Annotated in this window: 54 protein-coding genes and 1 pseudogene (1 of these 55 running past the window's edge); 43 read left to right on the forward strand and 12 right to left on the reverse strand. The window is 54.8% G+C overall.

Annotated elements, in window-relative coordinates:
- The first annotated feature begins 47 nt into the window (after positions 1-47).
- The 6 genes from C7433_RS20365 to C7433_RS20390 all read left to right on the forward strand — a co-directional run bounded on the left by C7433_RS20365 (position 48) and on the right by C7433_RS20390 (position 4141).
- Positions 48-995 (forward strand): hypothetical protein, encoded by a 948-nt coding sequence (locus tag C7433_RS20365; protein ID WP_110268788.1) that lies wholly within the window; start codon positions 48-50, stop codon positions 993-995.
- Between the two features lie 89 nt (positions 996-1084).
- Complete coding sequence (locus tag C7433_RS20370; RefSeq protein WP_033776915.1) at positions 1085-1234, forward strand: hypothetical protein; 150 nt, start codon at positions 1085-1087, stop codon at positions 1232-1234.
- A complete protein-coding gene (locus C7433_RS23965; protein WP_227008756.1) occupies positions 1231-1797 on the forward strand; it encodes a hypothetical protein in 567 nt (188 codons plus the stop codon). Before C7433_RS20370 ends, C7433_RS23965 begins: the two co-directional genes overlap by 4 nt.
- A 56-nt stretch (positions 1798-1853) precedes the next feature.
- Positions 1854-2177, forward strand: a complete 324-nt coding sequence (locus C7433_RS20380; RefSeq protein WP_110268789.1) for a hypothetical protein — start codon at positions 1854-1856, stop codon at positions 2175-2177.
- Positions 2178-2888: 711 nt separating this feature from the next.
- Complete coding sequence (locus C7433_RS20385) at positions 2889-3242, forward strand: hypothetical protein (protein WP_199227873.1); 354 nt, start codon at positions 2889-2891, stop codon at positions 3240-3242.
- A 77-nt stretch (positions 3243-3319) separates the two neighbouring features.
- Positions 3320-4141, forward strand: coding sequence for a DUF932 domain-containing protein (locus C7433_RS20390; protein WP_110268790.1), 822 nt, complete (start codon positions 3320-3322; stop codon positions 4139-4141).
- A 27-nt stretch (positions 4142-4168) separates the two neighbouring features.
- Here the strand turns inward: C7433_RS20390 and C7433_RS20395 are convergent, their stop codons facing one another.
- A complete protein-coding gene (locus C7433_RS20395) occupies positions 4169-4705 on the reverse strand; it encodes a lytic transglycosylase domain-containing protein (RefSeq protein WP_110268791.1) in 537 nt (178 codons plus the stop codon).
- Positions 4706-5473: 768 nt separating this feature from the next.
- On the opposite strand from C7433_RS20395, the gene C7433_RS20400 reads away from it, so the two are divergent.
- On the forward strand, positions 5474-5866 hold the full coding sequence (locus C7433_RS20400; protein WP_110268792.1) for a relaxosome protein TraM: 393 nt from the start codon (positions 5474-5476) through the stop codon (positions 5864-5866).
- A gap of 24 nt (positions 5867-5890) precedes the next feature.
- Here the strand turns inward: C7433_RS20400 and C7433_RS20405 are convergent, their stop codons facing one another.
- The 4 genes from C7433_RS20405 to C7433_RS20420 all read right to left on the reverse strand — a co-directional run bounded on the left by C7433_RS20405 (position 5891) and on the right by C7433_RS20420 (position 9106).
- A complete protein-coding gene (locus C7433_RS20405; RefSeq protein WP_233255805.1) occupies positions 5891-7153 on the reverse strand; it encodes a HAMP domain-containing sensor histidine kinase in 1263 nt (420 codons plus the stop codon).
- A complete protein-coding gene (locus tag C7433_RS20410) occupies positions 7150-7605 on the reverse strand; it encodes a molybdopterin-dependent oxidoreductase (RefSeq protein ID WP_110268793.1) in 456 nt (151 codons plus the stop codon). Before C7433_RS20410 ends, C7433_RS20405 begins: the two co-directional genes overlap by 4 nt.
- Entirely contained in the window at positions 7595-8059 is a 465-nt protein-coding gene (locus C7433_RS20415) for a GNAT family N-acetyltransferase (protein ID WP_110268794.1), read from the reverse strand. The genes C7433_RS20410 and C7433_RS20415 overlap by 11 nt, the downstream gene beginning before the upstream one ends.
- Before the next feature lie 270 nt (positions 8060-8329).
- Positions 8330-9106 (reverse strand): response regulator, encoded by a 777-nt coding sequence (locus tag C7433_RS20420; protein ID WP_110268795.1) that lies wholly within the window; start codon positions 9104-9106, stop codon positions 8330-8332.
- Between the two features lie 668 nt (positions 9107-9774).
- On the opposite strand from C7433_RS20420, the gene C7433_RS20425 reads away from it, so the two are divergent.
- The 33 genes from C7433_RS20425 to C7433_RS20590 all read left to right on the forward strand — a co-directional run bounded on the left by C7433_RS20425 (position 9775) and on the right by C7433_RS20590 (position 43546).
- Complete coding sequence (locus C7433_RS20425) at positions 9775-10203, forward strand: type IV conjugative transfer system pilin TraA (protein WP_110268796.1); 429 nt, start codon at positions 9775-9777, stop codon at positions 10201-10203.
- A gap of 3 nt (positions 10204-10206) precedes the next feature.
- Entirely contained in the window at positions 10207-10512 is a 306-nt protein-coding gene (gene traL / locus C7433_RS20430; protein ID WP_110268797.1) for a type IV conjugative transfer system protein TraL, read from the forward strand.
- Between the two features lie 50 nt (positions 10513-10562).
- Positions 10563-11222 (forward strand): TraE/TraK family type IV conjugative transfer system protein, encoded by a 660-nt coding sequence (locus C7433_RS20435; protein ID WP_110268798.1) that lies wholly within the window; start codon positions 10563-10565, stop codon positions 11220-11222.
- Positions 11219-11950, forward strand: a complete 732-nt coding sequence (gene traK, locus C7433_RS20440) for an F-type conjugal transfer protein TraK (RefSeq protein ID WP_110268799.1) — start codon at positions 11219-11221, stop codon at positions 11948-11950. Before C7433_RS20435 ends, traK begins: the two co-directional genes overlap by 4 nt.
- A complete protein-coding gene (traB, locus tag C7433_RS20445) occupies positions 11947-13335 on the forward strand; it encodes an F-type conjugal transfer pilus assembly protein TraB (RefSeq protein WP_110268800.1) in 1389 nt (462 codons plus the stop codon). Before traK ends, traB begins: the two co-directional genes overlap by 4 nt.
- 13 nt (positions 13336-13348) lie before the next feature.
- Complete coding sequence (gene rfaH, locus C7433_RS20450) at positions 13349-13879, forward strand: transcription/translation regulatory transformer protein RfaH (protein WP_110268801.1); 531 nt, start codon at positions 13349-13351, stop codon at positions 13877-13879.
- Positions 13876-14283: a hypothetical protein gene (locus C7433_RS20455; RefSeq protein WP_110268802.1), complete on the forward strand. Its 408-nt coding sequence runs from the start codon at positions 13876-13878 to the stop codon at positions 14281-14283. The genes rfaH and C7433_RS20455 overlap by 4 nt, the downstream gene beginning before the upstream one ends.
- Before the next feature lie 72 nt (positions 14284-14355).
- Complete coding sequence (locus C7433_RS23970; RefSeq protein ID WP_233255806.1) at positions 14356-14607, forward strand: hypothetical protein; 252 nt, start codon at positions 14356-14358, stop codon at positions 14605-14607.
- 385 nt (positions 14608-14992) lie between these two features.
- A complete protein-coding gene (traV, locus tag C7433_RS20465) occupies positions 14993-15532 on the forward strand; it encodes a type IV conjugative transfer system lipoprotein TraV (RefSeq protein WP_110268803.1) in 540 nt (179 codons plus the stop codon).
- A gap of 294 nt (positions 15533-15826) precedes the next feature.
- Positions 15827-18499, forward strand: a complete 2673-nt coding sequence (gene traC, locus C7433_RS20475; protein ID WP_110268805.1) for a type IV secretion system protein TraC — start codon at positions 15827-15829, stop codon at positions 18497-18499.
- Positions 18492-18941, forward strand: coding sequence for a type-F conjugative transfer system protein TrbI (trbI, locus tag C7433_RS20480; protein ID WP_110268806.1), 450 nt, complete (start codon positions 18492-18494; stop codon positions 18939-18941). The genes traC and trbI overlap by 8 nt, the downstream gene beginning before the upstream one ends.
- On the forward strand, positions 18938-19555 hold the full coding sequence (traW, locus tag C7433_RS20485; RefSeq protein WP_110268807.1) for a type-F conjugative transfer system protein TraW: 618 nt from the start codon (positions 18938-18940) through the stop codon (positions 19553-19555). Before trbI ends, traW begins: the two co-directional genes overlap by 4 nt.
- A complete protein-coding gene (locus C7433_RS20490; protein WP_110268808.1) occupies positions 19552-19815 on the forward strand; it encodes a hypothetical protein in 264 nt (87 codons plus the stop codon). Before traW ends, C7433_RS20490 begins: the two co-directional genes overlap by 4 nt.
- A 55-nt stretch (positions 19816-19870) precedes the next feature.
- Positions 19871-20599 carry a hypothetical protein gene (locus C7433_RS20495; RefSeq protein WP_110268809.1) on the forward strand — a complete coding sequence of 243 codons (729 nt, stop codon included), beginning with the start codon at positions 19871-19873 and terminating at the stop codon, positions 20597-20599.
- A gap of 59 nt (positions 20600-20658) precedes the next feature.
- Complete coding sequence (locus C7433_RS20500; protein WP_019104688.1) at positions 20659-20910, forward strand: hypothetical protein; 252 nt, start codon at positions 20659-20661, stop codon at positions 20908-20910.
- Between the two features lie 307 nt (positions 20911-21217).
- Positions 21218-21559: a hypothetical protein gene (locus C7433_RS20505; RefSeq protein WP_088900843.1), complete on the forward strand. Its 342-nt coding sequence runs from the start codon at positions 21218-21220 to the stop codon at positions 21557-21559.
- Positions 21556-22548 (forward strand): conjugal transfer pilus assembly protein TraU, encoded by a 993-nt coding sequence (gene traU, locus C7433_RS20510; RefSeq protein ID WP_110268810.1) that lies wholly within the window; start codon positions 21556-21558, stop codon positions 22546-22548. The genes C7433_RS20505 and traU overlap by 4 nt, the downstream gene beginning before the upstream one ends.
- Before the next feature lie 57 nt (positions 22549-22605).
- Positions 22606-23226: a type-F conjugative transfer system pilin assembly protein TrbC gene (gene trbC, locus C7433_RS20515; RefSeq protein ID WP_110268811.1), complete on the forward strand. Its 621-nt coding sequence runs from the start codon at positions 22606-22608 to the stop codon at positions 23224-23226.
- The gene (traN, locus tag C7433_RS20520) at positions 23223-25088 is read left to right on the forward strand and encodes a type-F conjugative transfer system mating-pair stabilization protein TraN (protein ID WP_110268812.1); all 1866 of its coding nucleotides are present in this window, start codon (positions 23223-23225) and stop codon (positions 25086-25088) included. Before trbC ends, traN begins: the two co-directional genes overlap by 4 nt.
- Positions 25085-25879: a type-F conjugative transfer system pilin assembly protein TraF gene (gene traF, locus C7433_RS20525; RefSeq protein WP_110268813.1), complete on the forward strand. Its 795-nt coding sequence runs from the start codon at positions 25085-25087 to the stop codon at positions 25877-25879. Before traN ends, traF begins: the two co-directional genes overlap by 4 nt.
- Positions 25880-25888: 9 nt before the next feature.
- Entirely contained in the window at positions 25889-26332 is a 444-nt protein-coding gene (locus tag C7433_RS20530; RefSeq protein WP_110268814.1) for a hypothetical protein, read from the forward strand.
- On the forward strand, positions 26329-26532 hold the full coding sequence (locus C7433_RS20535; protein ID WP_233255807.1) for a hypothetical protein: 204 nt from the start codon (positions 26329-26331) through the stop codon (positions 26530-26532). Before C7433_RS20530 ends, C7433_RS20535 begins: the two co-directional genes overlap by 4 nt.
- The gene (trbB, locus tag C7433_RS20540; protein WP_110268816.1) at positions 26522-27148 is read left to right on the forward strand and encodes an F-type conjugal transfer protein TrbB; all 627 of its coding nucleotides are present in this window, start codon (positions 26522-26524) and stop codon (positions 27146-27148) included. Before C7433_RS20535 ends, trbB begins: the two co-directional genes overlap by 11 nt.
- Before the next feature lie 17 nt (positions 27149-27165).
- A complete protein-coding gene (locus C7433_RS20545; RefSeq protein ID WP_110268817.1) occupies positions 27166-27447 on the forward strand; it encodes a hypothetical protein in 282 nt (93 codons plus the stop codon).
- 105 nt (positions 27448-27552) lie between these two features.
- Positions 27553-28926, forward strand: coding sequence for a conjugal transfer pilus assembly protein TraH (traH, locus tag C7433_RS20550; protein WP_110268837.1), 1374 nt, complete (start codon positions 27553-27555; stop codon positions 28924-28926).
- On the forward strand, positions 28919-31819 hold the full coding sequence (gene traG / locus C7433_RS20555; RefSeq protein ID WP_110268818.1) for a conjugal transfer mating-pair stabilization protein TraG: 2901 nt from the start codon (positions 28919-28921) through the stop codon (positions 31817-31819). The genes traH and traG overlap by 8 nt, the downstream gene beginning before the upstream one ends.
- Before the next feature lie 26 nt (positions 31820-31845).
- Positions 31846-32415: a hypothetical protein gene (locus C7433_RS20560; protein ID WP_110268819.1), complete on the forward strand. Its 570-nt coding sequence runs from the start codon at positions 31846-31848 to the stop codon at positions 32413-32415.
- Between the two features lie 118 nt (positions 32416-32533).
- Positions 32534-33268: a complement resistance protein TraT gene (gene traT, locus C7433_RS20565; protein WP_110268820.1), complete on the forward strand. Its 735-nt coding sequence runs from the start codon at positions 32534-32536 to the stop codon at positions 33266-33268.
- 201 nt (positions 33269-33469) lie between these two features.
- Positions 33470-33808 carry a hypothetical protein gene (locus tag C7433_RS20570; protein ID WP_110268821.1) on the forward strand — a complete coding sequence of 113 codons (339 nt, stop codon included), beginning with the start codon at positions 33470-33472 and terminating at the stop codon, positions 33806-33808.
- A gap of 119 nt (positions 33809-33927) precedes the next feature.
- Complete coding sequence (gene traD, locus C7433_RS20575) at positions 33928-36444, forward strand: type IV conjugative transfer system coupling protein TraD (RefSeq protein WP_110268822.1); 2517 nt, start codon at positions 33928-33930, stop codon at positions 36442-36444.
- Positions 36441-42215, forward strand: coding sequence for a MobF family relaxase (mobF, locus tag C7433_RS20580; protein WP_110268823.1), 5775 nt, complete (start codon positions 36441-36443; stop codon positions 42213-42215). The genes traD and mobF overlap by 4 nt, the downstream gene beginning before the upstream one ends.
- A 109-nt stretch (positions 42216-42324) precedes the next feature.
- A complete protein-coding gene (locus C7433_RS20585) occupies positions 42325-43188 on the forward strand; it encodes a DsbA family protein (protein ID WP_110268824.1) in 864 nt (287 codons plus the stop codon).
- A 148-nt stretch (positions 43189-43336) separates the two neighbouring features.
- A complete protein-coding gene (locus C7433_RS20590) occupies positions 43337-43546 on the forward strand; it encodes a hypothetical protein (RefSeq protein WP_110268825.1) in 210 nt (69 codons plus the stop codon).
- A 706-nt stretch (positions 43547-44252) separates the two neighbouring features.
- Here the strand turns inward: C7433_RS20590 and C7433_RS20595 are convergent.
- The gene (locus C7433_RS20595) at positions 44253-44915 is read right to left on the reverse strand and encodes a hypothetical protein (RefSeq protein ID WP_233255808.1); all 663 of its coding nucleotides are present in this window, start codon (positions 44913-44915) and stop codon (positions 44253-44255) included.
- A 1476-nt stretch (positions 44916-46391) separates the two neighbouring features.
- On the opposite strand from C7433_RS20595, the gene repA reads away from it, so the two are divergent.
- Positions 46392-47411 (forward strand): plasmid replication initiator RepA, encoded by a 1020-nt coding sequence (repA, locus tag C7433_RS20610; RefSeq protein WP_019106777.1) that lies wholly within the window; start codon positions 46392-46394, stop codon positions 47409-47411.
- A gap of 1629 nt (positions 47412-49040) precedes the next feature.
- Here repA and C7433_RS20625 read toward each other — a convergent pair.
- The 3 genes and pseudogenes from C7433_RS20625 to C7433_RS20645 all read right to left on the reverse strand — a co-directional run bounded on the left by C7433_RS20625 (position 49041) and on the right by C7433_RS20645 (position 53648).
- Positions 49041-50978 carry a methyl-accepting chemotaxis protein gene (locus tag C7433_RS20625; RefSeq protein WP_014606782.1) on the reverse strand — a complete coding sequence of 646 codons (1938 nt, stop codon included), beginning with the start codon at positions 50976-50978 and terminating at the stop codon, positions 49041-49043.
- A 505-nt stretch (positions 50979-51483) separates the two neighbouring features.
- Positions 51484-51882 (reverse strand): annotated as a pseudogene (locus C7433_RS23780) (transposase); the annotation flags it as partial.
- A 203-nt stretch (positions 51883-52085) separates the two neighbouring features.
- Complete coding sequence (locus tag C7433_RS20645; RefSeq protein WP_019105487.1) at positions 52086-53648, reverse strand: DUF4041 domain-containing protein; 1563 nt, start codon at positions 53646-53648, stop codon at positions 52086-52088.
- Positions 53649-54096: 448 nt separating this feature from the next.
- On the opposite strand from C7433_RS20645, the gene C7433_RS20650 reads away from it, so the two are divergent.
- Positions 54097-54660, forward strand: coding sequence for a YbhB/YbcL family Raf kinase inhibitor-like protein (locus C7433_RS20650; protein ID WP_019105488.1), 564 nt, complete (start codon positions 54097-54099; stop codon positions 54658-54660).
- Between the two features lie 13 nt (positions 54661-54673).
- Here the strand turns inward: C7433_RS20650 and C7433_RS20655 are convergent, their stop codons facing one another.
- The 3 genes from C7433_RS20655 to C7433_RS20665 all read right to left on the reverse strand — a co-directional run bounded on the left by C7433_RS20655 (position 54674) and on the right by C7433_RS20665 (position 57422).
- Positions 54674-55501: a helix-turn-helix transcriptional regulator gene (locus tag C7433_RS20655; protein WP_110268827.1), complete on the reverse strand. Its 828-nt coding sequence runs from the start codon at positions 55499-55501 to the stop codon at positions 54674-54676.
- 60 nt (positions 55502-55561) lie between these two features.
- Positions 55562-56401 (reverse strand): fumarylacetoacetate hydrolase family protein, encoded by an 840-nt coding sequence (locus C7433_RS20660; protein ID WP_019105490.1) that lies wholly within the window; start codon positions 56399-56401, stop codon positions 55562-55564.
- Between the two features lie 91 nt (positions 56402-56492).
- Positions 56493-57422, reverse strand: coding sequence for an L-dopachrome tautomerase-related protein (locus C7433_RS20665; RefSeq protein WP_110268828.1), 930 nt, complete (start codon positions 57420-57422; stop codon positions 56493-56495).
- Positions 57423-57526: 104 nt separating this feature from the next.
- On the opposite strand from C7433_RS20665, the gene C7433_RS20670 reads away from it, so the two are divergent.
- On the forward strand, positions 57527-57671 hold the 5' end (the start) of the coding sequence (locus C7433_RS20670; protein ID WP_019105491.1) for a GntR family transcriptional regulator. The gene runs 548 nt beyond the window's last position; only the first 145 of its 693 coding nucleotides appear in the window; its start codon is at positions 57527-57529; its stop codon lies off the right edge, out of view.

Below are 57671 nucleotides of genomic sequence, written 5' to 3' on the forward strand. Positions count from 1 at the left end.
GAACTCACCGAAACATGGATAACAGCAACCGACAGAGGAGAACCAGCATGAACACACACAACGTCAAGACCGCCGCTTCTGAATCTACCGAAACATGGGTGAAACAAAAATTCGACGTGCTTCTGCTCCTGCGTGCAGACCGTCTGCTCACCCTGGCGCAACTGGAAGGCAATCTGATGATGTACCGCGCCCTGGCCGCGCTGGATGCGTTCGGTCCGGATCACCTTGATGACCTGTTATCTGATGTCCGGTACGCGGCAGAACGCATCACGACGATGCTTGATGAAGGCGATATCGCCACCCCGGTTGCGTACGAGCTGGCAACGTCCGTCCTCTCGCTGATCTTTGAAACTGTGCCACCACAAGAGTGGGACGGGATGGACGTGCCTGACCTGCCCGATCTGTCGTGGCTTCAGGAAAATGCCCCGCTCCAGCGTGAGGCGCTGCGTCAGTCGTTTATCGAGGCGGCGCGCCCGTTTGGCCTTACCGTCAGCGGTCGCATGGAGCTTCCTGACGACGATTTCTATCCCGGCACGTACTGGTGTGACGCGGAAGTCTCCCTGGGCTGTGCGGACTCTCTCCCGGAGGCGATGGAGCTGCTGGTAAAGGCAGACCTGAGCGGGGACTGGAAGCTGGATGAACAGGGTGGGTACGATTTTGAACCGCACATCGCCACCATTACTGATATTGCACGCCGCGTGGTGCTGTGCGGCAATGCCCGCACGCTGGAGTGGGCCGTGCCGGAAACCGATCCGGCTGCGTTCGAACGTATTGCGGCACAGAAACAGGCGCTGCGTGAGCAGGCCGCTTACGAGGCCAGCTGGGACAACCATGCGACGGCCCGCCAGCTACGTCAGGAGGCCGACATGCTGGATGTGAGCAGCGTTCATGCCGTCTGGCAGAACCATCCGCACGTGGCGGAAGCGCTGCGGGAATATCAGCATCCGTCCACGCGTCTGGACGAAACCGAAATCATGGAGGGCATGGAGTTTTAGGCGCAAAAAAAGCAGGGTTGCCCCTGCTTTCTTCACGGCGGGTAGCTGTAACTACCCGCCACATCAAAATCCCACTCGGAGCAACGAATATGAATTTTGACCCGCAAATCGTCGCACAGGCGGCGCTGTTTGTAAACGCACTGCGCAGCGGCCAGCAGGCACACGTACCGGCAATGCCGTTCAGGCTGTGGCCCGTTTTTATCGGCTGCGTCAGGCTGATGATGAGGGCCAGCGCATGAGCCAGAAAAATCAGGCAGTAAATGCCGAACTCATGCGCGTCACCGAGGACGACATTGCGCGCGCGCTGGGCCAGTACTGCGTCATCACCCTGGACAACGGTGACGAAGCGTTTTACATCCACGGTCAGTTTATTCACAGCACGGAAGGGGCGAATGATGATCCAACCCTGAAGGAAATCGCCAGGCTGTCGGCCCGCGCGGGATGGCAGGCGCTGAACTGCATCGAACTGCCGGTGCCGGAATCCGGTGAGGTCTGCTGGTCAGACATCGTGGAGCAGCTGGCCCGCCGCACGCCTTCTGAGGAGGTGAGGGCCACGGTGACTGTAACGGGTTGCGAAACGAAGCGGGGCAGGGGGGTGCATTTCTGTGGTCATCCGTTGCTGAGTGGCCACAATGCGAATATGTGGTTTCCGGTGGCAAAGGAGGAGTCGTGGTTTGAAGCGGTTGAGCGCGTTCTGGTCATGAACGGGCTGGCCGAAAACCTTTGCAGTCTGGAGCCGCTGCGAAAAGGCAGCGATTACAACGACTGGCGTGCCATTTATAACCGCAAAGTGCGAATCTGACGGGGCAGGGCCGGTTGTTTCCGGCCCTGCTGTCACTCACTCAGGAGAAGTTCCCGATGCTGAAAAACACCCCATCCGCTCTGGTAACGCCCACTGTCGTTGCGTCTGCGGAATCACTGAAAATAGCCGACCTCGATGACCTGGCAGATTACGCGCTGCATCCGGTTCCGTGGGAAATAACCGACGTGACCTGTAGCGCTGCGGCGGCAGTCGTCACCTTCGCCCGCTGCACAGGGCTGGACAGTAAAAATGACCTGGCAGAAACGGCCATTACCGATCTGCTGGCAAATCTTATGCACCTGTGCAGCGCTAAAGATCTGCCGTTCTGCGAGCTGCTTATCCGCGCCGGTGAGCATTTCAGGGATGAAGCCGCAGGCTGATTCCGTGCCGTGCAGGGCGCAAACCCTGCAGGCCCTTCGGGCCGGGCAAAACCCGGTGCTGACGCACCGGCTCCCTCCCTCCGCGTGCTGTGACTCTGCGGGCCAGCTTCACCACCCTGATACGTAATGTGACCATTCTGGCCAGTATTTATGCCAGAACGGGTATGGCCGGTTGAGTTTATGGCCAGCTTCCTCTGCCTGACGAACCATTTTCGCCTTTTCAGAAGCCACAGCCGGGACATGGCCCCCTTCGGCTCCTGCCCTGGCGGGCAGTCGTCAGCCCTACTCCGACAGGCGGCGGAAAAGCTGCCGCCCGTCTCCGCCGAACCGCAAAGGGCCGCGTTTCGGGCCTCCCGGCTAAGGTCTGATGGCTGAGGTCAACGGCTGCAACCGGCTGTCGCCGGTGCGTTCACCGGGCGCGGCCGCGCCCTTTAAGGCCGTCACGCCGTTCCGTCGTGCCGCAGGTGTTCATGCTCATGTTATCCCGTGCGGCTGTTCTGTTCCGGTGGCGCACCGCGGAGGGCTGACAGTACCACCGTCAGCTCAGACAATCAGGGGTGAAATGCACTCAGCCAAAAACTTTACGCATACCCCCGCAAAAACTTTTTGTCTTCGCCCCTGGTTGTCCTCACTTCGCCGGCGCCACTTTGCCCTTCGCCGCGATGAACTCACCGAAACATGGTTAACAGCAACCGACAGAGGAGAACCAGCATGAACACACACAACGTCAAGACCGCCGCTACTGAATCTACCGAAACACGGGTTGACGGGACAAAAGTCAACACCGGACTGACAGCAGATCAGTTTCAGGATCTCAGCGAATTCATCATCGACAACGGCACCTTCTGCGGGCCGGGCGGGGTGACCTGGCAGGAGCTGGCGCTGTTTAAAGAAATCACCGACCCGTCAGAAGACGGTGAGCCACGCAAAATTTATGTCTGGGAGGGCTGGCCATACGCCCTTTATGAATTCGACCTGGGCTACACGGCTATCAATTACGCGCGGACCCGAAAAATGATCGCCTGGTCCCTGGAAAACGCGGGGAATAAATCAGCGCCGCGCTGAGAACGTGATACCTGATGCCGGGTTTAACCCCGGCTGTAATTCTGCAAATTATTAACTCACGCTGAGAGGTCATTATTATGGTCAGTTTTGCAAGCCGTTATGCTCAGAAAACATCTATTCGTGAAAACCGCCCGCTCACCAATGATGAGCTGATGCGCTACGTTCCGAGCGCGTTTTCCGTTGAAAAACATGAGTCGCGTTCAGACCGTTATACGTATATTCCGACGATTACCCTGCTCGACAAACTCCGCTCCGAAGGGTTCGAACCTTTCTATGCAAAACAGTCCCGTGTGCGCGACCAGAACCGCCGGGATTTTACCAAACACATGATCCGCCTGCGTCGCGGAAATAACGGCAGCGGCAAGGAGGTGCCTGAAATTGTTCTGGTAAACAGTCATGACGGTTCCAGCAGTTACAAAATGATCCCCGGTATTTTCCGCGAAGTCTGCACCAACGGGCTGGTCTGCTGGAAAACGTTCGGGGAAATCAGCGTGCCGCACAAAGGCGATATTGTCAGCCAGGTGATCGAAGGCGCGTATTCGGTTCTCGATGTGTTTGAAAAAGTCGAAAATAATATCGGCATAATGAAGGGGATCGAGCTGGATAAGGCAGAAAGGCTGCTGCTGGGCCAGCTGGCGCTGGAGTACAAATATGAAGACAAGGCACCGCCGGTGACCGCCGAAAATATTATTCACCCCCGCCGCTGGCATGACAAAGGCACCGACCTGTGGACGGCCTTTAATATCGTTCAGGAGAATCTGGTAAAAGGTGGCCTGTCGGGGCGAACTGAAAAAGGGAAGCGCACCACCACGCGCCCTGTTAACGGCATCGACGGCGACATAAAATTAAATCAGGCGCTGTGGAAGATGGCGGAGGAATTCGCGAAGCTGAAAAGCTGAAAAAAGTAAACCCCGGTTCGCCGGGGTTTACTTTTTGGCGGTGCCGGGATCATTCCGGCTCAGCGTTAATGGGGGCGATGTTTCTTGTGGCGCGCCCTTTATCATTTTTGCATAGACTTCATCCCTGGCCACCAGAACGCGGTAGATACTTTTAATTATCGCCGCGTATTCCCTGCGCTGTTTGATCAGTTTCGGGTTCGGGCCGGTGTTATACATGCCGACCGTGTCCCATGTCCTGCCATACTGCTTAAAGTTCAGCGCCTCGATCCACGCGCCGGTATAAATGCAGATGCAGGGATCGGCCAGTAATCTTTCTCGCGTAATATTAAATTTTTTTAATTTGGGAAAGTTGGCGCTGTTAATCTGCATATTACAGACGTCCGTGCTTTTATGCGCGCTCCTGTCATTAACCGCGTTATTACGCATACGTGATTCCTGAATGGAATGCGCCATGAGCAGGCGCGGATCGATTCCGAAATCATGTCCGGCTCTGGTGAAACACATATCAGGTTCAGCCTGGGCGCTGAACGCGGTAAAAAAGACGACGGCGGTTAACCACTTCATATTTAATAAGTCTCATATGCGCGCGCAGAATGCGCTGTGATTTGCCTGATAAAAAATACTCTCCCAGATCATCCCGTGCAAGATAATTCGTTACAGACGCGCACTGTGCGCTTGCGGATGGGTTTCGGAACCGGTGCGGGGTTTATTTAAATTTAAGATAAGGCGGTTATTTCACAAGCCGCTTTTACAGTTTTACTATCATCACACCCCACGCAAGATTTCATCTTGCCGTTTTGTTTTTTAAAAACATGGCGTTATGTTCTAATGTAAATGTTTTTTTGAATGTATACCGGAAAATGTGTGCTAATACACACACAAATGAGTGCCTGATGGTGTGTTATTACAGTGCTGATTGGTGTGCTTATTAAGTGCCGCTTTGTGTGTTAATAAGGCACTGTAACAGGCACTGTATTGTGTGTTAATTGTGTTTAATTTTTAAATTCAGTAGCTTATAGCTGATTTATACACATGTGGTGCCTGACTGACACACATAATAAAGGCTATATGGTGCCGGAACAACACACATAAATTTTCATAATTTTATCTATTTTCAAGTCTCTTCAGTTGGTTATATACTTAAACGATGCTCTAAAGTGCCGGATGGACACACATTCAGGAGGCCAGTAGAAATTATTACACAGTGCCGGATTGACACACGCGGAGAAACTGCAAGATAATTTTCGATGCCGCTGAATGATATCAATGCAATAAACATAAAAGAATTTTATAAATTTAATTTTACAACACAGGAAATTATACGGGTAGATTATGGCCAGAAGGAATGTTTATTTCAGAGAGAAAATTTTAAGGGAGGTCGATGAACTTGTTCAGATCGAAATCCAGAACGGTGCCACACACGGCGAAGTTAATTTTTCCTCCGAAGTGGGTAAGCTCGTTGAGATAGGGCTAAGAATAAAAAAACTTCAAAAAGATGGAGACAGGTTCGATCAGGAAGGCTTTAACCGTGAACTCATACGTAAAGTAAGTGGAAGCCGTGAAGGTATCAGCATTCTCATAGCTATGATCTCTGAAATCTACCTCCATATGCGAGGAGATAATACCGAAGACAGGATAGTAGAAATGCTGGATGAAAATCTGAAAGCTATGAACAAAGCGGAAGTTGAAGCGGAAGGACGGTATTATCTTCAGGAGGATAAATAGAGCAGGGGCCGGTTGCCCCTGGCGTTAAGTATTTATCGGAATAAAAACGGTAAAAACTGAGCCTATGCCTGGTTCTGACCTGACTTTTATTTTCCCGTTCAGCGCTTTGACGTGGTTTTTTACAATGGCAAGTCCCAGACCAATGCCCTGCCTTGTTTCTGCCTTTATACCCTGATTGAACGGACGAAACAGAAATGGGAGTTTATTGATGTCAAATCCGGAGCCATTATCACTGACCCGTATCACCAAATAACGGTGAGATCTTTTCACATAAATCCTGATGGTCCCTTGAGTAGTGTTCTTGTTGGCATTATCCAGAAAATTATGGATGATTGACGTCAATTTTCCCATATCAGAAAAAATCATGCCTTTATGGGGGTGTATTCGTGTTACCAGTCGGTTACCGTGCTGTTCATTAAATAATGAGACGGCTGCTACCATAAGTGACTTTAGTGTAAAGGATGAGTTTTTAAGAGCCGTATTTCCGATTTCAATTTTAGAATACTCCATAATTTCTCTGGTTTGATGAAAAAGTTTATTTGTATGGAATATGATTTTGCTGAGATATTTTTGCGTGTTGAATGCATCGTCACGCGGGTTAATCATGTCTGCTGACATCTGAATTTTATGGATTGAACCTGAAAATTCATGATAGATAGTTGAGATGAACATATTTTTTTTCTTTATCACTTCTTTCAGTGTAAGGACGTAGTAGCACACAAAAGCGGCGAAGAAAAAAAATAAAAACAGGACGCAGAGCGCATACAGCTCTGCTAAGCCTGTGTTGTCTGTTATGAGAAATTTCATACCATGGAAGTTATTAATCTGAATCCTGTAGATGACCTCCTGAATATCTTTCATGGTTGGCGTCATGACTTCGATTTGATGCAGTAACGCTTTCTGGCGAATTTTGCCCGGAGGCATTGATGAATAGATTTCTCCCAGTTTTTTGCTCTGCTCCTCAAGAGTTTTTACGTCTGCAGAAAAGTGTTTACTGAAATAAAATGAATTGCTGTCTCTGGATTTAAAATTGAGCACGTTTACTTTTGCATCAAATATTTCCTTCTGCAGTGGGAATGCATCAGGTTCGTCCGTTTCGTATACCGCAGTCCGCATCCTTTCAAAACTCAGAAAGAGCACCTCGCCTGTTGAGTAATTATCCAGATTCGGGTCTAGCTGGTTATATTGATGCCTGATGGCATTGAAGTGAGAAACCGTAAGATACATGCTTACTGCCATGAGTGAAGTCAGTAACAGACATATCAGAGTAAACTGTTTCCCTTTCACTGGACCGCCTTCACTTCAGAAATCATCCATACCGTTTTGGCATTGATGTCTGCTCTGGGTAGTTCCGGGTGCTCATCGCGTGGAAAGATGACTACGTAAGGCCCCATATCCGAAACAGGCAGGTTTTTTCCGTTTTTACGGTAGGCCAGTATGGCATGGTATTTCAGCAGCTCTTTCACTGGCACGGTGTAGCTGTACTCATCCAGCGCAAAAAAACGCAGTGCTTGTGCTTTAATGCCGTACTCATCAAGGAAAACCTGAAACGGAACGCCGGTGAATGTGGCCTTCGGCGTAAAGTTGGTTCCTGTGGTGATGCTGGCCACTGGCATTTTCTCAAGGTCAGCGGTCGATACAGTTTTAACAGTATTACCGTCAACCAGCTTGAAGCTGTCTGCCAGCGCCACCGGACTCAGCATTACACTCATTACCAATGCAAGGATTTTACTCGTCATCTCTTCGATTCCTTTTCATAACCAGCTGACCGAACTCATCCAGACCTTCCGGCTGCCAGCCGTTCTTTTTATAAAACTCAACAGCACGGGAATTACTGTCTGTGGTCAGTTCGATCTGTTCTGTGCCTTTATCGAAAAACCATTGTGTCACGCGTTTTATGAGTTCCGTGCCGATATGCCTGCCCTGGTATTCTGGCCTGACAAACAGGCCACCTATCAGGGCGTGGGTAATGTAATTGATCTGGTCATCACTAGGGATGTAAATGCCAAATCCGTAGCCAGCATATTCCTCTCCGACGCGGCAAATCCATCCCCCTCCCTGAGCAATATCATCCAGTGCCTGCTGGCGCTGGAGATACTGGATCTGGTGGGCGTGAACAAGATTCTCATTAACCGAAAAACGGATGTCATAGACCTCTTTAAGATGTTCGGCGCTGAGCTTAAGATATTCCATTCAGGACCTCCTTAATCACTAACTTTTTCCAGAAAAAATAAGGGATGCAGTGTTTTTTGTCAGCTATTAAATAACCTCAATATCATTGAAATTTTATAATCCTGCGGAGTGGTTAATCTGGTCCACATATCGTTACAAAGATGAGTAAATTCAGTAACCATACTTAAAGCCGATGTGTTTATGTTCTCCTGATTGTCAGACACAAGCCGAGGCTATGGCGTTACATAACGGATCAGACCATCTTCAACGCCTGAATGTTGAATCCCGTAATCAGTAAAAAAGGTGAGAAATCAGGATTGATGAAATGATTGTCACTCTTGACGGCTTTTCCAGGATTTCTACGCCCTGTTTAGCTATGATTTCACCTATTTCATTTTCATGCTGATCCAACTGGGCCGTTAAAATGATTATGGGAACAGCTGCGTTGTTAGCGCGGATAGTTTTAATGATCTCGCCTGCGTTTTCTTCGTAATCCAGAAGCCAGTCCACAATATAAGCATCATAAAAGTGCCGCTTGACGTGCTCAAGCATTTCGAGCTTATCCCTGAAGAGAGTTGCCTCGATCCCAAACCGGTTTGATACTGATTTCATCAGATCCAGGATCTCAGGGTCGTTGTCGAGAATGGCTATACGTGGAGCAGGCAGCACTTCGAGGTTTACAACTTTTTTCAACGATCTGTGTATCCGGTTAGACGTAGGATTGACTATCCAGTACTCGCCATCTTTATAAGCATAGTTCACCCCGGCCTCTACTTGCTCAGCATCTTCACTTTCGACTTCAATGTTACATCGCATATGTAAGTCATTGACGATAAAAATGCCGTTGTACTGAGGGCGTTTATTGTAGGCCTCACGGAAATATTCGTGTATTTTTCGTACTTCTTCGAACCGAATACCTCTCTTCCCATCCAGCTTCTGTTTCGCACTCTTGTACTGGATACCCAGTATCCCAGCCATAGTGGTGGCCTGCTTCCTTTTCTCAATGCCTTTTCTATCAAACAACTCCAGTACTTTCTCAAGATTTTTGTTGTTGTCTTCCACGGCCATTTCCCAGTCATTGTGTTCAGGCTGACAGTACTTTATGCCTGCACTTGAAAATTTGTCTTTATTTGGGGAAATGATACACGAATGAAGAGGTTTTGAGGATGGTGAAAGCTCTGCAACTCATTAAATTATATAGACTTTATTATGTCGTCATAAAAAGTTAACTTTAAATCCTCAAAAACAACTCAAAATGGGTCTTCACAAAATGTGCTGACTTAAAGTATAGTTTTGTAAACGCCACGCAAGGCAGCATCTACAGCCTATCGCCTAAGCTGAACGATGATGACTTGCACAAAGTTACGGATGCCACGCCAGCTTGTTCAGGCATTAAAAATAAAAAGAACCTCTAAATGAGTATCTTTTGAGTACTTTTTGGGGTGTAGTTGCAGCGCTGAGGTTTTCTTAAGTACTTACCGCCTGCAGACGAGATGCATGTTGAGTCTGAAAACTAGGAGTGACAGCGGTAACTAGCGCACTTATCGTTTTATAAAAATATTAAAGCCAACACCAGGGCTTATCGACTGAACGCCAGTTCATTTATATTTTCTACACACAGCAGGAGGTCAACCACCCGGAATCCATTTCTGGCATTACCCGTTATATATCTGAAAACCGCATATGTCATTCAGTTGCATATGTTCTTTTCGATCGTCTCATACAGGATTAAATAAATGCACGCTGATAAATTCGTTTCCGGGGAACCGGCTGACGTGGCGGTAGCATTGCCTGAACGCCCCAAAGTGCGGCCAGGTAATTTCATTCAGTACACCGCCTCTCGTCTTAAAAATCTTCGTTTCACCCATCGTAAAACCCTCAATAAACCCGACGCCGCCGCAGTGCAGAAAACGATGTTTTTTGCGCTCATGCTTGCGGTCGTCATTGTCCCGCACGTGGCCAGCGCAACCGACCTGATGGCTACGCAGACCGGGGATGCCACCGATACGTTCGGCCTGAACAGTACCGTTCTGCGCTGGATTTATATGGGCGAAATTGTGATGTCCCTCGTGGGCTTCATCAAAACCCGTAATCCGCTCATCTTCGTCGGTCTGGTCATCATGCTGGTCATTTCCCGCGCCCTCTACGGAATGATCGGGGCCTGACCGATGGACGAGCGGGAATCAGCCAGATACCGCTTCCCCGAAACCCTCAATCAGCAGAAACGCTGGCTGGGTCTTCCGCCCGAGGAAGCGTGCGTGCTGCTCACGTTCGGGTTAATCGGGTTCTTCTGTAACAACTTTGTCACCATGCTCTGCATCAGTGCCGTTTTCTGGATGGGTATCCGTCACCTCAAGAAAGGGCAGGGGTCCTGGTGGCTCCTGAATCTCCTTTACTGGTATCTGCCCACCCTGTTTTTCAGGGTGCGGTTTCTGCGTATCCCCGATTCCTGTAACCGACACTGGATGCAGTAAGTCTCATGCCGCCCTTTCGGGCGGCCTTTTCCCCGCAAGCGGGAGGAATAATGAAGCTCGAGGTTAAAGAATCACGCGACCGCCTGCTGGCCCTGCTTCTGCTCACGCTCAGCGGTCTGCTGATTGTCAGCGTTCTGGCCAACTGCATTACCGGTTCGCTGGCCTGGTACTGTTACTGGCATCAGCGGACCATAACCACGCCGATGGTCTATGACCGTCCCTTTTCATCGACCATGGACGGCGGGGATGAAAATCTGTACAGCATGCTGGCCCGTTCGCTCATCAGCCTTCGCCTGAGCGTTACCCCTGAAACCGTGGACAGACAGCATGCGCGGCTGTTGAGCTGGGTGCCGCCGGAAGAGCGTTCTGCGCTGAAGAAAGCGCTGGTCATTGAGGCGAGCTACATAAAGAAAAACGGTATCTCCAGCGTTTACAGCATTGAACATGAAGCCACCGATCCCAAAACGGGCGACATCATCGTGGGCGGCACGATACATGCCAGCACCATGAACGGCACTGTGGCGCTGAACCAGCCCGGAGCTGTCCGGACCGCCACCGCGAATGGCGTCTCCAGAACCGACCTGCCCGACGAGAAAAAAGCGTACCGCCTGCACATTCAGTACGACAACGGGCTCATCCGCCTGACGGCGTTCCCTGAAGTGGCCTGGCCTGCCATTTTCAACAACGATGATTCCGGGACAAAACCATGAAAATCTCCCTGACTGCCGCACTGGTTGCCGGTGCCTGCCTGTCGCCCTGCGCCGTCGCCGCCATCAGCGGACCTGCGGGCACGGTTTTTGATAACAATGCGCATCTGCGCTCAAAGATGAGCCTCACCAGTCCCAACAAGATCATTATCGACGGCGAGCTCATCACCGGCGTGTCGGGTCCGGACGGCGCGTTCACGCAGCAAAATACGGCTGACGGCGCGCTGCTGATTACGCCGCTCACGTCGCACGACTTCACCATCTTTCTGGAGACCGCAGACGGCATCGGCCTGTCGCTCGACGTGGTGCCGGAGAAGGGTAACGGGCGCACGCTGCTGCTCATACCGGCCCGCACCCGTCTGAAACCAAATCCGGACGCGAAGGCCTGGGAGGAAAGTCAGCCTTTTCAGAAAACCCTGGTGGCACTGGCGCGCACTGTGGTGAACGGCGGCGTACCGGACAACTACACCGAGCTTTCCGCCTCGCAGGGGCCGGACTACGCGCCGGCCGCAGGCGTGCTGCTCACGCCGGAGCGCCAGCTGGCAGGGGCGCATTTCCGCGTCATGCGATACCGCATGAAAAACACCGGCTACGTCACCCGGGCCCTGACGGAGAGGCAGTTCTGGCAGAAGGGGGTGCGCGCCGTGATGCTGTCCACCCGTACGATTTATGCGGGCGGAGAGGGCTATGTCTGGGTGATTTTTTCCACCGATGAAGGGGGTGCATCGTGAGCAACATCAACACCGTCACCCGCCGCCGTCAGTGGCTGATAGCAGGCGGAGCACTGGCCGCGATGACCGTTACCGGCGGCGGCGTCTGGTTTTACAACCAGCATCAGGCTGCGCTGAAGCACCAGGCGGCGCATAAGCCTGCCGACCTGACCGGTACGGGACTGGTCACGCCCAGCTTCACCGACGCGGTGACAAACTCCGTACTGACGCAGCAGCAGAACAAAACGGCCGGGCTTGAACAGGGGCTTAAGGATCTCAACACTAAAGTCGACGGACAGGCGGCCTCGCTTGACCGCAAGCTGGAGCAGATCACGGCGGCGCTGGACAAACTTCAGTCACAGGGCAGCCATTCTTCGACGCCGGCTGGCGCCACCGGCACGCCGTCTGGTCCCGGCTCATCGCAGAGCGGGCCGGTTCCGCTGGGACCCGCCGGACCGGCGCAGTGGCGTATCACCGATCCGGCAGGCGGTCCCGCCAGTGGTCAGGGCAGCCGTTTTTATCCCGGTCAGGCCCAGGGCACGCTGCCCGCTGCTGCCGCATCGCAGACGGGCGGGCTGATGCGGAAAACCTTCACCTACGCCTCGCTCAGCCGCAAGTGGCCGCATCTGCCCTGGATTTCGTCCGGCTCATTTTCACAGGCCGTGATGATCGAGGGGGCCGACGCCAACGCCAGCGTGACCGGCCAGCAGAACACCACGCCGGTAGTCCTCACGCTGATAGGCGATGTGTCTATGCCCAACGGCAAAACTTACAACATGGACCAGTGCCGCGTCACCGGTGAAATCTACGGGGACATCTCCAGCGAGCGCGGCGAGGTCCGCACCAAGAACATCAGCTGCAACCTGAAAAACGGGGACCACATTGATATGCCGTTTGAAGGGCACGTGGCTTATCAGGGCAAGCAGGGCATTCGCGGCAAGCCGGTGATGCGTAACGGACAAATACTGATGAACGCGGGCGGCGCAGGCTTTCTGTCAGGCCTCGGGGACGGCTTCAAGTCGGCGGCCACGCCCATGGTGGGCCTGGGCGGGGCGACCACCATCGGTGCCGGCGACATCCTGAAACAGGGCTTCGGCGGCGGTGCCAGCAAGGCGGCCGACACGCTGAGCCAGTATTACATCAAGCGCGCCGAACAGTATCACCCTGTCATTGATATCGGAGCCGGCAACGCCGTGACGGTGGTGTTTCAGCAGGGCTTTCGCCTGAAGACCATCGAGGAGCAGGAGGCTGAGAAAGACAAACAGAACACCTCACAGGTTCAGGTGCAGGAAACGGCAGCCAACACGCCTGCGGTTAACGCTAACGGCAGCCGCCCGGCGGTGCTTGACCCCAATGAAGTACTGAAGCAGGCCAGCCAGCTCCGGCTGGGTGACACCATCAACTGACAGGAACACGCCGATGAAACAGTGGTACGTACTGCAGACGCTCTTTGGTCAGGAAAAACGCGCGGAAGCGCATCTGATGAACCAGAACGTGGAGTGCTGGTTTCCCCTTTACACCGGCCGTCGGCTGGCGGACGGGAAGGTTACCTCCGTGAAGCCCACGCCGCTGTTTCCCGGCTACGGCTTTGCCTGCTTCGATCCGGAAAAAATTCACACCACGACCATCAAGGCCACGCGCGGCGTCTCGCAGATTGTGCGCTTTGGGGAGCGTCTGGCGGTCATGAGCGATGAGCAGATCACGGTGCTGAAGGCCGGTGCGGGGCAGGTGGCTCAGACCTGCGAAAAGCCGCCGGTGCACGGTGACACGCTTATTCTCGAAAGCGGCGTGTTTGAAGGGTTTGAGGCGGTATGGCATGAGCCGAAAGGCGCAAAGCGGGCCATCATGCTGATCACCCTGATGGGCAAGATTGTCGAACTGGATATGAGAAAAGTGCGCAATGAAGGCATCCGGTTCCGGTTCAAAAAAAGCGGGGAGGTAAGGGTATGAACCTCAAACCCATTGAATACGACACTAGGGAACGCCGGACAGCTCTTCTGCTTACGTTTCTTATGCTGGCGCTCAACCTCGGCACTGTTGCCATCATGCTTGAATGGGAAGTGGGGCCATCCGGGGGCATAACGTGGCAGTTCTGGCAGATACTGTTCCTGCCTGCTTCGTCCACGCTGGCCATCCAGCTGCTTTCTTTCGGCAGCAGGTTGAGTATGGTCCCTGTTTTCTCAGGATTCGTCACCTGGCTCATTATACCTGTGGGCTGGCTCGTTGAAGTTGCCCGAGCCGGTCAGCTTCAGGTGGCCAGCAAAGCATTCCTTTATACGGGACCCTGCTCAGGGGTTCTGCTTTCGTTCGTCGCTGCCGTATTTGTGCATATGTTCGAAACGAGACGCCGGTAAACGGGACGGGGCAGCAATGAAAAGATTCAGTTTCAGTATGCGTGTGCCACTGCGGGTTAAGGAGTGACAGGTATGACGACTGGTAAGGTGTTAAATAACCGATCATCGAAGATCATTGAACTCCTGCTTTCACTTCTCTTACTCGCGGGGTTTGGCGGGGTACTGGCGGTGTTCGAGCTGTATGTGTGTCCGAAGATAGTCCATTCCAGACTCGCAGATAAACAGCAACAGGTTGGCTCGCTGGCGATGGTGAAAAACAACTGCCACGGCTTCTTTAGCCATGATGACGATGTTTCTGTGCTGGTGTTGACCAGTGCGTGGTGACAGTCAGCGGTTGTGTGAACGCGAAACCCGGCACAGCGGTGATGGAGCCGAAAACCACTTTATTAACAGACGGTCGGGACATCGGTAAATACTGGTGTGTTAATGATATTTGTTATGAGCGAACAGACAAAGAAAACGACTGAGGAACCCGGCATGTTTTTCTGAGGCGCTTTTTCGTGAACGCGTCAGTGCTTCTGCCGGGCTGTGTCGTTCATCTGTCTGCGTAGCGTGTGGCCGGGTGCGGTAACGCCCCTGGCCCCCAGTCGCTGCTCAGCAGCCTCGCCCCCGGCCAGGCTGAATCCGTTTAATCCGACAGGCCATTCTCACCGCCACTTTTTACATTCATACCTTTATCCGCGGCGCTGCCGCACCAGAGGACTTCACCATGCAAAAACTCTTTGCGTGCGCACTGCTGTGCGCGGCGCTCACCGGCTGCGCCGGTATGAACACCGACTTTGACTGCAATAAAACGGCAACGGACCAGTGCCTGTCCATGAGCGAGGCAAGCCATCTGGCCGCGCAGCACAAAAGCCTTGATGACCTGAGCGGGGAAAATGCCTCCGGCCCAAAGCCTGCCGCTGAGCCGCTGACCGTACCGGTGAACGTCAAAAGCACCGACAGCCCGGACCGGGGTATCAGCGTGGCAGGTACAGCCACAGTCCCCCATACGGGCAACGGGACAACGGCAGGCCGGAGCCTGACGTCACCGCTGCCTGCCTACAGGCCTGTCAGCGCGGCCACGCCGGAGGCTGACAGTGGCCCCGGCGAAGTGGATGCACGCCGCACGCCGGATGTGACACAGCGGCTGTGGATCGCGCCCTGGGTGGATGACCAGGACAGCTTTCACCAGCCCGCCGTCGTGGAATTTGTGAAAAACCGGTCCCGCTGGGACCAGGACTACCGCGTGATCAGCGAGGGCAAGTGATGAAGCGTTCTCCTACATACATTATTTCCTGTGATCGTCTTCATACGTCCTGTACCGGACAGGGGCGGGGGCGGGTTGTCTGGCTGACCCGCCATGCGCCCGCAGGCATGGCGTCGTCGAAAGCGATGCTGCTTCAGGCAGGGCTGTATCAGGTAAATAAGCCCTGCAGTCATCTGTATGCCCCACTCTCTGAGGCTTACGAGAAGTGCCATACCAGAACGGGAAAGCGCTTCTGGCTGTACGCCGCCGTAAGAGCGCTGATGACAAAATTTCGGGTGAGGGAGGAAAGGCAGCATGGCAAATAAATGGCTCGATCAGCTCGCGGGAATTCTGGAAAGCGGCCGTCAGGTGAGCGGTGCGAAAGAGGCCTCGGCGCTGCTGCAGCAGAATTTCAGCTATCCCTCGCTCAGCAGCCTGCTGCCCTGGCGCATGTACGACGGGCAGAGCGACCTCTACATCAACGGCCGGTCTGTCGGATTTATGCTGGAGCTGTCTCCGCTCATCGGCGCAAACCAGCAGGTGGTGCAGGGCCTCGACGCGTTGCTGCGCGAAAAGCTGCCCCGTAAAACGCCCCTGACCGTGATGATGGTGGCCAGCAAGTGTGTGGGCGGGATGCTCCAGCAGGCGCTCAGTACCGACATGTGGAAGGGGCCGATGGCACCGCGGCTGAACGCCATTGCGCGGGCCTACTGGGAGCGGGCTGCGCTCAAAGGCTTCACAAACAAGCGTGATTATCCGCTTTTTCTGCGCAACTACCGCGTGTTCCTGGTCTACGCCCAGTCCGGACGGGGCGGCATCAGCGGCATGGATGAGGTGAGCCGGGTGCGCGACAGCGTGACCATGGCCCTGAAAGGAGCCTATATGGACTGCCGCCGTATCCAGCCCGGCGAGTTTCTGTCGGTAATGCGCGAGCAACTGAACTACCGCCCTGGCCAGGTAACAGCCAGCGACAGCTACTGGAACCCGGACCAGGAGCTTCACCGCCAGGCGGTGCACCCCAGCACGGAGCTTGAGGTGTATCCCGGCTACCTGCGCATGCTCACCGCGCGCCAGCCCGAAGACCGCCGCCTCGACGAGGATGACGATTCGCTGGTGTCAGCCACGCGCATCGTCAGTATGCAACTGAGCGCAGCGCCGAAACAGTTCGCGCTCTGGCAGGGTGCGGACAACCTGCAGAACATGCGCTTTCCCCAGCTGGGCATTCCCTGCCCGTTTATCCTGAGCTGGACGGTGGCGGTGGAGGACCAGATGCAGAGCCAGAATGAGGCCTTTCGCAAAGAGCAGGATCTGGCCAAAAAGGCGGCCAGCACCTATGCCCGCCTTTTCCCCGGCGTTGAGCGCTCCTATCACGAGTGGAAGGAACTCCGGCAGGGCCTCAGCACCAACGAAATTTCCATGTGTGACATCAACTTCAACCTGACGCTCTTCACGCCGGACAGCGACAAGGAACAGCAGTTCTGTGAGGTGAAGGCTACGAACGTGTTCAGCAAAAACGGTCTGCAGATTTCTGCGCCCAAGATGATGCAGTTGCGCAACTGGCTCACCACGCTGCCGTTTATGATGCAGGAGGGGCTGTGGGAGGACATGAAACGCATGGGGGCCACGCTGCGCTGCAAGACGTTCAACGCAGCCAACATGATGCCGGTGGTGGCGGAGCGGCAGATGTCAGAGAAGGGCAGCCCGCTGCCGACCTACCGCAACCAACTGGCGTTTTTTGACATGTTTGAAAAGAAAAACGGCGCGACCAACTCCAATATTGCTGTGACCGGCACTACCGGGGCAGGAAAATCCTTCTTCATTCAGGAACTGCTGCGCCAGGTACTCAACTCCGGCGGATACGGCTGGGTTATTGACATGGGGGAGAGCTACAAAAACTTCTGCCACCAGGCGGGTGGGGTGTATCTCGACGGCGCGTCACTGCGCTTTAACCCGTTTGCCAACATCACCGACATCAAAAGGATGGCCGAGCGTGTCAAAGGTCTGCTGGCCGTGCTGGCGAGTCCGGCAGGCGAGCTGGATCAGATCAGTGAGTCGGTGCTGCTCAAGGCGGTTAACGCCGCCTGGGAAGCGAAGCAGAACAAAGCCCGTATTGATGACGTAGTGAACTACATGAAGTCGGATGCGGTTCAGAAGGAGTACGGTCAGCAGCCGACCATCATGAACCGCATTCACGAGCTGGTGCTGCTGCTTGACCAGTGGTGCACGTGGGGAACGAACGGAGAATACTTCAATTCCGACAACCCGACCCTCAACAGCGAGACACGCTTTGCGGTGCTGGAGATGCTGAGCCTGGAAAGCCAGCCGCATCTGCTGTCCGCCATTTTGTACTCACTGATCCTGGCTATTCAGGACAAGATGTATCACTCGTCGCGAAAAATCAAAAAACTGGCGGTTATCGACGAGGCCTGGCGCCTGTTCAGCGGCCACAACCCCCACGCGGCGCGCTTTATCGAAACGGGATACCGCACGGTGCGCCGCCACATGGGCGCCTTCATCACCATTACGCAGGGCATCAGCGACTTCACCGGCCTGCCGGAGCAGCCAGCCCCGTCGGCTGCGGCTGCGGCCTGGACCTGCTCGGGTACCAAGGTGACGCTGCTGCAGGATAACAAGGCGCTGACGACCTACCTGAATGCCAACCCGGATCAGTTCAGCGAAATGGAAACGGAGATTATCCGGGGCTTTGAGGGCGCCGGCGATACCGGCTTCAGCTCGGTGATGATGTCAACCGGCAAGAACACCTCGTTTCACCGCGTGTTCACCGATCCGGTCACCCGGGCCATGTTCAGTTCAGAACCCAGTGAGTTCCAGTACATGGCGGATGCGCAGAAGGCAGGGGCCACCAGTGAAGAGGCGGCCTACATGCTGGCCTCTGAGCCGTTCAAATTCGGCGAGGAACTGTCAACGCTGGAGCTGTGGGCGGGGCTGAGGAAGCCGGAAAGCCAGAAGGAAAAACACTATGCATGAGGACAAACAGCCTGTGAGCGAAACATTACCGACAGCTGCGGCCCGTGAGGACTCAGGACGCCTGAAGGCTTGGATGCGGTTGTGCTGCGCAGTGTTGCTGGCGGTGGCCTGTGCCGGTATCAGCGTACTGGCCTGCCGGCTGGCGCAGCCCGATACCGTGGTGTTTGATATGCGGGGAACGGTTAACGCGTTCAAGCAGCAGTCCGCACAGATGACGCTGACGCCTGAGCGGGCCGCCTCGCTGACGACGCGCTTCAATAATGCCCTTCAAAGCAGCCTGGCAGACTGGCAGCAGGCACATAACGCGGTGGTACTGGAGAAGGGCGCAGTGGTGAGCGAAGTACAGGACATTACGCCGGTGATTCAGGCCGACATTGCCCGGCAGATGCAGGGGGCACAGCCGGCCGGAGGCACGCCGGACCTGAGTGGAGCGAAACCATGATACGACAGCTGGGTGCGCTGCTCCTGGCTCTGGTGGTGTGGCCTGCATGCGCGAAAGACCTGGGCACGGTCGGTCACCTGTTTCCGATCGCCGAACCCGACCTGCTCGACTTCATCGGGCAGCGGCTCAAAACCCTGCGTGACAGCGGGGAACTGGACCGCCTGCAGCGCGAAGCCGTGGCGCGGGTGAAGGCCCACGCGGTTCGCCCGCCGCCCGTTGCAGGACTTACGCCCGCGATCAAAGACCGGGTGTACCGCTACGACCCGACCTTTACCGTGGGCGAAACCATCCGCGACATGAGTGGCCACGTCATCGCCCGGGCCGGGGAAAAAATCAATCCGCTTGACCGCGTGCCTTACAGCGAAACGCTCTTCTTCATTGACGGCGACAGTAAGGTGCAGATGGGGTGGGTCCGGCAGCAGATAAAAGGCCGGCAGAATTTCAAGGTCATCCTGGTGAAAGGCAACATTCACGATACCAGCATTGCGCTGGATGAACCGGTCTACTTCGACCAGTACGGTACGTTAACAACAAAATTTGGCTTTGAGCACACGCCGGTGCGCATCACGCGCGACGGCCGTGCGCTCAGGGTCGAGGAGATAGCACTGAAATGAGACATGAAACGCTCCCTTTTTCAGCTGCGGTGCGCATGAACGAGCAGGACAAAGAGGAACTGCGCAGCATGACCGGCGAAAACCCCATGTATTCCGAGTCAAAAATTATCCGTGCGGCCATCCGGTTCTTTGGGGCAGTCAGCGAGGATGTCCGGCGGGACGTCATTATTGCCTCGCTGAACAGAGAGGATGTGCGGCAGGTCATGCGCCGGCACGGTATCTGTGTTCCGACAGAGATGGACAAGGCATCGCTCGAATGAGTCACAACTGTATTCATGGAGCACCAGATTTGACCTGTGAACCGGGAGGCATCAGGTGGAAAAACTACAAGTGCTGTATGTCGCGGGTGGGCTTCCCTTCACCCTGTGGGTGGCCTCAAACTTCAGAAAATTCATACGTAAGCAATCGAACAGAGCGCTGGCACTTCGCGCAGGCGGACGAAACGCACCACGGTATGCTGAAGCTGAGACAGTCATTACACCGCGGTCGTTTATAACACAGCGCGATGTGCATTCGGGCTGGCTGCAGGAGGCATGGCCACTGCAGCAGGTCAGCATCCTCTGCTGGGGCTCGCCGGGTACGCTGCAGCGGGAAATACCTGATGGCCTGCGCCAGCTTGCCCGCTCACTCAGAAAGGAAAGAGGGACATTTACGGGCGGGAAACTGGGCAAAGAGGGGGTTTTACGCTGGCAGATGGAGTCTGATATTACCGCAGAAAGCCCATCATTTTTTGGTCCCGACGCTTTCGGGGGCAGAGCGCAGCCCGGGGCCTATACGCAGGTTTTCGGTCCTTACATGCCGATGCCTGACAGAGAGGCAGTGGTGGTTCTGCTGCAGGGTACGCACCAAACAGCCCCTGAAACGCTGCCGCATTTTCTGCGGTCCGTGGCAGAGCAGATTGAAAAAGGCATCCTCCAGTATGGTGTTAACGACGGTTATACCGGCTGGGCTTTTATTTCCTATCCATCAAAAAAAGCACGCTCCTCACATCAGGCCGGGACTGACGATGACTGGATGGCGGGAGCTTCGCTTTATCAGAGGTGATGCGCCTTCCGTGTTAATCCGTACTAGGCAGGGCAGGCCTTATTAAGGAGTCATGAATCATGATTGTGGCAAAGATCCTTCTGGTGACAGCAGGTATCGCAACCGTGCTGTGGATGTTCTGGATGATAATTTTCGGTAAAAGCGCACCTGACATGCAGGCAGACACGTTTCTGACCAGAAAAGCAGGTGATGACAGCAGCACCACGTCGGTCGTAATGATGAGCGGCCCTGACAGTGGAGGGCATAACGGAGGCTGTAGCGCCCCCGATGCCGGCAGCGACTGCGGTGGTGGTGACGGAGGCAGTCACTGAGTCTGACTCATCCTGCGTCCCTGCACTTCAGGCGGGCTGAGCCTTTCGTAGCCAGCTGACACAATTTTCTTAAGCGGAGTTCAAATTATGGACAGGTACAGCATTGTAATGACCCTGGCAATGGCGGTGTTTTTTGCCACCGTTCTGGCCATAAAGCATTTCGCGTGAGTGTCTGAAACCTTCCTTCCCGCTGCACGCAGGCTGTTCGTTCCTCGCCCTGCTGCGGTACGCCTCAGCCTGCACACCGCGGGCAGGCCTGATTAACTGATGCGGGCAGCCCCGCAGCCCTGTTTCCGGAATCTCATTTATGACAAACCATGCTGACATCTCAGCCCGTGAGGTCGTGCGCGATCGCTGGGGCCACTGGACTCATCCTTTCTATTACTCACCACCCGACAACAGAGAGTATGCGCCACCGTGTGCATTTCATGACTGGCTGAAGACGCACAGCCTGCAGTCGGCCACGTCGTGGATGGAAAACGACGTGGAAAACTGGCAGATGGAGCGCTACTGGAAAACCGGCGACTGCAGCGACTGGATGCCGGTGAGTCCGCCCGGCGAGGGCTGGTTTACCGGCAGCATCCATGACACTGACGACGGTCCGGTCTGCGTCTGGCTCCGTCCGCTGACGGCAAAGGCTGACGAATGAAACGATTACTTCTGATGCTGTGCCTGCTGCTTTCCATGACGGCCGTCAGGCCTGCCATGGCAGGAGGCAGCAACGCCGGCGATGGCCGGTGGGTAAATCCCATCAGCGACGTCTGCTGGAAGTGCCTGTTTCCCATGACGCTCGGCAGTATTCAGCTGGCGTCTGGCGCACACCCCGACACGCCGAACCCGTCTATGCCCATTCAGCTGTGCCCCTACGGCATCTTTTACCGTCTGGGGCTGGCCATCGGCTTCTGGGAGCCGCTGGCGCTCACCGACGTTACGCGCGAACCAGGCGTGATGGTCAACATGGGCGGATTCAAAATCGACCTAGGGCGCACCGGCACCGGGACCGGAGGGCAGAGTGACAGGCCCGCGCCGGGGGCCTTCTATCACGTGCACTGGTATAAATACCCGCTGCTGTTCTGGCTGAACATCATCACCAGTACCGGCTGTATGCAGACCGGCGACATGGATATTGCGTACCTCTCGGAAGTCGATCCGTTGTGGAACGACAGTACGCTCTCGATGATCATCAATCCGGAAGTGGCGCTGTTCAATAACCTGCTTGCGCAGGGGGCCTGTGCGGCGGACTCCATTTCGTCCACGGCGGGCATGCCGCTGGACCCGCTTTTCTGGTGCGCAGGTGCACAGGGCTCGATGTACCCGTTCACGGGCTATACCAGCAACGAGTTTTCACCGCTGGAGGCGTCCCTGCTGGTGACGGAACGCATGGCCTTCAAGCTGCACCGCGAGGGGCTGGTGATGGAGACGGTCGGGGCCGACACGGCGGTCTGCTATGAATATCCGTCCCCGATCATCCCAAAATCGCGATGGCGCTATCAGATGGTCAACATGTATCCCGAACCCGGCGACTGCCATCCGTTCGGGACCTCGACGCAGCTGTGGGGCAGCACCCACAACAGCCCGGCCACGAAAAAGAACTTTGGCTATCTGCTCTGGCGAAAGCGTAACTGCGTGTACCTCTGAGGGCCCGCTGACGCAGCGCGTCGCCCGGCAGAGCATGACTTATTCAGAGGATTTTCCATGAAAACTTTCCTGATGACGGTGCTGGTACTCGGTACCGCGCTCACGTTCGCCCGTGCGGCCGAACAGCCTGCTGCCGGTCAGAACGACGTGGCCTGGATGAAACAGCAGCAGCGCGACCTTGAGCTGTTTAAAAAGCAGCTTCAGGGCACGAATATCGCCCTGCCGGATGCGCAGCAGGGGCGGGTGACAGGGTTTCAGAACGAGATAGCCGCCGCTCAGGAGGAGCAGAACAGCGCCAGCCGCGACGCGCCAAGGGCCGTTTACTTTGTGAGCCTGGGTATTCCGCAGGAAGGGCTGCTGCCGATGCTGGAAGATGCGCGGCGCTTTGGCATCCCGGCGACCATTCGCGGGCTTGTGGACAATGATTTCCGCAAAACCGCCTCGATGATGTTTGAGCTGTCGAAAAAGGACAAACAGGCCGGCGTTCAGATCGATCCGACACTGTTCAGGCAGTACGGCATTAAGGCCGTACCGGCACTGGTGGTGACCTGTGGCGCTGAGTTCGACGTGATTTACGGCAGCCTGGAGCTGAAACAGGCGCTGAAAGAGGTGCAGCAGCATGGTGACTGCGCCGGTACCGCCGCTCAGCTGCTGCAGGCCGGGGAGCACCCACGATGAAACGGTTCTGGCTGATTGTGTTTCTGCTGATGAGCGGCATCCGTGGCGCGTATGCCGATGCCAACAGCGATGCCTTTAACGATGCGAGCGGTTTTGCTCAGGGGAATAAACATCAGGGGACGTCGGCGGCCAGCGGGACTGACCCCGCTTCGGTCATCCCCGGCTACACCCCGAGCCCTTCACAGAGCAGCAACTACGGGGGCGTGCGGGGCGGTGACGGCGGGATAGCGGACAAAGGTCAGACGTCGCTCAGTCAGAATGAAGCGGGGCAGACGGTGAATGATTCCAGCACGAAAAACCCCGCTACTAAAATCGATCCGAATGCGGACTTTATCCAGAACGGTAAAAATGCCGAGGCGAACGGCGGCAGTATCGTGGACGGCACCGGTTCGCAGTGCAGTGAAAAGGTCGTCTCCAAGTCGGTCTTTGAAAACTACAGCTGTGACAGAGACGTGAACCAGATTCAGACCTGCGCACGCACCGCAAGCATCCAGGTGACCGGCTCTAAAGAAACCTACACCACGCAGTTTGTGATGGACGCAAGGAACTCATCAGGCAACGACGAAGGGGACTGGTGGGTCCGGTATGACTTTACGGCCCCCGACGACGGAACGCTGAGCAGTGGAAGCTGGCTTTTTCAGCAGCCAGACTCACCAGACTATCACGGTGGCGGATTTACTTTTTCAATGCAGTCTTTAGGACAGTCGATCACATTCGACCTCAACAATTCAGGCGCTTTCTCCATTGCGTCACAGCATGTCAGTAAGGGGCAGATCATATCCATGAGGCTCCGGTGGAATTCTTCTGGCCATAACGACAGTTACCGCGATGGACTGAAGAGGGCACTGGCAAACGGGAAGTACGTTGCAAGGATTACGCTCCCCATGACGGCAGAACGGGACACCACATCGTCACGGGTTGTCTGGACCGAAAGCTGTCCTTTTGACAAATCAACGGCAACCAGCAGCGCGGGCTCGCAGTGCGTAGATCCGGGCGGGAACCGCACCATTACCCAGAACGGCCGGGATTACACCCAGTACAGCGACTGCTGGCAGTACTCGGACGCCTATGTCGTCCCGGTGAACTCGACCGGCAACTGCGACCAGCTCATCAACAACCGTAACTGCACGCTGGCCGGGCGAAGCTGCTCACAGTCGGAGGCCGGGGCCTGTATGCATGAAAATGACACCTACCAGTGCCAGACCGTGTACCAGTCAGAGGGGCAGTTGTGCGGCGGGCAGTACTTCTGCCGCACCGGCGACTGCAGCGAAACGGACGGCGCGGGAGACAACGGCTTTGACATGTCTGTGTCAAAACTGGCCGGGCTCGCCTCGGCGGGTGACGACGTGAAAAACGGCAGTCAGATCGACATCCGGGCCTTCACCGGCCAGGCCATGTCGTGTCGCAAGGCCGTTGCCGGCTTCTCCAACTGCTGTGTGGACACCGGCTGGGGCAACAACGCCGGGCTGGCGCACTGCAACAGCGAGGAGATGGCCATCGGCAAGGCGAAGGCCAAAAAGGTCACGGTCTACGTCGGCGACAAGTGCGACCACGCGGTACTGGGCGTCTGCGTGCAGAAAAGCCAGGTCTACTGCGTGTTCGGCAGCAAGCTGAGCCGCATCATTCAGGAGCAGGGCCGTCGTGATCAGCTGCACGTTGGCTTCGGCAGCGGCGACTCACCTGACTGTCGCGGTATCACCGTGCCGGAGCTGCAGTCCATCAGTTTTGACCGGATTAACTTCCAGGACTTCTACAGCGACCTGATGGCCAATCAGAAAATCCCGAATGCGTCAGTGATGATTCAGCAGGCAAAAGACCGGGTTGCGGCACAGGTTCAGGCTCACCAGGGAGATAAAAAATGAGAAAACTGCTGTTTGCCTTTCTGCTGATGACGGGCGCGGCGGTGGCGGATGACGGGACGCCCGCCGATGCGGTTGTGCCGCCCGCGAATCCGTTCACCGGCTGGCACTGGTACAACGAGCCGAAAAAGCCGCCTTCGCGGCCGGCCCCCCGGACACGGGCAGCACCGCCGGCGATACCGGACTTCAGCCGGCTGTCCCCCACTGAGCAGGCAGACGTTCTGAAGGGCTACACCCGGGAGGCGCTGGCGAACGCCATCCTGCATCCCACGGCGGAAAACACGGCGACCTTCCTGCGCTGGCAGAAGTTCTGGACCGATCATGCCTCGATGTTCAGCCAGTCGTTTGCGGTGGCAGAGCTGGACCATCCGGATCTGGACTACAACCTGGAGCACCCGCACTACAACAGCACCGCGCCCCTGCAGCAGGCAGAAGACCAGAAAGCGCAGGCCACGGCCATCAGCGAGATTGCCGGTCAGTACGGCCTCTTTTACTTCTACCGGGGGAAAGACCCGATTGATGCGCAGATGGCGGGCGTGGTGGCGGACTTCTGTAAGCGTCACACCATACGGCTTATCCCGGTCAGCGTCGACGGCATCGTCTCGCCCCAACTGCCTGAAAGCCGCCCGGACACCGGACAGAGCGCCCGAATGGGCATCACGCACTTTCCGGCACTGTTCCTGGTCGACCCGGTTGCCAGAACACAGCGCCCCCTGGCCTACGGCTTTATGACCCAGGATGACCTGGCCAAGCGTTTTCTCAACGTGGCCACCGGCTTTAAACCCAACTTCTGAGGAGTTCCTGTGCTACTGATTTCACCTGTATGGCAGGCACGGCTGACGGCTGTGCAACGTGTCGGAAAACTGACACTGCAGACCTTTGTGGTATGGCCAGCGCTGATCTTTTTTTTCCTCTTTCTCCTCTCCGCTGACAAAGCCGGCAGCGGGGGGCAGCTGCTTCTGACCTGGGCTGAAGAGGCGGTGCGCGGTGCGCCTGCAGGACAGGCATGGGGCTGTCAGATACATAAGGCCAGCCAGAATCTGGCTGAGGTTTCGGCAAGCGACCGCTTCGCGCCGCCACAGCCTCCTGTAGCTGAGCCCTGTATAAAAGCGGCGTTAAATCGCGACGTCTGGATCGAGGAGACCAACGATTCACTCCGGGGATTCTACGAAACCTGCGTGCTGATTTCCGGATTCGCGGGTTTCTCCGCATGGTATCTCCGCAGCAGAGCCAAACGAGGTAAATGATGCAACGACTTCCGTGTATTGCCACGCTGTTTATGGCGGGCATCGTGTTTAACTGCCTGCGGGAGCTGCTGGAGTATTCCGTGGCGCTGACGCACCAGATCCTTGCGATCGGCGCGGGGGTGTGCCTGGGGCTGGCCGCGCTGGTTTTTATCGTGACCGAAATCCGGTCCCGTCACGGAGATGAAAACCATGAAGCCTGAACGGATTTTACTCCTGGCGGCGCTGTTGCTGCCGTCTGTCGCGCAGGCGTCGGTGGCGGACGAGGTGGCAGCGCTGGAGCGGGCCAAGGCGCAGCAGGGCGTGCGCCTGCCCGATCTGGGCCTGCCGGGCGGACAGATGCGCCGCACGGCGGGCGTCCGGCCACCGCATCCCGTGACTCTTGCCGACGGCCGGACGTTTAACCTCAATGATTACGCGGTGGTGGTGTTCATGCAGCGCAGCTGCCCTCACAGCGCCAAGTTCGATCCGCTGCTGCGGTCATGGGCTGACAAAGAGAGCGTGAAGGTTTACCCCTACACGCTGGACGGCTACGGAGATGCATCATTTCCGTATCCGCTCATCCCGCGCAAGACCGGACCGGATGAGCCCATCGCCGGGGAAATCCTGACCTTCTTCGGCAACGGCCTGCCCATCGCCACGCCGACCACCTTTCTGGTGAACGTGAACACCAACACGGCGTATCCGCTTTTTCAGGGTGAAACCGATATGAACACCTTCAGCCAGCGCCTCGGGCAGATGATCGAGGCCGATGCCGACCACGTGGCACCCGATACGCTCGGCCCGGTTCCGACCAGCGGACTGGTGACCACTCAGTAGCACTGAGGCAACACATCATGAATGAACATCCACTGACGCTCTCAGGCCTTGAGACGGCGTTGCTGATTGTCTGCACCTCTTTTCTGGCCGCAGCCGGGCTGTATGCCTGGCTCGTCTGTGACTTCACGCAGGGCGGGCTGCTCGTGCTTCGCGCGGGTGCCGGGGCTGGCCTGCTCAGTGCTGTCCGGGACTTTCCGCTTCTTTTTCTGCTTTCCCTCGCCGGCGGTACAGGTGCGGGCGCATTAATCAGCATCACGCTGCGGCGTAACGGGTTTATGACCGACCGGCACGAAGCATGAAAGGGTTCAATCAATCCGCCCGCACGGCCGGGCAATGCCAGAAGACACTCAGAGGCTGACAACAACGTGAATAACATCAAAAAGCAGTTTTTCGGGCGGATGGCCATGCTGAAGGCCGTCAGGCAACTGTGCGTCTCAGCGCTGACTGCGATGCTGATAGCCAGCCCGGCGATAGCCGACGTTCAGGGCGACCTGAACGGCTATTTTTCAAGCCTGGGCTTTGACGGCAATGTGTCGCAGGCACAGGCCTGGCAGGGACAGGCGGCGGGCTACATGACCGGCGGTTCGGTTTATCTGCGCAACCAGGTCAAGCAGGTGCAGCTCATCTCAATGCAGGTTCCCTCGCTGAACGCCGGCTGCGGCGGCATTGATGCCTATCTGGGGGCCTTTTCCTACATCAACGGGGCCGAACTGCAGCGCTTCGTGAAGCAGATCATGAGTAACGCTGCAGGTTATGCCTTTGACCTAGCGCTGCAGACGATGGTGCCGGAGCTGAAGCAGGCCAAAGATTTCCTGCAGAAGCTGGCCTCAGACGTCAACTCGGCGAACATGAGTTCCTGCCAGGCCGCACAGGGTATCATCGGCGGGCTGTGGCCGGTGACCCAGGTGTCCAGCCAGAAAATCTGTCAGGACATTGCCGGCGAAGACAACATTTTTTCCGACTGGGCGGCGTCGCGTCAGGGCTGCACCGTGGGCGGACAGTCAGACAATGTGACGAGCCGTGCGCCTGACAACATGAAAGACCAGGTGCTGAAGAACAAAAACCTTATCTGGGATGCCCTGGGCCGTAATCACCTGTTTGACGGCAACACCGAGCTGAAAGAGCTGGTGATGAGCGTCATCGGCTCCATCGTGTTTAATCCCCAGGGGCAGGTCACCATCCTGACGCCGATGGTGGATAACCGCGACATCATTAACGTGCTGATGCGCGGCGGCTCGGCAAAAATTTACGGCTGCGATACCACTGACCTGTGTATTGCACCTGTCATCACCACCGTCAACGTCAGCAGCGACAGCGCACTTGTGGCGCAGGTCCGCAACATCATGCTGGCCATCGACAGTCAGCTCGACAGCGACACCGCACTGACGCCACAGGAAGAAGGCTTCATCAACACCACCTCCGTGCCGGTACTGAAGTACCTGACCAACTCACACAGCATGGGCATGAGCCCGACCTATCTGCTGCAGGTGGCGGACTTTATCGCGCAGGACATGATGATCCAGTACCTGCACGAACTGGTCCAGCAGGCGAGCGAATCACTGGCTGGCCGGAACTATCCGGAAGAGGCGGCGAAGGAGCTGCGCAACAACATCGCCACGGCGCAGTCGCTGCTGGCACAGATGAAACTCCAGTCCACCGCCGACCAGAACGCGCTGGACGGCATTGACCGCAACATGCAGTACCTGCAGCAGCAGGTATCCACCATCCTTTCGACCTCGTACCAGAGCAATTACAACTGGGGGACCGGTAATGACTGATATCTACACCATTTACGGCGGCGGCATGTGGCGGGAGGTTTTCAACGGGCTGGTCACCATCCTCGGAACCAACTCGTTCACCACGCTGCTGCGCATCGTCAGCATGTTCGGGGTGCTGGGCGTGCTGGTCAGCTTTATCAAGTCGCGCAATCCCCTGGTGTTCCTGCAGTATCTGGCGGTGTTCATGATAATCACCTCGGTGCTGCTGGTGCCGAAGCGCAGCGTACAGATTATCGACATCACCGATCCGGCCGGCGTGTACGAAGTGGACAACGTCCCGGCAGGCATCGCGATGATCGCCGGCCTGTCGACGGCGGGCGGCTTCGACATGGCGCAGCTGTATGATGAAGCCCTGGCGCGCCCGGACTCGCTGACCTATACCAAAACCGGCATGCTGTTTGGCTCAAACGTCATTGCGCAGACCTCAGATTTTCGCACCGAAAACCCGCAGTTATCCGCGCTGCTGCCGCAGTACGTGGAAAACTGCGTCATCGGTGACATTCTGCTGAACCATAAATACACGGTATACGATCTCCTGCACAGCAGTGACCCGCTGACGCTTATCACCCGCCAGCCGAGCCCGCTGCGCGGGTTGTATGAGGACACCGGCAGCGGCCGGGGGTTTGTGACCTGCCAGCAGGCGGCGACCACGATTCAGGATCTTGTCAGCCGTGATGCGGTGCCGGGCAGCAGCACGGTTCATTCTCTGGCCACAAAACTGTTCGGTAACAAGGCGAATGCCGATTCGCTGCTGCTCAATGCCATGAACGAGAGTTACGGCTTCTTCTACGCGGGCGGCCTCATGGCGTCGCAGATTATGCGCAACAACATCACCAATGCGGCCGTCCGGGACGGCTGGAAAGGATTTGCGTCACGCTCCTCTGACACCGCGAACCTGGTCACGCTGGCCACCGAGTCCAGCCTGACCAAACAGCGCCTGAGCTGGGCTTCAACGGGCGTCATCGTGGGACGCGCGCTGCCGCTGATGCAGTCCCTGATGATGCTTATCCTGATAGGACTTTTTCCGCTGGTCATTGCGCTGTCGCTGGTTAACCACAGCATCTTCGGGCTGAACACACTGAAGATGTACGCGGGCGGATTTCTGTATTTTCAGATGTGGCCGGTGATGTACGCCATCCTGAACTCGCTGATGAACTACTACCTGCAGACCAAAACCGGCAGCACGGCACTGGTGCTGTCCAACAGCGATCAGGTGGCGCTGCAGCAGTCCGACGCGGCGGCGCTGGCGGGTTACCTCAGCGCCTCGATACCGGTCATGTCCTTTTTCCTGACCAAGGGAGCCGGTTCGGTGGCGTCGCAGGTGGTGGGCGGCATTCTCAGCTCGTCGGCGTTCACAACCAGCGGTCAGGCCTCCACCGCAGCGGACGGGAACTGGTCCTTTAATAACATGTCGATGGACAACGTGAGCGGCAACAAATTTGACACTAACCTGGTCGAGCGGTCCGGTCAGCAGTCGTTCCAGACCGGCAGCGGGGCCATGCACACGCAGACGGCGGACGGGCATAACGTCTATGACACGAGCGGGGCGATATCCAACCTGCCGGTGAACCTGCGCCTCAGTTCGCTCGCCAGCAGCGGGTTCTCTGAGCAGTCCCGTCAGGCGCAGCAGCAGGCGCAGACGGCGCTGGACGGCTATAACCACAGCATTAACAGCGGCTTCCAGCAGATGCACCAGATCACCACCCAGACCGGTAACAGCGACACGCTGACGCAGGGCAGCGACAGCAGCGTGGCCAGCAACATCACGCGCGGAGCCAGCAAAATGGAATCGGCAGTGGAGAGCTATGCAAAATCACACAATATCTCTCAGCAGCAGGCAACACAGGAACTGATGGATATCACCAATCAGGGAAGCATGGGGGCCGGAGCACGATTGTACGCCAAGCTTGACTCGGGTGATGAACTGGCCGGTAAAATTGTTAAGTGGGGCTCTGGCATAAGTGGCGGTGTGGAAGGGAATCTGAATACTGACTGGCGGCATACCTCCGGTAGCTCGCACAGTACGCAGGACAGCGGTTCTGAAAGCCGTGATTTCCGTCACGATCAGAACAGTCAGGTAGTTAAAGACTTCCGTGAAGGGCTCGATATGGTCACATCATCCCGTGTGAGTGAGTCGGGAAGCCATTCAGATAATCAATCAAATTCACTGGCGGCGCAGTTTGCAGCAACGATGAATGAGGCGAAAAGTCAGTACCATCAGTACACCGACAGCACCACTCGCAGCCAGGAATACAGCCGTATGGCCTCGCTTGCCCGAAACGAAAGTGCCAGCCTGGATGCGAACTATACCCAGGAGTTTGTTGACTGGGCATCGAATAAATATGGCAGTGATGCTCAGAACGTACTTGCCCATGCGACATCAGCGCAAGGGGCGGCCATGGAATTCATGCATGAGCGTCTGGAGCCTGAAATTATGCAAAACTATGCAGCGAGTACTGCGCAGGCTAATGCGTTGCCACACCGATCTTCAGTTGGAACTAATGGAGGCGTGCAGGGTTCGCACGAACACAATCTGGTTGCGCCCCCGGGATCGCCGCCGCTGGAAATGAAAGATGACTACCGCCACAACATTGAGCGTATCAGTTCTCAGGCCGATAAGGCTGATATAGCTCCTAATATTGGCAACCGCGTATCAGAGAAATACGCTGAAAATTCTGGAAAAATCGGACGAACTGGCGGAGAAATAGACAAAAATAAAACCACTGTTCAGGCATCCAGTGGTATACTCAGGGGAGAGCATCAGACCGCTGTTTTAAATGAGCAGATTAGGCGTACAGAAGAAGATTTAAAGCAGACCAGGTTCGGTGATGATAGTGACAAGTACGATTATTACAAAGAGAAGCTGGATAAAATTCGAGCTAATCAGAAATAATAACTTTCTTAACGATGGAGAGGGGCATGAAAAATCTAACTGCATCAGACATTAGCCGTGATTTATCTGCGCTCATGGAGGGCTTCTCTTCAGGGGGGCGGCTAATACCATCTCCATCACGTTCATTTAAATTGAGCGCAGCTGTCCCTTTTATAGCGACGCTCCTTAGTGTTATAGGTGCTACGTTAGTATACCTGACAGGTTACCATTCTCAGGCCGGTTTGGATGGCATCCTGAACTATTTTGAAAGTGATGGGTGGGTATTTGTTTTACCAACGATTGTAGTGGGGGCCTTCTTTACTTTATTAACTTACAATAAATTCATATTGTATTTTTCAATACCAAAAGATGTCCGAGAAAATTCGGTTGTTCTTAATCATCTGAAAAATACTGCAACTAAAACTGTTGTTTTTTTTATTACTTTGATGATTTTCTCGACTGTATTGTCTGCTTATTCAACATGGTTCGCTTTTTCTATAACAGGGTTGCTATTTGCCTTGTTGATGATTGGTAACTTGTTAATAGGACTTGAAATTAACAGGCTTGGCGCTGGAGTGGCGCTTGAGAAAATATTTATTTTTTTAAAAAAAATCTAACCTCCTGCCCTTGACCATCTAGCCTCTCGTTCATTATGAACAGGGGCTTATCATCTGAAGTAAATCAGAACCAATGTCCCGGGCGTCAAGCCCATTTCTATTAAACAAGGAAACATAAATGAGAAACCGCACTGCTTCGGTGGCGGCGATTGCTGCTGCCTGTCTTCTGCTGTCCGGCTGTGGCGCGATGAGTACCGCCATTCAAAAACGCAACCTCGATGTCAAAACGCAGATGAGTCAGACCATCTGGCTTGAGCCTTCCAGCAACAAAACAGTCTGGGTGCAGGTGCGCAACACCTCAGATAAAGACATGGGCGACCTGTACGGCCTGATTGGGCAGGATTTGCAGGCGAAGGGATATACGCTGACCTCAAGTCCGGATGCGGCCAATTACTGGGTACAGGCCAACGTGCTTAAAGCTGACAAAATGGATCTGCGTCAGGCGCAGGGTTTCCTCAGTAACGGCTACGAGGGTGCAGCAATGGGCGCGGCGCTGGGCAGCGGCATTACTGCTTATAACGGTAACTCCGGTGGTGCCGTGCTGGGTGCCGGCCTTGCAGCGGGCATTATCGGGATGGCAGCTGACGCCATGGTGCAGGACGTGAATTTTACCATGGTGACCGATCTGCAGATTTCCGAGCGCAGCAAGGCGGCAGTTACCACGGATAACGTCGCGGCACTCCGCCAGGGAACATCCGGCGTGAAGCTGCAGACCAGCAGCGAGCAGGGCAACCGCCTGAAGTACCAGACCCGCGTGGTATCGAACGCCGACAAGGTTAACCTGAAGTTCGAAGCGGCCAAACCGGTGCTTGAAGCCCAGCTGGCCAAATCCATTGCCGGCATCATGCCATAGCGTTCCTGAAAGCCATTTTCTGTTTTAACCTCCCCTGATTGCGTTTTCTCTGTCGTACCCGTGCGTGCGTACCTTATGCCATCCCGGAGATATTGCGCCTCCTCGCGCCGGCAAAGCCTGACCGGCGTCTGCGGCGGGCGCTGCGACGTTTAATCAGGTCGTTCAAAAAGTGTATTCATTCTTCCCTGATAAGGAGTCTTTATGCTGGAGTTCAAGGGTGCGGTTCGCACTGCCATTACCTGGTTTACTCTCTTCCTGTCCTGGAGTGCGTTCATTTTGTGGCGGTACGGCATGCAGCTGCATCACTACATCGCATCGCACAGCAACCTGTTTGCGTATGAACTCGCCGTTCGCACGTTGCAAAGTGACATGATGCCGCAGGGCATGATCCCTTTCCTGACGGCACTGCTGACGCTGACGGTCGGTGCCGTGCTGTCGGTCCTGACGCTGCTCTGCTGGAATATCGGCTTTTTTGCCTGCGCCCGGTCAGTTCTGGCCGGGGAACGACTGCTGAAGCGCACAGGCCTTATCCGCCAGTAAGTCGCTTACCTGTCTGAATAATCCTCTCTGACCGGTTCCCGGTCCTGCTCAGCCCTCTCTGCAGTCAGCCTGCTCGTCCAGCACGGGCGGGCTTTTCCTGCGCGCTCGCCGGAGTTGATATGAGTTTCAAACCTAAAAATCTTACCCAGGGTGGCCAGATAACGGCCTACCGACTGCGCATGTTCGGGCAGGTCAACAGCTGGATTTTCAGCTGGGTTCTGGTGCTTTTTGTTCTGTGCGCAGGCGTGGCGTTCTGGGCCATCACGCCGGAGGACACCCTGCGTAACGGCACGTGGTACTGGTTCGGCTGGATGTTTTCAGGCCTTGTGCCGCTGATGAACCCCCGCAGCCCTGCTGCATGGGAGGTTCACTGGCACTGTCAGCCCGACAGGCTCTGCACCACCAAAATGACCCTCACACAGATGCTTGCCGACCCGTGGATGCAACAGCGGGCCACTGACATGCTGCAGAATCTCCGGTTATGTCTTTCCGCCTTCGGCATCGTGGCGGTGGTACTGCTCTGCCTCATTATCTGGTACGTGGGCCGCATCGGCAGGAAGGAAAGCGAAGATGAGTTCATATCAGGCATGACGCTCACCGAAGATCTGAAGCTGGTTAACCAGCAGCTGAAAAAGGCAGGCGAAAAGTCCGATCTGCAGGTGGGCGGTCTGCACATGGTCCGCAATGCCGAGATCATGAATTACCTGATTCACGGTACCGTGAATGTCGGGAAATCCACCATCATTCGCTGGCTGCTCGACTACATACGTAAGCGCGGTGACCGCGCCATTATTTACGACTCGGGCGGTACTTTTGTCGAAACGCACTACGACGAACGGCTGGATAAAATCCTGAACACACACGACAGACGGTGCGAAAACTGGGTGCTGTGGCGTGAAGGCCGCGAGGTGGTGGATTACGAGAACATGACGGCCGCGCTGATGCCGGTCGAGGGCGACTCGGACCCGTTCTGGGTATCTTCCTCCCGGACCATCTTCAGTGATACGGCCATGCAGTTCGCGTCCGATCCGCAGCGAAATATCGAAAGATTCCTGAAAACCCTGCTGTCCATCGACCTGAAAAGCCTGCGTGAATTCCTGAAAAACACGCCTTCAGCCAACCTGGTTGAGGAGAAAATCGAAAAAACCGCCATCTCGATCCGCTCTGTGCTGACCAACTACGCGAAGTCGCTGCGCTACCTGCAGGGGCTCGATAAAGAGGGCAAGCCGGAGTTCAGTATCCGGGAATGGATGACGGAGAAGCAGTACGACAGCAGCTGGCTGTTTATTTCTACCACGGCCCGTCACCGGAAATCCGTGCGTCCGCTGATAACCATGTGGCTCTCGCTGGCCACGATATTCCTGCAGAGCATGGGCGAGGACAGCCGGCGCAGGGTGTGGATTATCGGTGATGAAATTCTGAATCTGCAGAAACTCCCGGACCTGGGAGAGCACATGGCCGAGGGGCGTAAGTTCGGCGCCTGCTTTGTGCTGGGTATTCAGAACATGCCCCAGCTGATCAACGTCTACGGGCGCGAAATGGCCAGAGCCATTTTTGACCTGCTGAACACGCGCTTTTACGGCCGTTCACCCAGCGCCGAGGTGGCAAAAATGGTGGAGGAAGACCTGGGCAATCAGCGCCGGCGTGAGGCCCGTGAGCAGAACAGCTTTGGCCTGGCGCAGGAGCGTGACGGTATTTCCATCAGCAAGGACAAGGTCAGGGAGCCGGTTGTTGATTACGACCAGATAATGAAGCTGCCCAACCTGCGCTTTTATGTCCGTCTGCCGGGCGAGTATCCGGTGGTGAAGCTCAGCCTGAAGTACCGCGAACAGAAGAAGTACCACCCTGCGCTCATCGAGCGCGACTTCCGGGACAACCTGAGTCCCGAGCTGGAAAACATCATCAGGCGCAACGAGCGGGAGGGGGCCGGTCTGGGGCTGCGTTTTCCGGCCGGTGAGGGCGGTACGGAGGGGGCAACTGCTTCTTTCCGGTCTGCCGGAACAGTTGCAGTGACTGAAGCCGGTTCCTCAACGCCGGTGCAAACAGCACCAACGCCTGTACGAAATGAATCAACAGCACAAGACGCCAAAAGTATCACTACTCAGCCAGTGTATGGCCTTCAGGCACCCGAACCGCTGCCGGATAACGTCCGGGCTTTTCCCGGCCGTGAGACAGTCGTTTCAGCTGCCGGACCTGATGCCGCACGGGCCGTAGTTCGTCCGCAGGCTGCAGCAGCGGCAGAAAAAGTGCCGCCTGCTCCGGAAGCAAAGCCTGCCGTCACGCCCTTCACACCTAATCAACCGGTCAGAACGACCAGTGCGCTCGACATTCTGGCCCGCCGGACGAGCCGGCCTGCCGCTACCGACGATTCTGCGGTGTCTGAGGAGGGGGCCCAGGGGGAAGCGCCTGAGCTGGGCATGGTGGCGGAAAAAGATGATGCAGGTCAGCTCATCGTGCAGACGGCAGGATACAGAAAAGGCGGAAATGACAGCCGGGAGGATGCCTATGCCGACCAGTATCGGCAGGCAAACTACCGCATGGCTGAAGATGAAAAAAACATCCTGCGCCACCGTGAAGATTACGAGGCCTGGCAGGAAATGGACGACCATCATGACCACGGAGATTATGAGCGATGATGACCGTTGCGCCGGTGGCGTCGGCCGCCGATGCTGCCAGTTACTACAGCAGCAAAGATAACTACTATTTTCTCGATGACCTGGAAAGTCAGTGGCTGGGTGAGGGCGCGCGCGAGCTGGGCCTGGAAGGCCCGGTTGACCTGCAGACGTTTACGGACGTGCTGGACGGCAAGCTCCCCAACGGAACGGAGCTGGGCAAAGAGGTGCAGGGCGTGCACGTCCACCGTCCGGGACATGACCTGACGTTTTCCGCCCCTAAAAGCATCTCCATGCTGATACTGGCCGGAGGCGACAAACGCCTGCTGGAGGCACACCACGAGGCGGTGAAAGAGGCGCTGGGGGTGATTGAAAACCTGATAAGCGTGCGTAACACCCGAGGCGGTATTACCCGCATCGAACCGACCGGCAAGATGGTGGCCGCGCTGTTCACGCATGACACCTCGCGCAACCTCGATCCGCAGATTCACACCCACGCCGTTGTGGTGAACGCCACCGAACATGAAGGTAAATGGAAAGCCCTGTCCACCGACTACATCCACGGAACCGGGTTCATTGAGACGATTTACAAACACCAGGTGAAGTTTGGCCAGCTTTACCGCAGTTCTCTGAAGGGAAAAACCGAAGCGCTGGGTTATGAAACGGAGCTGACCGGCGGACCGCATGGCCTCTGGGAGGTTAAAGGCTTTACCGAAACCGTACTGGAAGAGTTCTCTTCACGCCACAGAGAAATTCATGGCAGCGTGGGGGAAGATGCCAGCCTGAAAAGCCGTGATGTGGCCGCGCTCGACACGCGCCAGCGTAAACAGTCGCTTGACCGCTACGGTGAAGGTGACACCCTGCCTGGAAAGAGTCCGGAAGAGGTCAGGTGGCACGGGCCTGACACGGTTTCACCGGAGCGTGAGGGGAAGGAGAAAGGCGGGGAGCCGCAGCCGGAATCCGGACCGGCAGAGGTGGCCAGTGGCAAAAACGCGGAAACCCCGGTTAAGACCCGCGCGCCCGATGCCACTGATAGGCATCCGGACGTTCAGCAGAAAGCCGGTCCGGACTCAGTTTCCGCCGGTAAGGCTGCACCGGAACAGACTGTCACTGCTGAGAAGACGGTCACCGCAGCGCCGGACAGAGCGGAGCCGGTCGATACAGGACAGGTATTGCGGGACATATCTTCCCCTGTCAATGAGCCGATTGTTAAACCCGAAACAGAAAGGGGCCGCAGTCGCCTGCAGGCGCGCTGGCAGCGCCAGATGGACGAACTGGGCTTTGACATTAAGCAGGTCATCAGTGACGCCCGTGCGCGTGAGGAATTGCAGTCCGCGCCTGAAGCTCCCCTGCGCACCGATGCCACGGAGGCCGTCCGGGAAGCCATTTCCGTGCTGAGCGACAGCCAGACCCGCTTTACGTATGGCGATCTGCTGGTAACGGCCTTCAGCGCAGGACAGCACGAAGAGAAAATCCCCGATCTGAAACGCGCGCTTGATAAGGTGATCAGCAGTGGCGAACTGGTGCCGCTGGATGCGGACAAGGGCGTATTCACCTCCCGCATACATCTGCTTGACGAACTGTCACTGCAGTCTGTCGCGGCCAGTGCGGTCAGAGAAAACGTTGTGGCCAGCTTTCGTGCGCCGAAAGAGCCCGTTCCCGAACGCTTTGAGAAAGCGATGCTGGCACCGGTGGCCATCCTGAATGCGCCTTCATCAGCCCTGCGTCAGCGTGAAACGGCAGAGCAGCTGGTGACAATGTCACGCGCTCACGGGCGTGACGTGATGGTCATGGCCGCCTCTGCCGAACGCGCCCTGTCACTCGGCAAATCCTCGCTGCTGAAAGACAGCCTGATGCAGCGCAGCCGGATACTCGGTAACGGTTTCAGCCTCGCGCCCCAGAGTACGCTTGTGATAGACGGGGCAGAGAAGCTGAGCCTCAAGGAGATGCTGGTGCTGACCGGCGAGGCGCTGGAGAAGAATGCCCAACTGCTGTTCCTTGACGGGGCGGGCCGAACGGCCGCAACAAGTGCGCTGTCTGTCCTGGAGCAGTCGGGCGTCCAGCGTCTGTCACTCAGCGAGCCGTCGCCCGGACTGGCAGCACGCGTCATCAGTATTGCTGACAAACGTGACCGCTATCAGGCGCTGGCCACGCGCTATGCCGAACTGAGCGGGCCGGAGATGACGCTGAGCGCGACGGTCGCAGGCGAACGTGAGCAGCAGCAACTGAACGGCCTCATCCGGTCGGCGCTGAAAGACGCCGGTAAACTCGGTCAGGAAGAGGTCTCCGTGGAGGCCCGTATTCCGGTTTTCACCACGGCCAAAACCCGTCGTCTGGTAAACACCTACCGGCCCGGGCAGGTGCTGGAAGATCGCTCGGACAAAAATGAGACGCGACATTACGTCATTGACCGTGTTCACGAAGACACCCGCCAGATGTCGCTCATCGATACAGACGGCGTGGTCAGCATACAGGATATCCGGACCCTGACGGGAGACTGGCGACTGTTTGACCGCGAGACGCTGCAGGTCTCTGCCGGTGAAAAGCTGTTTGCCGTGGCCGGCGATAAAGCGGCTGGCCTTAAGGCTCGCGATCGTCTGACGGTTGAGTCAGTCAGTGAAGGGCAGATTACCGTCCTGCGCGACGGACAGAAAAAACCGGTAACCCTCGAAAGCGGTCGCGCGCTGTACCTGACCCACGCCTACGTCGCTGCACCCGGCAGCCTCGATAACGATCGCGGGGTGGTGCTGGCCAGCCTCAACGGGCGGGATCTGACGGCGAACATGATGAACACTCTGGCGCGCAGCGGCCATGAAGCGGAAATCTTCACGGGCGAGCCGCAGGCCCGGGCGGAAGACCGCATTGAACGGATGCGGTCGGTCCGGACGCCACTGTCGCTGGTCCGCGAGATGAGCGGTAAGGACGATGCCACGGAGGCGGTAACGGCGCTGAAAAGCGGCGTACAGACTGATCTGCATAAGGCGTTTACGCGCGCCGTGGCCCAGATGCGTGACGTGGCATTTACCGAGGTTGAGTTGCTGAAGGAGGCCATGAGCTTTGTGCCCGACACACCCGGACTGCAGCAGATGCTGCGACAGCAGGTGGCGGATAAGGCCCTGATACGCGTGTCGGTTGACGGTGAGAGCCGCTATGTGGCGCGCGCCACCTGGGAGATGGAAAAGGCTGTCGTGGCTGAAATTGCGGCGGGTAAAAATGCCGTGCCGCCACTCATGGAGTTCATTCCGGCGTCACTCTCCGCCGGGCTGACCGGCGGACAGAGTGAGGCGACGCACCTGATCCTCGAAAGTAAAGACCGGTTTATTGCCATACAGGGGTATGCGGGCACCGGTAAAACTACCCAGTTCCGGGCGGTAACGTCGGCTCTTGATACGCTGCCTGAACACGCCCGGCCGCAGGTTATCGGACTGGCACCCACGCACCGCGCGGTGAAGGAGATGCGCAGCGTCGGCATCGAGGCTCAGACCCTGAAGTCATTCATCGTGGACTGGCAGAAACGCACGGCAGAAGGCGAAAGCGTCCGTTTTGAAAATACGCTGTTCCTCATCGATGAGTCCTCGATGCTGGGAAACCAGGACACCGCGGCGGCTTATCAGGCTATTTCATCAGGCCGGGGCCGGGCAGTCTCGGTCGGGGACGTCGCACAGTTTACTTCTCCAGAAAGCGGTGCGCCTTTCCGGCTGGTGCAGGAGCGCAGCCCCATCGACGTGGCCGTGATGAAAGAGATTGTCCGGCAGCGTGATGAAAACCTGAAATCTGCGGTATACAGCGCGATCGAGAACCAGGCGGCCGCGGCCATTGAAAAAATCATGCAGGTGCCGCCGTCGGCGGTCCCGCGTTCGGAACAGGTGGTTCTGCCCGCCCGGTCTGTTGTCGAAACCCAAACGCCCGTGGAGGCTATCGTGGCGGACTGGACTGGCCGCACGCCCGCTGCACGGGAAAAGACGCTCATCATCGCGCAGCTGAACGAAGACCGTCGTGCCATTAACCAGAGCATTCATGACAGGCTGACTGAACTGAAGGATCTGGGTGAAAAGGCCGTCACGGTGCCGGTGCTGTCGCGCATCACGGGCGGGCGTCATGACTTCAACCGCACGTCGGCCTGGAGTTCCGGTCAGGTGGTAAAGGTCAACGACAGCTATCTCACCGTGACGGCGGTTGATTCGGGGATAAACCGGATCGTCCTGCGCGACGAAGGTGGCAGGACGCAGTTTTACTCCCCCGCCGAGCTGAACGTGACGGAAATTGAGGTTTTTGAGCGCCAGCATATTGAACTGCGGGTGGGAGACAGCGTGCGCATGAACAAAACGCAGAAAGCGGCCGGCCACGCGGCGCATGAACAGTACCGGGTGGAGGCGCTGCGGGAGAACGGCGAGGTGGTGCTGAAGAATGCTGCCGGTGAAAAGGTGATAGAGCCGGGCACCGTGACGGCCGATCAGCATCTCGACTATGCGTGGGCGGTGACCGGCTACGGTGCACAGGGTGCCAGTGCAGATTTCGTTATTGCACTGGAAGGCACTGAGGGCGCGCGTCAGCGCATGAGCGGAATGCGGGCGTTTTACATCAGCCTGTCCCGTGCGGTCGATCATGTGCAGATTTACACGGACGGTCTGTCAGACTGGCTGGGCACGCTGCAGAACAGGGACAGAGAGCCGGAGACGGCGCATGACGCGCTCGATCCGCAGCCTGAACGCGCCCAGGCGCGGCTCATCTGGGGGATGGGTAAGTCACTGTCCAAAACGGCAATAGGGCGGACGTTCCTGCGGGAGCAGGGGCTTAAGCACAGTCCCGTTACCGCGCGTATCATCCCGCCCACGAAAAAATATCCTGAACCGCACATCGCTCTGCCGGTTTTCGACGGAAACGGCAAAACGGCAGGTATCAGTCTGTATTCCTTACAGGCAGAGAGCGGACGTATAAGGACGGGGGAGGGCAGGACGCTGACCACGGGTGACGCGCAGGCGGCAGTCCTCCGCAAGAGCCGGAACGGTGAAACTCTGGTCGTGACGTCACTGGAGCAGGGGCTTGAGGCGGCCCGGAGTCATCCGGAAACGGGCGTGGTTTTGCAGACCGGCCGCAGGCCGCCTTCGGCACAGATGCTCAGAGTGGCAGGTGGTGTGCCGGAGCGGGCGATTCGCCCGGATGCCGCACTCATGAGTCTGGTTCGTGCAGAGCTGCAGGCACTGATTAACGTTTTGCCCGGAGACGGGCTTCTTCCGGATTCAGCTCACCCCAGGCAGGCAGACCTGCAACGCGCAGCAGAGATGCTTTCCAGCGAGAGGCAGAATATGGCCATAAAGCTGCCTGACACGGAGGAACAGAAGAAAGCAGAGGCGGAAAGCTGGCAGCGGTGGGTGGCAGAAACACTGAAAGAGAAAATTCCTGCCCTGCCGGGTGAAAAGGAGCCTGATTACACTCGCTTCATTATCCGCGCCGCAGGCGAACTCGCTGAGAAGAAGGAAACGCTGTCAGCCGCTGCAGAAAGAATGCTGGCCAGCCTCAGCCAGCCCGGACTGCCGGCCGGCCTGGTATTGCAGGACAATACACTGTCGGACATTTCCGTTTCACCGTCCGTTCTGAAGCAGCTTACCGCAGAACAGGATTCTGCCGCTGCGCTGGCCAGACGTGCGCCCGCCGGTTTGTCAGATAAAACACTGTCAGGCGCAGCGCACGAACTCCGGCGTCAGGATGAGCCTGTCCTGCCGTCAGAAGAACGGGGACGTGAGCGTGAGGAGCCTCAGCGCGAACGCATCCGCAACATCCAGAAAGAACGTTAACTTACCTGCGGGCCTGACGATGCCGGGCCCGTTTACATTCCCGACTCCCGTATTCATACGGGTTAAGTAAATAAACCACCCTGTCGCACTACGCGACATACGGAATCTTATGAAAAAAAACATAACGCTGGCCGCCGTAATGCTGGCCACATCTGTATGCTTTGCCGTCCAGGCGGCATCTGAAGCATTAACGCCTCCACCGCAGACAGCGGCAACCACTGCCATTAACGGCACGGCGAAGCCGGAAAGCCAGGCTGCTGCTGACTTCACGCCGGCTCAGCAGGCCCGCATCGGCGAAATCGCGGCAGACTACCTGGTTGCCCATCCGGACGTGCTGATTGAGGTCAGCAAGAAGCTGCAGGCGCGTCAGGAGGCGCGCCGTCAGGCTGCTTATGCGCAGGCTGCGGTCGGTGCGCACCGGCTGCTGATGCAGCTGGGTGACATCCCCGTCTCAGGGCCGAAAAACGCAAAGGTGCTGGTGACGGAGTTCTTCGACTACGAGTGCATCGCCTGCAGCATGATGGCCCCCGTAATGGAGAAAGTGATGGCCGCAAATCCGGATGTGCGCTTTGCGTTCCGCGACTGGACGATATTCGCCCCGCGTTTTCAGGAGTCCACGCTGGCCTCACGTCGCGGGCTGGACGTCTGGCATCGGCAGGGTGCGCAGGCCTACTTGACCTATCACAACGGGATTTACCACACGGGGCATAACGAAGGGAAGCTGACCGCTGCCGACATCGATGAGGCGGCAAAAGCTGCCGGAGTAACGGATAAAAGCGGTGTAGACGACGGTAAATCAGACGCGGTCATCCGGAACAACGACGCGCTGGCAGAGATGCTGGGCCTGACGGGAACGCCGGGCATTATCGTCATGCCGGTGGAAAATGCCACGGAAGCAAACACCACGGTGCTGCCAGGCGTGGTCAGCGAATCGGTGATGCAGCAGGCCATAAAAAAAGCAGCAGGGAAATAAAACCGTCAGGCCGGACAGCCGCGTACTGGTTGCATCCCTCTCCGGAATGTTCACTTTGATCCTGATTTTTTGTTGCTCAGGAGATGTCGTGACAGAACAATTAGGGCACAAAGCGTAGGATTTTCCCGAGCCAGTAGAGGTAAACACCATGAACAACCTCATGACTTTAAATGAACTTATTGCCGCGACAGAACAGGCCAGAGCCAATTACCGTCTTCATGGTACTTTAGTATCTGAGATAATCTATAAATCCTTTTATGTACGCCTAGGTAAAGAAGCTTTTGAGCAAAATAAACTGGAGATAAAATGTCCTGTTGCTCTGGCAGAAATGCACCGCCTGGCAATTGATGCGCCGTAAATCTGTTAAGGTTAATAAAGAGCTGCTAAGTGCGGCTTGTTATGATGCGCGGTAATGGACAAAAAATGCAGTTTTTTGGCTATTATCTGGCAGCGTGTGAACCTCCTGATAAATACCATGTAGCCAAACAAACGTGTGGTTACGTCCTGTCGCGATGGAGCGGCAATATGGGAGGTGTCCATGTTACTGGTCATTGAACTAAACGGAGCTGAATTTGTGAACGATAGCTGTGCCTATCGCATAATCTTCAGCGGGAAATATATCTCTGTAGTCTGGGCGTTCTAATCAGATTAAGAAGGGGCTTATGCCCCTTTTTTTTCGCGCTGATAAAGATTTATGGGTATGGGGAATTGTTGGCGTTCTGGTCATGATCGTCGCAGCGCACTTCACCCTGAACGGGCTACATCTGGTCTTTTGCAAATTATTCATCACATGATTATTGCCTGTCGGGCAGGACATAAAGCCTGTGTGTATGGTTCACGTCATCATGCTCAGACGCACAATAACTGCCGGTGATTACTTTTACTTGCAGAGCTTTTATGTCGCAGAAACATCCATCGGGCCGGGCTCGGCAGAGCTCTCATCTTTCCTCTTTTAAAATCTGGCCCGGTAAAGTTATGGTGGTAATTCACTGTAACTGGAAACAGGTGCTGCACATGTCGGCTGTACAATCAATTAAAGACTACTGGTGTATACTTAGATTCTGTCAGCCAGGTTTAGGATAGCTGCAATTCAGAATTGAACTAAAATCCTCTGAAACAAAGGTAAAATAGCTCTCTGGAGGAGAGTATTCATTAATTTTTTTGCTGGCTACTGAAATTTGCCAGTCACAGAAAGCGGCCCAGGACCATGCTGAAAAAGTTGTTAAAAATAGTACAACTGACGTGGATAGTTCTATACCATCATGTAGCTGATAACTTCTGTATATATTAAAGCAGTTAAACAGCAGTAAACAAAATATCACCAATGGCAGGAACCATTTGTGATATTTTCGAGGGCATATCTTCCCGTCAATAACTTTGTACATACCCTGATAGCGAAGAACCGCCCTCAAAAACGGAACCAGCGCCGGTGGGTTAATTGCATATAGGCATATGATTTTAATTGATAGTTCTCTGTTTCTGAGTAAGCCGAATGACTCGAGGAGAAGCTGTTGTTCAGCGTTGATAAGGGGATCTGACATTGGCTTAGCAGATTTCCTGAGCCATTTGACGGCTTTAATCTGCGCAGAGGATGGCCGTGAGAAAAAATCTCTACGATGAAATTCCATATACTTTTTTGCAATAGTAACGATAATGGCAATCACAGCAGTGAAAACGCCGTTGATACTAAAAAGTTCTTTCAATATTTCTGTCACTGTTGCCATCATCAGTCTTGTCCATTTCCATTGAAGTTCTGAGGCGATACTATCTATTTTTTTGAGAAAACAGAAACAACTTAAAAACAATGGAAATATATGGTCCAGTCCTTATTAAAAAAACATTTTTATAATGCTACTGACCAGATAGTCCAACGTTCAGGAACTTTTACCCTGTCTGTTACATCGATTACCTCAACGCTCAGGCGACGCCATTCCGGCTCAGTAGTCATGGGCGGGGTGAGTAAACGGCATTCCTGACGGAACACCGCATTGATGCAGCCCGTGAAACCATCATGATTCAATCCCGAAAGGGGGTTGAAGGCTGAAGGCGAAAAAAGAGCTGACAGCCCGGTAAAGCTGTCGGCGTAAATTAACCAGTACCATTTTTTCTTTTAGGTAAGTCCGCGTTCAGAGACAGTTATCGTCTCGCTTATCCCTGACTTTAGTATTTTTCAGCCTTCATCCCTCCCGGACGGGGGCCGGACTTACTGCACCGCCTTAGAGAGAAACCAGAAAAAACATGCACCTGCAAAAAAGACGTTTTTGGATGCAAAAAGGTTACGAAATTTAACATCAGGCTGGATCTGAGATTTTTCTGAGGGTATGATTTTCGGACGATCGTGTGGCGCGATCGTAACGATCCTTTTCGGCGGGCTGTGGCGGTCTGCAGAAGAGGAGAGCACAAACCTCCGTGACCGAACATGCGCGGCCGCGGGGGCCACCGACTATCCGGATGGGACGTATCCGTAAAACGTCCAGGGTCAGAATCCGGCGTGCCCGGATTCTGAATGCAAAAACCCCCTGATTCTGTCTTCAACTTTGGCGGGCTGGATTCAGAAATCAGGGGGTCAAAAGCAGGCACAGGCCTGTGAAGGATTATATCGCATGCAATTCATAAGACAACCCCTGTCCGCCATAAGTCCGGGACAGGGTGAATGACAGGACACTAATCGGGAATATGTGCCCGACTCTGCACGCAGGTGAGTGCCCACATGGCGACCATTCTGCTGTCAGCAACCATTTCGTACCGTTATTCACTCCCCCGGCGACCGTCATCCGGCCGCGGCTCTGCCGCCAGCTGGTGAAGAAAGCCCGGCTTCTGACGTCCGGTAGTGGCCTCTCGCTGAGGGTGTTTTGTGCTAAAGCGGTGGGTAAGTTTAAAAGGATGCCCCGGAAGGAACGCCTTACGTCCATGGGGGTACTGCTGGAATGGCTGTGTTTTTATTATGATCCTGTCTCGAATTCCGTTCAGCGCTCCTTCAGAGAGATGGTCATGGAGTGCGCGTTCACCGGTCGCCGGCAGGCTGACCGTGCGCTTCAGACGCTGGAAGATATTGAATATATCGTTCGCGGAAGTGATGCGGACGGGCTGTTACACATTTTCTTCACCCCTTCCCTGTTTAAGGCCCTCAGAATCAGGCCTGACCATCTCCGGGCGGCCCGCCTCAAGGCTGAGCGTGTGCAGCGGAAAAGGGGGATGCCGTCATGAAACAGCGCACCCCTGTTCGTCACTGGAGTCAGCTCAGTACGGAAGAACAGATACGTTTCTGGCAGGGCGTCGATGCCGGTGAAACGTCCTCGTTTCTCGTCCCCGTCGTACCCCGTAAGACCCGGCGCGTAAGGGGCGAACACTCCACGCACGCAAAATGCGAAAATCCGCGGTGGTTCCGGCCGGCGCGCTACAAACCGGTAGGTGGCCAGATTGGCTACCTTTACAATCGCCTGGTGAAAACCGATCCGGAAACCGGCCTCAGCGAACTGCGCATGCGGATGTCGCTGCACCCTTACTACCTGATGAACCGCCAGAAGGCGGGGCGTAAAAACCATTTCAAACCGGAAAAAGCCCGGCTGCTGGATACCACCTGGCCGGTTCTGATCAGTTTCTGCGACAAGGGCAAACATTCTGTCGGCATGTGCACGTCGCGGCTGGCTCAGGAGGTCAGTCCGAAAGACGAACACGGCAACGTCATTCCGGAGACGGCCGTCACGGTAAGCCGCATGTCCCGCCTGATTAGCGAACAGGTCCGGTATGGCGTTCTTGCGGTGTCGGAAGAAAAAATGTGGGACCGCGCGTCCGGGCAGTGGCTGCCGAAGTATGTCTGGATAACCGATGCCGGCTTCCGGATGCTGGGCGCGGACATGGCCAGACTCGCAAAGGAGCAGGAAAAGGCGTTGCGCAGGAGCGAGGAGCGCCGGCAGATGATAGCGGAAGGGCTGATGAGGGAGGATGAAGACATCTCGCCACAGGCCGCCCGCCGTCGCTGGTACGACCGCAGGAGGATCGAGTCGCTGAAATACCGTCGTCAGCAGGGGGCGATGCGTAAGCGGGCTAACCGGCTGAGCAGCCATCCACGCGACGTTCAGGTGTTTGAGATGATGAAACACCTGCGTAAAACGCTGCCCGCAGGCGAGCTGCTGTACTGCACGGATGAGCGTCTTGAGAAGCTGGCCATCCGGCAGCTCTTCCAGATGCAGCTGTTTGAGGCACACGACACCCACGTCTGACGCGTAACTCCTGACATCCAGGCCATGCCCCTTAACCGGGGCTTTTGCCGTGGTTTCTTTTCAGGATCCGGCCACGTCTTCTCCATTATTCCCGTTTCATGCCGGCCACGACGTCGTTCATGCGCCGGTAGCGCGCGCAAAACCCCGTCGCCGTCCTTTTATTCACAGAAATCCGCAATGGGATAACCTCAGAAAGCAGCAAACGGATATCAGATAATCTGCAAAACATTCGTAAACACTGTTTTAAGGTCTTCCGATAAACCCGGAATGATCTCTGTCACCCGCGACACTGTGGATAAGTGGAAAAGGCCTTCGCTTGCAGCGGCCGCAGGCGTCCGCGCCGCTCAGAATCTGAAGTAGTTCCCGCTGACGCGGGCCCCAAACCCAAATATTTTAGTTACAGCATACATTAATTCACTGTAAACAGCACCGGCGCAGTCCTGCACACTGAGTGCCCCTCCAGGCAGGGACCGGAGCCGGACCTGAAAACCCATCGCCCCCACTGACCAGCCCCGGCCGCCCGGCCCGAAGGGCCGGAACTGCAGTGGCTGATTAATGGGTGTTGTAACTAATGGCTTTCGTGTCGCTGTGAGTGGAGTTGCTGCAGGGTACAGTGAACACGCCCGTAAGCGGCCCTAACGGCCCGCTGACGCGGAGATACGCCCCGACTGCGGCTTCGCCTTGTCGTGACCACTCCGACGGCGTACAGTGACTTTCATGCGGCGGTAAGCGGGTTTAGCTTTGCAGCTACCGTGTTAAGTTCCATAACTTTCGCTGAAAGTTTCAATTAACACCCCCCTAAGCGTCAGCAGCAAGCTGCCGACGCCAAGGCCCCGGAAATCACGCCCTTCACGTCGCAAGCGCCGTGAAGCCCGCTCACCGGGGTTAAAAGGGGTTACCTGAATTTCTTCATTGCTGAAAGCCCGCAAGGTTGTTCAGGTAAAGGTGGGGAATGGCACGATTTATACGTCTGTAACCGGCTACGCCGGGCGTACGGCGCCGTTAAGCTTCTCAGCCATCTTTTACGTCATCTGGCGCCTTCATGCCGCTGAAGCGGCATTCTGAATACGGCTCTCACTTTAGGGGTTAATTCAAATTAAAACGTCCGCTTTGTGCCAAAAGCGGACGTTGCTTGCATCATGGAATGTTAGTTTACCGGGAGCAGGTCAGCGCCTCTATGCAGCTAACCCCGCATCTAATGATTTTCTGCATATCGCCATTTTCAAATTTGAAGTCTGATTTATGAAACTGCGTAGTAAGAGATTTGACTGAATGGCCGGATGGCGCGGGTGCAGAACAGCGCCCCAGGGGGAAGGTGTAACGCGCCGTCCGGCACGAGAGGAATTATGAAGGCCATCTGCAATAGAAACAACTTTAAAGAGGAACGCGTTGCAGGTTGCATAACGGATGTTATGAGCGTAGCTCATATGGGCAATTGGGGGGTAATGCCAAATATTTCAACAGGCGTTTAATTAGTCCACCGGGCCTTTAAGTGCAAAAGTATAGCTTTATCATGGTTTTAAATGAGATAAGCCATCCCTGAAGATGGCTTATCAAATGCAAATACAGACGCAGTTTTGTAAAAATGTTGCCGCATTAAATGGCACACAACCAAAGTATTTGAACCAATTATACAGCGTTTGTGCGGAATACGCTGACAGCATCCCTCAGGCTTGCGGCCCGGCTTGCAAGTTCATCAGCAGATGATGCAGACTCTTCAACCAGTACGGCATTCTGCTGCGTAACCTGATCCATCTGTGTCACCGCAATATTTATCTGAGATATGCCCGCACTTTGTTCTTCAGAAGAAGATGCAATCTCTCTGACTAATTGAGATGTTTGCTCAATAGCTTCCACGCTTTGCTTAACTTTTTCACCGGCATCCCGGGCCATCGAAATTCCCTGTTCGGCATGCTCAACTGACTGCTCAATCAGTCCTTTGATCTCCTTCGCCGCTCCAGCCGATCGCTGTGCCAGTGCCCTGACTTCAGATGCAACAACAGCAAAGCCCTTGCCGTGCTCACCTGCCCGGGCAGCTTCAACGGCTGCATTTAAAGCAAGAATATTCGTCTGAAACGCTATCCCGTCAATAACGGAGATGATTTCTTTAATCTGCCCCGCACTGTTGCTTATTTTTTCCATTGAATCCAGTACTGACTCCATCGCCTCACCGCCTCTTAAGGCCGCACTGGTAGCGGAGTTGGCCATTTCAGCAGCATGGCGCGTGTTATCTGCATTATTGCCGATAATTGACGATAACTGCTCCATACTGGCCGCAGTCTCAGCCAGAGAGGCTGCCTGTTGTTCAGTTCGCGCAGAAAGATCACCATTTCCGCGAGCAATTTCTTCAGATGAGGTAGCGATAGTGGCAGCGTTGCTTTTGATGTTTTCAACCGTAAGTGTAAGTCTTTGACTCATTTGCAGTAATGCCTTGAGCAGCCCGGCAGTTTCATTACGTCCTGTCACCGTAAATGTTGACGTAAGGTCACCACCTGCGACTTCAAGCGCCAGCTTTGATGCTACATTGACAGGTCTGGTAACGGAGCGAATGATAACCAGAGCGAAAATTACTGCCAACAGGACGATAAAAACAAGAACGGTCAGTAGTGCATATTGTGCATACCGGTGTTCCTTAATCTGCCCATTCAGCATTTCATTCAGTTCATTACCTCCGGCAATGGCGTAGTCGCTGAATTTGTTAATAGCGTGCGTAAAGAGCGCTGCATAGTCCTTCGGGTTCTGATTCGTCATGCTCCGGTTAATGAAAATCGCTTCAGCGGTTTTGAGAGCACTTTTTGCCTCCTCAACGGCTGCATCTGCATTTGCGCTAAATTTTTGCTTAAGTGTGTTATCAGATAAAAATAGTTTTTCAGAATCCTGAGCAAATAAATTCAGGTTATACGAACCATTACTGATTAAAGACTCCATACGGACAGAGTCTGCTTCACTTATGGTTTCATTTCGGGCAAGAAGTGACGTGCCGAATGCACGTATTTTCCCAAGGCTTTCGGTTAGCTCAGGCAATGATGAAAAATTACTCGTAATTAAACGGTACGTGTTGATATCTGAATCAAGTGAAAGGCCGTAAAAATCCAGCACATCACGGTTCGCGTTCAAAAGGTTGCGGATGAGGAGGGCATGCGCATCAAGGCTGGCTGTCAGAGTCAGTTGTGAAGAATCGATTCTCTGCTGTAGCTGGCTCCACTGTGTGCGCACATCATTGATTTTGCTGATTATGGCAGCGCTGCCTTCTGTCTTGGCCATATCTTTGGTAATAACATCAGTGATGTTTTCAATTTCATCTCTGACCTGAACGCGGGACGGTGTTGCTGGATTTTTGGTTGCAATGGCAAGGGCGGTTTCTGCACGATGGCGCTGTATCAAATTGAGCAGGGCTAAAATCTTATTTTCTACGGGTACACCTGTTACCTCTCGTTGCTTATCCTGAATGTATTTATTACCTTCGGACACAAAAAGCATGGTAGGAACTGAGAACAGAACAAGGGAAAACAGGCCCAGAATGGCAAATTTGGCGGTAAGACTTATATTGTTTAGAATCTTATTCATTTATAATTCCTGGTGAATTAGTTCGTTTTAGTGACAATTGCAAAAGATACATTTGCAAAGCACCTTAACCTTTTTATCGGTTATTCCTTCATTAACTTTATACCGCATTGTTGATTTACTGCTTTACGGAATAAACTTTTAGTAACGTTAAATAAAGCACTTAAGCTAAATAATCATTTTTTCTCGGGATGAAGTTCTGTTCGCAGCGGCATTAGCCATTGCTGGATTTTCATCTGAGAATTTTTACTGAGATTTGAATGAGTCGGCTGAACTAAATGCGGTTCGCGCACATGTATTATTAATATGTCGCCGAAGGACGTTGTCTCGGGGGTGTAAGGTGAAGCAAAACTATCTGACCTGGCAGGCGCTTTGATCGCTGCGAGTGACCTGCTCCCCGTTGATTCACTCATAACGCTATTAGCAATGTCCGCTTCTCGCTCATAGCGGACTCTGCCCGGTTGCCCTCATGAGCGATTCTGTCAGTAAAGTGCCAACTCAACCTGAGTCAGGTATTCAGCGCAGCACGGGGGCCTCCGTCATTGTAAGCAGTTCCCGTCTTCAGTACGCCATAACACCAGTGAACCAGTTCTCGCATCAGTGCACCAATGGCCACCATCTTGGGTTTTCCCCGCAGGCACATTTCCTCGTAAATGTTACGCATACGTTTGTTATGAATCTTTCCGCACAGAGCTGACATTTAAAGCTTTGCTCTCAGCTGAGGTAGGCCGATTTTAGACATGCGTGGGCGTCCACGAACCGAGGTGCCGGAACGCTTCTCCACAGGTACCACGCCCAGAAAAGCCGCCGCCTGGTCTGCTGATTTAAAGTGATGGCTGCGGAGCACAACCAGTATGTGCATACCCAGCAGAGGCCCGACATATTTAATCAACGTCAGCAGCGCATATCCACTGATGCATTATTCGGTGTCGCAAGGACTTATTGGGGGCCGCTTGGAAAAAACGCTTCTTCATGGGGATGTCCTCATGTGGCTTATGAAGACATTACTCACATCGCGGTGTGTTAATCAACGGGGAGCAGGTCATTTCCTCTCCGTTACTAGCTAAACGAAAAAACTTGCCTTTTAGGCAGTTTTTTTCGTACCGGGGATTAAATAGCTTCTGCAAAGCGTAGCTGTTTCTTCTCAACTTCAACCGGCATCGCAAGAGCGTCAGCCTTTTGTTTCCGCATTGCCACCGTCTCATGATAGTGCTGTGCGGTCGCCGTCTCAATGAAGTCCACATCATCACCCGCCACATCAAATACGGCTGCTTTAATGTCTTCCAGACTAACGTTAAAGAATTCTTTGCGTCTGTTGATGAGGTTAGTGCGATTTTCAGCGAAATGCTGGTGCAGGGCATATTCCATTGCCGGTGCATCTTCACTGTGGATCATTGCATGGATATCAAATAGGAACGGCACCGATGCACTACCCAGCTCGTCAACACGGTCTTGAGGGTCAAGGCGGCGTGTCATGCCAATTTTAAAGACATTCTCACCAAAAGAGCCGATGTTAGAGATAACGTAAACGTGGCCCCGCTTGGTCTGTTGCGCCATGCTCAGGGCTTTTAGTCCTTTCAACTCGGCTTCGGTCAGCGCCTCTTGAAGGGAATCGATCTTCTCCTGATACTTTTCGGCCTGAGCGGCGGTCATTTTCGCCAGTTTTTCATTCATTTCTTTCCGAGCTTTATCCAGGGCTTTCTGGGCGCGGCGTTCTTCTTCTTCAGCCTCACGAATAGCACGGTCGATCTCAGCCTGGGCTTTGCGTTCCTCGGCCATCTGGACGCGGATTTCGCGTTGTTCTTCTTTTTCTTCCTGCTTTTTGGCCCGGTATTCATAGGTTAAACGCAGTTCGGTCAGCTTTAGATCCAATAAGGCATGATTAATGTGGATCTGGTTTACTTCATTGAGCTTGTTCAATACTTCAAAAGCTTTGTAGATGCGCGATTCCATGGTGTTGATGTTTTTAAAAGTGACGTTGGCAATGGCCGCATCACATTCACCGTTAAAGGCGCGGGCAGTCATGTTTATGCCTCGCGTGGTCATTTTATTCCCTTCGGCCTTTGAACCACTTACCGTCCATTCTGTGGTGCAATAAATGGCCCCAAAAGTGGTTTTGTTGCGAAACAAATCTTTCTGCTGCTGCCGATTGCTACGGATAGATATCTGGAACAATTCCGACGTATCGAAATCGAAATGCGGCGCGTAGAAGCCCATTTCAGCAAAATCCATATCTTCTTTGTAGATAGAAAGCGCAGACTCCAGCTCGTCATACGTGATTTTCTTACTGGCGTAAGAAGCGCGCAGGGTTTGGATCTGTTCTTCAATTTCGACTTTTTTTGCGAGCTGCAGGGCAACGGTTTGCTGAGTCTCATTACTCAGTTTTTCGGCAGCCGTGCGGGCATCTTCTAAGACCGCATTGGCTAAGTCAGTAATAAACTTCGCGTCTGTTTCGCTTACTGAAATTGTGGTGGCTGCTTCCGTCTTTGCTTGAGTCACGATGCGCGCCGCTTCATCTTCAGCATCAATAATGACTGCATAACGCGCCAGCTGTGCTGCCTTATCGGTAGAATCCGCCCTTGCTGTTTTCAATTTCTTCGCGGTAACAAGTAGGGCGGCTAAAATGCCCACAAAAGCGATAGCCCCTGCGATGGAGTAATACATAATATTCATTGAGGATAACCTTGGTGAGTGCTTTTACCGGCGCACCCGACTACTGCGGGGGAATCTGGCTCCAGCATTTTCTCAGCAATTTTATTAGTGACATTCCAAAGATTTTGCTATTTCTGACAATCATCACCAGTTGGTGGTAAGCCTTCAGTGTAATGAGAAAAATCCTATGGCGGAAGTGATTATGCTCGAATGATGACCTGGTCCCCGTTAATTAACCCATATCAATGTCAATAATGCCTTCAGCAGTGCTTAGAGCTACTGCGTACTTCCGCTTCTAGCTCGTAGCGGACTTCTTAGGCATGTTATTGGTTTATGGAAGAGGCGCTAAGCAGGTCGTCACAGAATCATTTCAAATGAGCGTACTGGGACAGTCTTTGACTGTTTCAGGAGCGAAACCTTGTCCTGCAGTGACTAAAATCAGGGGCAACAAACCTTCTGGAGATGCCCAATGTCAAAATTTCCACTTCCGGTGGCCGGTACACTGTGCCTGGCTATGCTCAGCCAGTCAGCCCTGGCTGCTGGTTTCACTCTTACCAGTAAAGAACTAGGTGCAGGTCGTTTCAGTAATTCTCAGCTGCTCAGTGAGCCTTACGGATTCGGCTGTGCCGGCGAAAATAAATCACCTTCCTTTATATGGTCAGGCGCACCAGCCGGAACAAAAAGTTTCGCGCTACAGATCTACGACCGTGACGCACCAACAGGTATGGGCTGGGTTCACTGGCAGGTAGTAAATATTCCTGCTGATGCAACATCACTCCCGGCGGACGTCGCTAAAGATAACAGCGGTCTTCCAAAAGGCGCCGTTCAGACGCGCACTGATTTTGGCGTGCCAGGATACGGTGGGCCATGCCCTCCAAAAGGCCAGACGCATCGTTATGTAGTCACGCTGACTGCGCTAAAGGTTGATAAACTGCCGAATATTACGGCTGATTCAACCCCGGCAATGGTCGGTTTCATGACCAAAGCCAATGCGCTGGGAGAAGCAAATATTCGTATCATCCAGGGCAGGTAGCATACGACACGGGTCAGGCAGGAATTAGCTGCTCAGCATTTTTCAACGTCCGGACCTGACCCGGACAAAATCCAAAACGGTTACGGAAGCGCGCTGAAAATTTTGACGGGCTGACGTAACCCACTTCATAGGCTATTTGCGTGACTGACAGGTCAGTGACCTGAAGTAATGTCAGCGCACGGCACATGCGTACATCAGCAATAAGCTGTGAAAAAGAGGTCTTTTCTGCCGTAAGCCTGCGTCTGAGCGTCGCTTCTGACATGCCGAGCTGACAGGATACTTCATTAATATTCCATCCATGTGAGACATCTGCAGAAATGATTTTTCTGATTTTGTTCCCGATTCCGGCCCGCTGAAAATAACCGAAGCAGAGGCCGTATTCATCCAGCCAACTGAGCATTTCCCGCATGCGCACCACGGCAATCGCTTCAGGAATATCTGCCGGATCCGTAAACACCTCCCGGGTATGATAAAAAGCGCGGCGGAAACTTTCGCTGGCACCTTCTAATTTATGCACGCCGGTGACTGGAGCAGCATTGCAGTTAGTACGGGTATAATTTTTGACAAGACTGGTGTTAAAACTGAGCCAGTCAGCCTCATAATTGCCGCCTTTTGCCGGTATGTTGGTGATATCGAATGACTCTCCTTCACCCACAATGACCGCCTCTCCGGGGTTAATGACCAGCTCCTTCTCCCCCGTGCGAATGCATTTACTTCCCTGACGAACCAGTATGACAGTGGGTTCATCAATAATAATATTTCGCGCAAGCAGCGGCTGAACCTGAAGAACGTGCGCGGTGCTGCCGATACCGGCCCTGAATGAGATATTCCTTTCTGCCATCCTGCCTCCCGTAAAGAAACCAACATCATGCCGGTCTCATCGTCTGTCAAGATTGCTGGGTCAACGTTTCAGGATCTGATTCTGATAGCCCAGTTTTTCCACATGAATACGAATGGTGTCGCCCTCCCTGAGCCAGACCGGTTCGGGTTTCATACCAAGACCGACGCCGTCTGGCGTGCCTGTGGCAATAACATCCCCGGGCATAAGCGTCATGTAGTGGCTTACATAAGAGACTATCTCTGCAACGCTGAAAATCATCTGCGAGGTGTGGCTGTCCTGTCGTCTTTCACCGTTAACCTCAAGCCAGATAGCAAGATTCTGCGGATCGCTCACTTCATCCCGCGTGACGATATAAGGTCCCATCGGGCCAAATGTGTCGCAACTTTTGGCCTTATCCCACTGTGACGACTGAAACTGAAAGCCGCGGTCAGATACATCGTTCACAATGCAGTAGCCTGCTACGTGCTCCAGCGCATCCTCCTTACTGACCTGCTTTGCCTTTCGGGCCATAACGATTCCCAGCTCGGCTTCCCAGTCGAGTTTGGTTGAATGCGGGGGAATGATGATGTCATCGTCAGGGCCATTGATGCAGCTTGGTGCCTTGAAAAACACAACCGGCTCATCAGGTATGGGTAGACTGGCTTCAAGGGCATGGTCGCGGTAGTTCAGGCCGATGGCCACAAATTTTGAAACGGTGCTGAGCGGGGGCCCCAGCCGTGGGCTGCCCGGGACGACCGGAAGGCGTAAAATATCTTCCTCACTTTGGAGCGATTCGAGGATGACCGGGAGCGTCAGAGGGGTCACATCGCCGACAATACCGGACAGGTCACGTAGCTGATTGTTACTGTCCATCACACCGGGTTTTTCAAAGCCGGCGTCACCATAACGACAAATTTTCATACATACCTCAAAGCGTAATCAGACGGGATAGCTGTAAACAGCCCAGGGGAGTTGTACCTTGTCCTCTCCACCCGAGAACATAGGGATGCGGTTAAGCTGAGTGGACGGAAAATAAACGCGGCTGTCCGGGCCGACGGAAAGGGCGATGGGCCAGACAATACGCGCATCCCGGATGAGGGGGGGTGCTCTCTCCGGCGGGATTCATGACAGAAATGCCGTTGTTTTCCGCATCACTCAGGTAGATATTTCCGGCTTTGTCGCGGCACATGCCTGCAATCCAGGTACCGATCTCTTTATAAACTGAAACCCCGGCAGCGATTTCGTCTTCACTCCGGGCGAAATCGGTGATGAGGTTCAGATCGACCTGGAAAATGCGGGCACCAAACAGACACATGAAGAGCAGCGTCTGGTTGTTCTGATGAATTTCCAGCAGGTCGTTATGGATATACATGGGCTGTCCGTTCTGAAGCGTCACTTTTCGTCCTTCAATAACAGGCACATCTTCGGCGTGACAGCGCATCAGCGGGTGACCCGCCAGAATTCTTCGGTATGAATTATCGCGCAGGTCAATGACATAAAATGACCCTTCCCGCGACTCGGCCATGATGGCGTAATGCTTCCAGAAGCGGATATGTGCGAGCCGGGTACCTGCATGTGCATCTTCAGGCCTGAATGCCAGCGTTCTTCGGGTTTCACCAGTGGTGATATCCAGCTCCGCGCCTTCAATAGCATCGCTGAAATCAGGCGCTGCGGCATCAAGAACCCACAGGCTTCCACGCCCGTCGTTGAAAATGCTGTTCACGTCGACGAAGTGTTTCAGAGAATCGTCCTGGCCGCTCCAGTTGTTCCACTCATTGCCAGGAAAAGGTTTCCAGCTGCCGTCTTTCAGTATTTCCACCACGCCTGGCGTGGGTCCGGTCCAGCCAGGCATGCTCGCAAACAGCCGCCCGCATTCCGTTGTCACCACGCCGTTCCATAAAAAGTTATCTGAAGTAGAGACCTCATGAAGCTGAGCCGTCATAATATGCTCCTAAAGATGATTCACCGCTGTAAAATAGATTTTATTGTATAAAAATCTATTTTATACATGGTAATTGATTTTAATCAAAGGGCACTGTTATCTCTATGAATGAAAGCCTCGCTTCCAGAGAAAGCCTCACCCAGACGACATACTCCCGTCTGCGCGATGCTCTGCTTTCCTGCCAGCTCGTCCCGGGCACTCGTGTGAACACTAAAGAGCTTGCCGAAACGCTGGACACCAACGTTGGTG

It is taken from the genome of Pantoea sp. PNA 03-3 (genome assembly GCF_003201175.1).
Taxonomy (GTDB): Bacteria; Pseudomonadota; Gammaproteobacteria; order Enterobacterales; family Enterobacteriaceae; genus Pantoea; species Pantoea stewartii.

Bases quoted from the DNA above. Each gene is read 5' to 3' on its own strand.
- C7433_RS20595 (WP_233255808.1), bottom strand. From the start codon at position 44,915: ATGATGGCAACAGTGACAGAAATATTGAAAGAACTTTTTAGTATCAAC.
- C7433_RS20390 (WP_110268790.1), top strand. From the start codon at position 3,320: ATGGTCAGTTTTGCAAGCCGTTATGCTCAGAAAACATCTATTCGTGAA.
- traV (WP_110268803.1), top strand. From the start codon at position 14,993: ATGCAAAAACTCTTTGCGTGCGCACTGCTGTGCGCGGCGCTCACCGGC.
- traC (WP_110268805.1), top strand. From the start codon at position 15,827: ATGGCAAATAAATGGCTCGATCAGCTCGCGGGAATTCTGGAAAGCGGC.
- traL (WP_110268797.1), top strand. From the start codon at position 10,207: ATGGACGAGCGGGAATCAGCCAGATACCGCTTCCCCGAAACCCTCAAT.
- rfaH (WP_110268801.1), top strand. From the start codon at position 13,349: ATGAAACAGTGGTACGTACTGCAGACGCTCTTTGGTCAGGAAAAACGC.
- C7433_RS20395 (WP_110268791.1), bottom strand. From the start codon at position 4,705: ATGAAGTGGTTAACCGCCGTCGTCTTTTTTACCGCGTTCAGCGCCCAG.
- C7433_RS20645 (WP_019105487.1), bottom strand. From the start codon at position 53,648: ATGAATATTATGTATTACTCCATCGCAGGGGCTATCGCTTTTGTGGGC.
- C7433_RS20660 (WP_019105490.1), bottom strand. From the start codon at position 56,401: ATGAAAATTTGTCGTTATGGTGACGCCGGCTTTGAAAAACCCGGTGTG.
- C7433_RS20535 (WP_233255807.1), top strand. From the start codon at position 26,329: ATGATGCAACGACTTCCGTGTATTGCCACGCTGTTTATGGCGGGCATC.
- C7433_RS20370 (WP_033776915.1), top strand. From the start codon at position 1,085: ATGAATTTTGACCCGCAAATCGTCGCACAGGCGGCGCTGTTTGTAAAC.
- traD (WP_110268822.1), top strand. From the start codon at position 33,928: ATGAGTTTCAAACCTAAAAATCTTACCCAGGGTGGCCAGATAACGGCC.
- C7433_RS20650 (WP_019105488.1), top strand. From the start codon at position 54,097: ATGTCAAAATTTCCACTTCCGGTGGCCGGTACACTGTGCCTGGCTATG.
- C7433_RS20455 (WP_110268802.1), top strand. From the start codon at position 13,876: ATGAACCTCAAACCCATTGAATACGACACTAGGGAACGCCGGACAGCT.
- C7433_RS23965 (WP_227008756.1), top strand. From the start codon at position 1,231: ATGAGCCAGAAAAATCAGGCAGTAAATGCCGAACTCATGCGCGTCACC.
- C7433_RS20545 (WP_110268817.1), top strand. From the start codon at position 27,166: ATGAATGAACATCCACTGACGCTCTCAGGCCTTGAGACGGCGTTGCTG.
- C7433_RS20435 (WP_110268798.1), top strand. From the start codon at position 10,563: ATGAAGCTCGAGGTTAAAGAATCACGCGACCGCCTGCTGGCCCTGCTT.
- C7433_RS20655 (WP_110268827.1), bottom strand. From the start codon at position 55,501: ATGGCAGAAAGGAATATCTCATTCAGGGCCGGTATCGGCAGCACCGCG.
- trbI (WP_110268806.1), top strand. From the start codon at position 18,492: ATGCATGAGGACAAACAGCCTGTGAGCGAAACATTACCGACAGCTGCG.
- C7433_RS20425 (WP_110268796.1), top strand. From the start codon at position 9,775: ATGCACGCTGATAAATTCGTTTCCGGGGAACCGGCTGACGTGGCGGTA.
- C7433_RS20400 (WP_110268792.1), top strand. From the start codon at position 5,474: ATGGCCAGAAGGAATGTTTATTTCAGAGAGAAAATTTTAAGGGAGGTC.
- C7433_RS20385 (WP_199227873.1), top strand. From the start codon at position 2,889: ATGAACACACACAACGTCAAGACCGCCGCTACTGAATCTACCGAAACA.
- traU (WP_110268810.1), top strand. From the start codon at position 21,556: ATGAAACGATTACTTCTGATGCTGTGCCTGCTGCTTTCCATGACGGCC.
- C7433_RS23970 (WP_233255806.1), top strand. From the start codon at position 14,356: ATGACGACTGGTAAGGTGTTAAATAACCGATCATCGAAGATCATTGAA.
- traF (WP_110268813.1), top strand. From the start codon at position 25,085: ATGAGAAAACTGCTGTTTGCCTTTCTGCTGATGACGGGCGCGGCGGTG.
- C7433_RS20415 (WP_110268794.1), bottom strand. From the start codon at position 8,059: ATGGAATATCTTAAGCTCAGCGCCGAACATCTTAAAGAGGTCTATGAC.
- C7433_RS20665 (WP_110268828.1), bottom strand. From the start codon at position 57,422: ATGACGGCTCAGCTTCATGAGGTCTCTACTTCAGATAACTTTTTATGG.
- traK (WP_110268799.1), top strand. From the start codon at position 11,219: ATGAAAATCTCCCTGACTGCCGCACTGGTTGCCGGTGCCTGCCTGTCG.
- C7433_RS20500 (WP_019104688.1), top strand. From the start codon at position 20,659: ATGATTGTGGCAAAGATCCTTCTGGTGACAGCAGGTATCGCAACCGTG.
- C7433_RS20570 (WP_110268821.1), top strand. From the start codon at position 33,470: ATGCTGGAGTTCAAGGGTGCGGTTCGCACTGCCATTACCTGGTTTACT.
- traN (WP_110268812.1), top strand. From the start codon at position 23,223: ATGAAACGGTTCTGGCTGATTGTGTTTCTGCTGATGAGCGGCATCCGT.
- C7433_RS20365 (WP_110268788.1), top strand. From the start codon at position 48: ATGAACACACACAACGTCAAGACCGCCGCTTCTGAATCTACCGAAACA.
- C7433_RS20625 (WP_014606782.1), bottom strand. From the start codon at position 50,978: ATGAATAAGATTCTAAACAATATAAGTCTTACCGCCAAATTTGCCATT.
- C7433_RS20410 (WP_110268793.1), bottom strand. From the start codon at position 7,605: ATGACGAGTAAAATCCTTGCATTGGTAATGAGTGTAATGCTGAGTCCG.
- trbB (WP_110268816.1), top strand. From the start codon at position 26,522: ATGAAGCCTGAACGGATTTTACTCCTGGCGGCGCTGTTGCTGCCGTCT.
- traG (WP_110268818.1), top strand. From the start codon at position 28,919: ATGACTGATATCTACACCATTTACGGCGGCGGCATGTGGCGGGAGGTT.
- traH (WP_110268837.1), top strand. From the start codon at position 27,553: ATGCTGAAGGCCGTCAGGCAACTGTGCGTCTCAGCGCTGACTGCGATG.
- traT (WP_110268820.1), top strand. From the start codon at position 32,534: ATGAGAAACCGCACTGCTTCGGTGGCGGCGATTGCTGCTGCCTGTCTT.
- C7433_RS20380 (WP_110268789.1), top strand. From the start codon at position 1,854: ATGCTGAAAAACACCCCATCCGCTCTGGTAACGCCCACTGTCGTTGCG.
- repA (WP_019106777.1), top strand. From the start codon at position 46,392: ATGAAACAGCGCACCCCTGTTCGTCACTGGAGTCAGCTCAGTACGGAA.
- trbC (WP_110268811.1), top strand. From the start codon at position 22,606: ATGAAAACTTTCCTGATGACGGTGCTGGTACTCGGTACCGCGCTCACG.
- C7433_RS20560 (WP_110268819.1), top strand. From the start codon at position 31,846: ATGAAAAATCTAACTGCATCAGACATTAGCCGTGATTTATCTGCGCTC.
- C7433_RS20420 (WP_110268795.1), bottom strand. From the start codon at position 9,106: ATGGCCGTGGAAGACAACAACAAAAATCTTGAGAAAGTACTGGAGTTG.
- traW (WP_110268807.1), top strand. From the start codon at position 18,938: ATGATACGACAGCTGGGTGCGCTGCTCCTGGCTCTGGTGGTGTGGCCT.
- C7433_RS20590 (WP_110268825.1), top strand. From the start codon at position 43,337: ATGAACAACCTCATGACTTTAAATGAACTTATTGCCGCGACAGAACAG.
- C7433_RS20505 (WP_088900843.1), top strand. From the start codon at position 21,218: ATGACAAACCATGCTGACATCTCAGCCCGTGAGGTCGTGCGCGATCGC.
- C7433_RS20490 (WP_110268808.1), top strand. From the start codon at position 19,552: ATGAGACATGAAACGCTCCCTTTTTCAGCTGCGGTGCGCATGAACGAG.
- mobF (WP_110268823.1), top strand. From the start codon at position 36,441: ATGATGACCGTTGCGCCGGTGGCGTCGGCCGCCGATGCTGCCAGTTAC.
- C7433_RS20585 (WP_110268824.1), top strand. From the start codon at position 42,325: ATGAAAAAAAACATAACGCTGGCCGCCGTAATGCTGGCCACATCTGTA.